Source organism: Paraburkholderia tropica (genome assembly GCF_914484835.1).
Taxonomy (GTDB): domain Bacteria; phylum Pseudomonadota; class Gammaproteobacteria; order Burkholderiales; family Burkholderiaceae; genus Paraburkholderia; species Paraburkholderia tropica_A.
Window position 1 is genome coordinate 56,098 of the sequence record NZ_CAJZAR010000041.1, and the last position, 55,124, is coordinate 111,221.

58 protein-coding genes and 1 tRNA gene (2 of these 59 only partly in view) are annotated in these 55,124 nt (G+C 65.6%); 27 read left to right on the forward strand and 32 right to left on the reverse strand.

All coding sequences use genetic code 11. From position 1 onward, the window contains the following. Positions 1-176, reverse strand: the 5' portion of a protein-coding gene (locus LDO54_RS11535) for a twin transmembrane helix small protein (RefSeq protein WP_028201826.1). The gene continues 34 nt to the left of window position 1, outside the view; 176 of the gene's 210 nt are visible here — the first part of the coding sequence; its start codon is at positions 174-176; the stop codon falls past the left edge of the window. 114 nt (positions 177-290) lie between these two features. Between LDO54_RS11535 and LDO54_RS11540 the strand changes: the two genes are divergently transcribed. The 6 genes from LDO54_RS11540 (at position 291) to LDO54_RS11565 (ending at position 5,563) form a co-directional block, all read left to right on the forward strand. Continuing rightward, positions 291-1,037, forward strand: coding sequence for an SURF1 family protein (locus tag LDO54_RS11540; RefSeq protein ID WP_224010318.1), 747 nt, complete (start codon positions 291-293; stop codon positions 1,035-1,037). Positions 1,038-1,145: 108 nt separating this feature from the next. Next, the gene (locus tag LDO54_RS11545) at positions 1,146-1,799 is read left to right on the forward strand and encodes an SCO family protein (RefSeq protein ID WP_224010321.1); all 654 of its coding nucleotides are present in this window, start codon (positions 1,146-1,148) and stop codon (positions 1,797-1,799) included. A gap of 40 nt (positions 1,800-1,839) precedes the next feature. Continuing rightward, entirely contained in the window at positions 1,840-2,949 is a 1,110-nt protein-coding gene (locus LDO54_RS11550; protein ID WP_224010323.1) for a COX15/CtaA family protein, read from the forward strand. 9 nt (positions 2,950-2,958) lie between these two features. Next, on the forward strand, positions 2,959-3,864 hold the full coding sequence (gene cyoE, locus LDO54_RS11555; RefSeq protein ID WP_224010325.1) for a heme o synthase: 906 nt from the start codon (positions 2,959-2,961) through the stop codon (positions 3,862-3,864). Between the two features lie 4 nt (positions 3,865-3,868). Next, positions 3,869-4,507, forward strand: a complete 639-nt coding sequence (locus tag LDO54_RS11560) for an SCO family protein (RefSeq protein WP_224010327.1) — start codon at positions 3,869-3,871, stop codon at positions 4,505-4,507. 243 nt (positions 4,508-4,750) lie between these two features. Beyond that, positions 4,751-5,563, forward strand: coding sequence for a MetQ/NlpA family ABC transporter substrate-binding protein (locus tag LDO54_RS11565; protein ID WP_224010329.1), 813 nt, complete (start codon positions 4,751-4,753; stop codon positions 5,561-5,563). 100 nt (positions 5,564-5,663) lie between these two features. On the opposite strand, the gene LDO54_RS11570 is transcribed toward LDO54_RS11565, so the two are convergent. Beyond that, entirely contained in the window at positions 5,664-5,999 is a 336-nt protein-coding gene (locus tag LDO54_RS11570; RefSeq protein ID WP_224010331.1) for a MarR family winged helix-turn-helix transcriptional regulator, read from the reverse strand. 511 nt (positions 6,000-6,510) lie between these two features. Here LDO54_RS11570 and LDO54_RS11575 point away from each other — a divergent pair. The 6 genes from LDO54_RS11575 to nagE all read left to right on the forward strand — a co-directional run bounded on the left by LDO54_RS11575 (position 6,511) and on the right by nagE (position 14,020). Further along, complete coding sequence (locus tag LDO54_RS11575; protein ID WP_224010334.1) at positions 6,511-7,245, forward strand: GntR family transcriptional regulator; 735 nt, start codon at positions 6,511-6,513, stop codon at positions 7,243-7,245. Continuing rightward, positions 7,242-7,388 (forward strand): hypothetical protein, encoded by a 147-nt coding sequence (locus LDO54_RS11580; RefSeq protein WP_224010336.1) that lies wholly within the window; start codon positions 7,242-7,244, stop codon positions 7,386-7,388. The genes LDO54_RS11575 and LDO54_RS11580 overlap by 4 nt, the downstream gene beginning before the upstream one ends. Beyond that, positions 7,382-8,485 (forward strand): N-acetylglucosamine-6-phosphate deacetylase, encoded by a 1,104-nt coding sequence (nagA, locus tag LDO54_RS11585; RefSeq protein ID WP_224010338.1) that lies wholly within the window; start codon positions 7,382-7,384, stop codon positions 8,483-8,485. Before LDO54_RS11580 ends, nagA begins: the two co-directional genes overlap by 7 nt. Beyond that, positions 8,478-9,485 (forward strand): SIS domain-containing protein, encoded by a 1,008-nt coding sequence (locus LDO54_RS11590; RefSeq protein ID WP_224010487.1) that lies wholly within the window; start codon positions 8,478-8,480, stop codon positions 9,483-9,485. The genes nagA and LDO54_RS11590 overlap by 8 nt, the downstream gene beginning before the upstream one ends. Before the next feature lie 12 nt (positions 9,486-9,497). Then, entirely contained in the window at positions 9,498-12,125 is a 2,628-nt protein-coding gene (ptsP, locus tag LDO54_RS11595; protein ID WP_224010340.1) for a phosphoenolpyruvate--protein phosphotransferase, read from the forward strand. A 146-nt stretch (positions 12,126-12,271) separates the two neighbouring features. Next, on the forward strand, positions 12,272-14,020 hold the full coding sequence (gene nagE, locus LDO54_RS11600; protein WP_224010341.1) for an N-acetylglucosamine-specific PTS transporter subunit IIBC: 1,749 nt from the start codon (positions 12,272-12,274) through the stop codon (positions 14,018-14,020). A 126-nt stretch (positions 14,021-14,146) separates the two neighbouring features. Here nagE and cydX read toward each other — a convergent pair whose 3' ends face one another. The 5 genes from cydX to rpoH form a co-directional block, all read right to left on the reverse strand. After that, on the reverse strand, positions 14,147-14,263 hold the full coding sequence (gene cydX / locus LDO54_RS11605; RefSeq protein WP_224010343.1) for a cytochrome bd-I oxidase subunit CydX: 117 nt from the start codon (positions 14,261-14,263) through the stop codon (positions 14,147-14,149). Positions 14,264-14,319: 56 nt separating this feature from the next. After that, positions 14,320-15,456 carry a cytochrome d ubiquinol oxidase subunit II gene (cydB, locus tag LDO54_RS11610; RefSeq protein WP_224010345.1) on the reverse strand — a complete coding sequence of 379 codons (1,137 nt, stop codon included), beginning with the start codon at positions 15,454-15,456 and terminating at the stop codon, positions 14,320-14,322. Between the two features lie 31 nt (positions 15,457-15,487). Next, a complete protein-coding gene (locus LDO54_RS11615) occupies positions 15,488-17,077 on the reverse strand; it encodes a cytochrome ubiquinol oxidase subunit I (protein WP_224010347.1) in 1,590 nt (529 codons plus the stop codon). After that, positions 17,067-17,336, reverse strand: a complete 270-nt coding sequence (gene cydP, locus LDO54_RS11620) for a cytochrome oxidase putative small subunit CydP (protein WP_224010349.1) — start codon at positions 17,334-17,336, stop codon at positions 17,067-17,069. Before cydP ends, LDO54_RS11615 begins: the two co-directional genes overlap by 11 nt. Positions 17,337-17,716: 380 nt before the next feature. Beyond that, positions 17,717-18,646, reverse strand: a complete 930-nt coding sequence (rpoH, locus tag LDO54_RS11625) for an RNA polymerase sigma factor RpoH (protein ID WP_405044981.1) — start codon at positions 18,644-18,646, stop codon at positions 17,717-17,719. Between the two features lie 656 nt (positions 18,647-19,302). Here rpoH and LDO54_RS11630 point away from each other — a divergent pair. Beyond that, complete coding sequence (locus LDO54_RS11630) at positions 19,303-19,686, forward strand: nuclear transport factor 2 family protein (protein WP_224010353.1); 384 nt, start codon at positions 19,303-19,305, stop codon at positions 19,684-19,686. A 161-nt stretch (positions 19,687-19,847) separates the two neighbouring features. Here the strand turns inward: LDO54_RS11630 and leuA are convergent, their stop codons facing one another. The 3 genes from leuA to ybiB form a co-directional block, all read right to left on the reverse strand. Beyond that, positions 19,848-21,494: a 2-isopropylmalate synthase gene (gene leuA, locus LDO54_RS11635; protein ID WP_224010355.1), complete on the reverse strand. Its 1,647-nt coding sequence runs from the start codon at positions 21,492-21,494 to the stop codon at positions 19,848-19,850. Then, positions 21,484-21,687 (reverse strand): hypothetical protein, encoded by a 204-nt coding sequence (locus tag LDO54_RS11640; RefSeq protein ID WP_224010357.1) that lies wholly within the window; start codon positions 21,685-21,687, stop codon positions 21,484-21,486. The genes leuA and LDO54_RS11640 overlap by 11 nt, the downstream gene beginning before the upstream one ends. A gap of 368 nt (positions 21,688-22,055) precedes the next feature. After that, complete coding sequence (ybiB, locus tag LDO54_RS11645) at positions 22,056-23,018, reverse strand: DNA-binding protein YbiB (RefSeq protein ID WP_224010359.1); 963 nt, start codon at positions 23,016-23,018, stop codon at positions 22,056-22,058. A 342-nt stretch (positions 23,019-23,360) separates the two neighbouring features. Between ybiB and LDO54_RS11650 the strand changes: the two genes are divergently transcribed. Together LDO54_RS11650 and maiA are read left to right on the forward strand one after the other, a co-directional pair. Then, positions 23,361-24,059, forward strand: a complete 699-nt coding sequence (locus LDO54_RS11650) for a fumarylacetoacetate hydrolase family protein (protein ID WP_224010360.1) — start codon at positions 23,361-23,363, stop codon at positions 24,057-24,059. Positions 24,060-24,153: 94 nt separating this feature from the next. Further along, positions 24,154-24,801: a maleylacetoacetate isomerase gene (gene maiA, locus LDO54_RS11655; protein WP_224010362.1), complete on the forward strand. Its 648-nt coding sequence runs from the start codon at positions 24,154-24,156 to the stop codon at positions 24,799-24,801. A 108-nt stretch (positions 24,802-24,909) separates the two neighbouring features. Here the strand turns inward: maiA and ftsY are convergent, their stop codons facing one another. After that, the gene (ftsY, locus tag LDO54_RS11660; RefSeq protein ID WP_224010364.1) at positions 24,910-26,079 is read right to left on the reverse strand and encodes a signal recognition particle-docking protein FtsY; all 1,170 of its coding nucleotides are present in this window, start codon (positions 26,077-26,079) and stop codon (positions 24,910-24,912) included. 296 nt (positions 26,080-26,375) lie between these two features. Between ftsY and rsmD the strand changes: the two genes are divergently transcribed. The 3 genes from rsmD (at position 26,376) to LDO54_RS11675 (ending at position 27,979) form a co-directional block, all read left to right on the forward strand. Further along, entirely contained in the window at positions 26,376-27,002 is a 627-nt protein-coding gene (rsmD, locus tag LDO54_RS11665; protein WP_224010366.1) for a 16S rRNA (guanine(966)-N(2))-methyltransferase RsmD, read from the forward strand. A gap of 141 nt (positions 27,003-27,143) precedes the next feature. Next, positions 27,144-27,647, forward strand: coding sequence for a pantetheine-phosphate adenylyltransferase (coaD, locus tag LDO54_RS11670; protein ID WP_205996218.1), 504 nt, complete (start codon positions 27,144-27,146; stop codon positions 27,645-27,647). Between the two features lie 74 nt (positions 27,648-27,721). Then, on the forward strand, positions 27,722-27,979 hold the full coding sequence (locus LDO54_RS11675; protein WP_224010368.1) for a YfhL family 4Fe-4S dicluster ferredoxin: 258 nt from the start codon (positions 27,722-27,724) through the stop codon (positions 27,977-27,979). A 76-nt stretch (positions 27,980-28,055) separates the two neighbouring features. Here LDO54_RS11675 and hisC read toward each other — a convergent pair whose 3' ends face one another. The 8 genes from hisC to LDO54_RS11715 form a co-directional block, all read right to left on the reverse strand. After that, positions 28,056-29,123, reverse strand: a complete 1,068-nt coding sequence (hisC, locus tag LDO54_RS11680; RefSeq protein ID WP_224010370.1) for a histidinol-phosphate transaminase — start codon at positions 29,121-29,123, stop codon at positions 28,056-28,058. Between the two features lie 96 nt (positions 29,124-29,219). After that, the gene (gene pth, locus LDO54_RS11685; RefSeq protein ID WP_224010372.1) at positions 29,220-29,822 is read right to left on the reverse strand and encodes an aminoacyl-tRNA hydrolase; all 603 of its coding nucleotides are present in this window, start codon (positions 29,820-29,822) and stop codon (positions 29,220-29,222) included. Between the two features lie 170 nt (positions 29,823-29,992). Beyond that, entirely contained in the window at positions 29,993-30,595 is a 603-nt protein-coding gene (locus LDO54_RS11690) for a 50S ribosomal protein L25/general stress protein Ctc (RefSeq protein WP_224010488.1), read from the reverse strand. 169 nt (positions 30,596-30,764) lie between these two features. Further along, positions 30,765-31,721 carry a ribose-phosphate pyrophosphokinase gene (locus tag LDO54_RS11695; protein WP_027815686.1) on the reverse strand — a complete coding sequence of 319 codons (957 nt, stop codon included), beginning with the start codon at positions 31,719-31,721 and terminating at the stop codon, positions 30,765-30,767. Positions 31,722-31,785: 64 nt separating this feature from the next. Beyond that, a tRNA-Gln gene (locus LDO54_RS11700) sits at positions 31,786-31,862 on the reverse strand. Between the two features lie 50 nt (positions 31,863-31,912). Next, positions 31,913-32,815: a 4-(cytidine 5'-diphospho)-2-C-methyl-D-erythritol kinase gene (gene ispE / locus LDO54_RS11705; RefSeq protein WP_224010374.1), complete on the reverse strand. Its 903-nt coding sequence runs from the start codon at positions 32,813-32,815 to the stop codon at positions 31,913-31,915. Positions 32,816-32,885: 70 nt separating this feature from the next. Further along, positions 32,886-33,539 (reverse strand): lipoprotein insertase outer membrane protein LolB, encoded by a 654-nt coding sequence (gene lolB / locus LDO54_RS11710; RefSeq protein WP_224010376.1) that lies wholly within the window; start codon positions 33,537-33,539, stop codon positions 32,886-32,888. Further along, a complete protein-coding gene (locus tag LDO54_RS11715; protein ID WP_224010378.1) occupies positions 33,539-35,398 on the reverse strand; it encodes a tetratricopeptide repeat protein in 1,860 nt (619 codons plus the stop codon). Before LDO54_RS11715 ends, lolB begins: the two co-directional genes overlap by 1 nt. Positions 35,399-35,562: 164 nt before the next feature. Between LDO54_RS11715 and mutM the strand changes: the two genes are divergently transcribed. Further along, on the forward strand, positions 35,563-36,393 hold the full coding sequence (gene mutM / locus LDO54_RS11720; protein WP_224010380.1) for a bifunctional DNA-formamidopyrimidine glycosylase/DNA-(apurinic or apyrimidinic site) lyase: 831 nt from the start codon (positions 35,563-35,565) through the stop codon (positions 36,391-36,393). Between the two features lie 14 nt (positions 36,394-36,407). Further along, complete coding sequence (gene mutY, locus LDO54_RS11725) at positions 36,408-37,541, forward strand: A/G-specific adenine glycosylase (RefSeq protein ID WP_224010382.1); 1,134 nt, start codon at positions 36,408-36,410, stop codon at positions 37,539-37,541. Positions 37,542-37,571: 30 nt separating this feature from the next. Here the strand turns inward: mutY and LDO54_RS11730 are convergent, their stop codons facing one another. From LDO54_RS11730 to kdsD, 11 genes are all read right to left on the reverse strand, one after another. Further along, on the reverse strand, positions 37,572-38,207 hold the full coding sequence (locus tag LDO54_RS11730; protein ID WP_224010384.1) for an LON peptidase substrate-binding domain-containing protein: 636 nt from the start codon (positions 38,205-38,207) through the stop codon (positions 37,572-37,574). Positions 38,208-38,247: 40 nt separating this feature from the next. Next, positions 38,248-39,141 carry an RNase adapter RapZ gene (gene rapZ, locus LDO54_RS11735; RefSeq protein ID WP_224010386.1) on the reverse strand — a complete coding sequence of 298 codons (894 nt, stop codon included), beginning with the start codon at positions 39,139-39,141 and terminating at the stop codon, positions 38,248-38,250. Positions 39,142-39,350: 209 nt separating this feature from the next. After that, a complete protein-coding gene (gene hprK / locus LDO54_RS11740) occupies positions 39,351-40,319 on the reverse strand; it encodes an HPr(Ser) kinase/phosphatase (protein ID WP_027795920.1) in 969 nt (322 codons plus the stop codon). A 151-nt stretch (positions 40,320-40,470) separates the two neighbouring features. Continuing rightward, positions 40,471-40,926: a PTS IIA-like nitrogen regulatory protein PtsN gene (gene ptsN / locus LDO54_RS11745; protein ID WP_027815677.1), complete on the reverse strand. Its 456-nt coding sequence runs from the start codon at positions 40,924-40,926 to the stop codon at positions 40,471-40,473. A 451-nt stretch (positions 40,927-41,377) separates the two neighbouring features. Continuing rightward, entirely contained in the window at positions 41,378-41,734 is a 357-nt protein-coding gene (gene hpf / locus LDO54_RS11750) for a ribosome hibernation-promoting factor, HPF/YfiA family (protein ID WP_065062206.1), read from the reverse strand. Positions 41,735-41,908: 174 nt separating this feature from the next. Continuing rightward, the gene (locus tag LDO54_RS11755; RefSeq protein WP_224010388.1) at positions 41,909-43,426 is read right to left on the reverse strand and encodes an RNA polymerase factor sigma-54; all 1,518 of its coding nucleotides are present in this window, start codon (positions 43,424-43,426) and stop codon (positions 41,909-41,911) included. 391 nt (positions 43,427-43,817) lie between these two features. Then, the gene (gene lptB, locus LDO54_RS11760) at positions 43,818-44,585 is read right to left on the reverse strand and encodes an LPS export ABC transporter ATP-binding protein (RefSeq protein WP_224010490.1); all 768 of its coding nucleotides are present in this window, start codon (positions 44,583-44,585) and stop codon (positions 43,818-43,820) included. Positions 44,586-44,608: 23 nt separating this feature from the next. Next, positions 44,609-45,301 (reverse strand): lipopolysaccharide transport periplasmic protein LptA, encoded by a 693-nt coding sequence (gene lptA, locus LDO54_RS11765; protein WP_224010390.1) that lies wholly within the window; start codon positions 45,299-45,301, stop codon positions 44,609-44,611. A 31-nt stretch (positions 45,302-45,332) separates the two neighbouring features. Continuing rightward, positions 45,333-45,932 carry an LPS export ABC transporter periplasmic protein LptC gene (gene lptC, locus LDO54_RS11770; protein ID WP_224010392.1) on the reverse strand — a complete coding sequence of 200 codons (600 nt, stop codon included), beginning with the start codon at positions 45,930-45,932 and terminating at the stop codon, positions 45,333-45,335. Next, on the reverse strand, positions 45,929-46,501 hold the full coding sequence (locus tag LDO54_RS11775; protein ID WP_224010393.1) for a KdsC family phosphatase: 573 nt from the start codon (positions 46,499-46,501) through the stop codon (positions 45,929-45,931). Before LDO54_RS11775 ends, lptC begins: the two co-directional genes overlap by 4 nt. Further along, positions 46,501-47,487 carry an arabinose 5-phosphate isomerase KdsD gene (kdsD, locus tag LDO54_RS11780; RefSeq protein ID WP_224010394.1) on the reverse strand — a complete coding sequence of 329 codons (987 nt, stop codon included), beginning with the start codon at positions 47,485-47,487 and terminating at the stop codon, positions 46,501-46,503. The genes LDO54_RS11775 and kdsD overlap by 1 nt, the downstream gene beginning before the upstream one ends. A gap of 233 nt (positions 47,488-47,720) precedes the next feature. On the opposite strand from kdsD, the gene LDO54_RS11785 reads away from it, so the two are divergent. The 7 genes from LDO54_RS11785 (at position 47,721) to LDO54_RS11815 (ending at position 53,880) form a co-directional block, all read left to right on the forward strand. Then, on the forward strand, positions 47,721-49,736 hold the full coding sequence (locus tag LDO54_RS11785) for a monovalent cation:proton antiporter family protein (RefSeq protein WP_224010395.1): 2,016 nt from the start codon (positions 47,721-47,723) through the stop codon (positions 49,734-49,736). Positions 49,737-49,958: 222 nt separating this feature from the next. After that, entirely contained in the window at positions 49,959-50,531 is a 573-nt protein-coding gene (locus LDO54_RS11790) for an adenine phosphoribosyltransferase (protein ID WP_224010396.1), read from the forward strand. Positions 50,532-50,585: 54 nt separating this feature from the next. After that, positions 50,586-51,200, forward strand: coding sequence for a LysE family translocator (locus LDO54_RS11795; protein WP_224010397.1), 615 nt, complete (start codon positions 50,586-50,588; stop codon positions 51,198-51,200). 58 nt (positions 51,201-51,258) lie between these two features. Next, the gene (locus LDO54_RS11800) at positions 51,259-52,119 is read left to right on the forward strand and encodes an NUDIX hydrolase (RefSeq protein ID WP_224010399.1); all 861 of its coding nucleotides are present in this window, start codon (positions 51,259-51,261) and stop codon (positions 52,117-52,119) included. Between the two features lie 69 nt (positions 52,120-52,188). Then, positions 52,189-53,058: a formyltetrahydrofolate deformylase gene (gene purU / locus LDO54_RS11805; protein WP_224010492.1), complete on the forward strand. Its 870-nt coding sequence runs from the start codon at positions 52,189-52,191 to the stop codon at positions 53,056-53,058. Between the two features lie 196 nt (positions 53,059-53,254). Further along, positions 53,255-53,488, forward strand: a complete 234-nt coding sequence (locus LDO54_RS11810) for a type II toxin-antitoxin system Phd/YefM family antitoxin (RefSeq protein WP_224010401.1) — start codon at positions 53,255-53,257, stop codon at positions 53,486-53,488. Next, on the forward strand, positions 53,485-53,880 hold the full coding sequence (locus tag LDO54_RS11815) for a type II toxin-antitoxin system VapC family toxin (RefSeq protein WP_224010403.1): 396 nt from the start codon (positions 53,485-53,487) through the stop codon (positions 53,878-53,880). Before LDO54_RS11810 ends, LDO54_RS11815 begins: the two co-directional genes overlap by 4 nt. 24 nt (positions 53,881-53,904) lie before the next feature. Here the strand turns inward: LDO54_RS11815 and LDO54_RS11820 are convergent, their stop codons facing one another. Both LDO54_RS11820 and uvrA read right to left on the reverse strand, forming a co-directional pair. Then, the gene (locus LDO54_RS11820; RefSeq protein WP_224010404.1) at positions 53,905-55,014 is read right to left on the reverse strand and encodes an AI-2E family transporter; all 1,110 of its coding nucleotides are present in this window, start codon (positions 55,012-55,014) and stop codon (positions 53,905-53,907) included. A gap of 107 nt (positions 55,015-55,121) precedes the next feature. After that, on the reverse strand, positions 55,122-55,124 hold the final stretch of the coding sequence (gene uvrA / locus LDO54_RS11825; protein ID WP_224010406.1) for an excinuclease ABC subunit UvrA. The gene runs 2,898 nt beyond the window's last position; the window shows 3 of its 2,901 coding nt (coding positions 2,899-2,901); the start codon falls outside the window, past its right edge — the gene reads right to left on this strand; its stop codon occupies positions 55,122-55,124.

Below are 55,124 nucleotides of genomic sequence, written 5' to 3' on the forward strand. Positions count from 1 at the left end.
CAGCCCATCCAGTGTGCGAAGAGGATGAAGAGAAACAGCGAGATCGAGAGGCCGACGCGGGTGGCGAGCGACCAGACCATGCGCTTGGTGCGGCCCCGGTCGTGCATCATGAAGTAGAGCGCCGAGATCATGCTGGCGATGATCAGCGCGAACGCAACAGGGACCAGGATGTGCATGAAGTTCACGGAAGTTGGCATGACTGAGAACGCCCGTCTCATTATGGCACCGCGTATTGCCGGGTGGGGTTCGATCGCGGCGATCACCGGTATTTCACGCATCGGACGTGCCCGATGAAAATCCGCTTCGTGCCCGCGCTGCTCATCCTGATCGTGATGGCCGTGACGATCCGGCTCGGCTTCTGGCAGCGCGACCGTGCGCATCAGAAGGAGGCGCTCCAGGCGCAGATCACGCAATACGAAAACGCGAGCCCGCAAACCGTGGGCGCGGCGCCGCTCGCGCTCAAGGACGTCCAGTTTCACCGGATGCGCGCGACCGGCACGTTTTTGCCCGAGCGCGTGGTGTATCTCGACAATCGTCCCTATAACGACCAGCCAGGCTTTTACGTCGTGATGCCGCTTAAACTCGAAGGCGGCGGCGTGGTGCTCGTGAATCGCGGCTGGCTGCCGCGCAGCATCGAGAACCGCGAGACGATCGCGCCCTATGACACGCCCGCGGGCACGGTCACGGTGGAAGGCATCGCGCGCGCGGACGCCTCGCGCGCGTACGAACTGGGTGCCGGCGGCTCTGCAGCGCATCAGAAGATACGGCAGAATCTCGGCGTCGCTTCCTACGCGGCGGAAACCGGATTGCCGCTGCAACCCTTCGTGATCCAGCAGACCGCCTTCGTGCCGCCCCTCAAGGACGGCCTCGTGCGCGACTGGCCGGCGCCCGCCACCGACGTCGAACGCAACTACGGTTACATGCTCCAGTGGTGGGGCATGGCGGCCGCGGCGCTCGGATTCGGGCTGTACGCGGCGCGCCGGGCTGCGACAAAAGAGCGCACGCAAGGCCCGATGCAGAGCACGAAGGACGCCTGAGCATCCCGGGCGCGACCGCATCGCGCCCCGTGAAGCCGGTCTTGGGAAAGCGCGCTGCCGCACGTCAGCGCAGGACAAACTGGAAGCGACAACAACGAGGTTCAAGCCGTGTCGACGCACACACCCGATACATCGCAGCTCGCGCGCCAAGGCGCGCGCGGCGGCAACGCTCAGCAGAAAGGTTCGTGGCAACGCGGACGCTGGATGCTGCTGTTCATCGCGCTCATCTGCGGCGCGCCCATCGCCATTTCGTATTTCACGTACTACGTGATCAAGCCGAAGGGCGGCAGCACGAGCTACGGCACGCTGATCGAACCGCAGCGCACGATTCCGTCCGCGCTGATGGTGACTGGCGACGACGGCCGCGAAGTGCCGCTCGCCTCGCTGCGCGGCCGCTGGCTGATGCTCACGGTGGACGGCGGCGCGTGTAACGACGCCTGCGCGCAGAAGCTCTATTTCATGCGCCAGGTGCGCGCGACCCAGGGCGCGGAGCGCGAGCGCATCGTCACGGTGTTTCTGCGCACCGACGACGCGAACGTGCCCGACAAGGTCAAGCAGGCCTACGCGGATACGCGCATGGTGCGCGCCGATCCGGTCGCGGTGGCCGCGTGGCTGCCCGCCACCGACACCACGAAGGACACCGACCACATCTATCTGATCGATCCGAACGGCAATCTGATGATGCGATTCCCGGCCCAGCCGGATCCGTCAAAGATCAAACAAGACGTCACTAAGCTCCTCAAGTGGTCCCGCATCGGTTAAGGTGCGCAGCGCGAGTCTGACAGAGAAGAGTAAGAGAAAGATGTTTATCCTGGAGCTGGGCCTGATCGGCCTGTGCATCGCGTTGCTGCCGCTCTCGTGGGTCTGGGTGAAGGCCGACGACAACAAGTTTCGCAAGCTCGTGTGGCTCACGACGTTCATGACGCTCGACCTCGTCATGTTCGGCGGTTTCACGCGCCTCACCGATTCGGGCCTCGGCTGCCCCGACTGGCCCGGCTGCTACGGCACCTCGTCGCCGTTCATCGCGCACGCGCAGATCGCGGCGGCGCATCTGGCGATGCCCACCGGTCCCGTCAGCATGTCGAAGGCGTGGATCGAGATGATTCACCGTTACTTCGCGATGGCGATCGGCGTGCTGATCATCGCGCAGACGGCGATCGCCTGGCGCGCGCGCATCAAGCGCATGCCGCTGCATGTCTCGCCGTGGTGGCCCACGGCGCTGCTCGGGCTGATCGTCGTGCAGGGCGTGTTCGGCGCCTGGACCGTGACGATGAAGCTGCAGCCGATCATCGTCACCACGCATTTGATGCTGGGCCTCACGCTGCTCGGCGCGCTCGCGTGGCTCGCCGCACGCATGACGCCGCTGCCCGCTTACGAGCCCGATGCCGCGCGCTGGCGCGCCGCCGCGCTGATCGGCCTCGCGCTGCTGATCGCGCAGATCGCGCTGGGCGGCTGGGTCAGCACGAACTACGCGGTGCTCGCCTGCACCGACTTCCCGACCTGCAACGGCGCGTGGATTCCGCCGATGGATTTCCATCACGGCTTCCACCTCTGGCGCGCGCTCGGCATGGACGGCAACGGCGACGTCATCACCCAGGACGCGCTGGTGGCGATCCACTGGACGCATCGCACGTTCGCGTTCGTGGTGATCGCGTATCTGGTAGGGTTCGCCTTGAAAATGCGGCGCTATGCCTCGTTGCGCCGCCCCGCTAACTGGGTTCTGATCGTGGTCGCGATCCAGTTTCTGACAGGACTTTCTAACATCGTCCTGCAATGGCCTCTGCCTGTCGCGGTGGCCCACAACGGTGGCGCGGCGATCCTGCTGCTTTTGCTCGTCGTGCTAAACTTTCGAATTGCTTGTAGCCGCCCCGGCCGCGCCGTTCTCCTTGCGCGCGACACCGCTGCGGTGTGATCCCGCCCTATGGAAAGTACAACCCTCCCCCAGTCGCCCGGCAGCCGCGTATCGCAGTATCTCGCCCTCACCAAGCCGCGCGTGACCCAATTGGCCGTGTTCTGCGCGGTCATCGGCATGTTCCTCGCTGTGCCGGGCATGGTGCCCTGGAAGCAGTTGATCGGCGGTACCGTCGGCATCTGGCTGACGGCCGGCGCAGCCTTCGCGATTAACTGTCTCGTCGAACAAAAAGTGGACGCGCGCATGCGCCGCACGTCGTGGCGTCCGTCGGCGCGCGGCGAGATCACGAGCCGCCAGATCCTGCTGTTCTCGGCCGTGATCGGCGGCTTGGGCATGTGGGTGCTCTACACCTTCACGAATCCGCTCACGATGTGGCTGACGGTCGCGACCTTCATCGGTTACGCGATCATCTACACGCTGCTGCTCAAGCCGGCCACGCCGCAGAACATCGTGATCGGCGGCGCCTCGGGCGCCATGCCGCCCGCGCTGGGCTGGGCGGCGGTCACCGGCCACGTGCCCGGCGACGCCTGGATTCTCGTGCTGATCATCTTCGTCTGGACGCCGCCGCACTTCTGGGCGCTCGCGCTGTATCGCCGCAAGGACTACGAGAACGCCGGCCTGCCGATGCTGCCGAACACGCACGGCGAGAAGTACACGCGCCTGCACATCCTGCTGTACTCGGTGATCCTGTTCGCGGTCACGTTGATGCCCTATATCTCGGGCATGAGCGGCCTGCTGTATCTGGTGTCGGGCGTGCTGCTCGGCGCGATCTTCCTGGCCTACGCCTGGCGCATCTATGTCGAGTACTCGGACGACCTCGCGCGCGCGATGTTCCGTTACTCGATCATCTATCTCTCGCTGCTGTTCGTCGCGCTGCTCGTCGATCATTACGTGCACGCACTCATCGGGGCGTAACGCGATGGTTCGCACTTCGCTTGCGCGCCTCGCGCGCGCCACGGTCGTCGCGTTCGCGGCGACCGCTCTCGTGGGCGGCACGCTCGCGCTCGAAGGATGCGGCCAGCAGCCGCCATCGTTCTCGAATCTCGACATCACGGGCAACACGCAGTTCGGCAAGGACTTCTCGCTGCCCGATTCGCACGGCAAGACGCGCACGCTCGCCGACTTCAAGGGCAAGGCGGTCGTGCTGTTCTTCGGCTACACGCATTGCCCGGACGTCTGCCCGACCACGATGGCCGAGCTGTCGCAGGCGCTCCAGCAACTGGGGCCCGACGCCGCGAAGCGCGTGCAGGTGATTTTCGTGAGCGTCGATCCGCAACGCGACACGCCCGAGATCCTGAGCCAGTACGTCACCGCCTTCGATCCGACCTTCATTGCGCTGCGCCCGGCCAACGACGAGCAGCTCAAGCAGATCACGAAGGACTTCCGCGTCTACTACGCGAAGGTGCCGGGCACCTCGCCCGACAACTACACGATGGACCACACGGCGGCGAGCTATGTGTTCGACACCACGGGCAAGCTGCGCCTCTTCGCGCGCGACGGCCAGGGCGTCACGCCGTGGCTCCACGACCTGAAGATCCTGCTCGATATCAATAGCTGAGCACGTCTTTGCCGATGCCGGACACGGCGCGCGGTTGCACCGACTGGCGCCACCGGCATACCCGTATGCGATTTCTTTATTTCGCGGGGCGGCCATCATATGGGATCATTTATGACTGCGCGGACGCGCGGCGCATGACGCCGCCGCGATCGGCGCCGTGACAGCCGCGACCACGCGGCGAGACACGCGATAAATCACGCGTCACATACGCACCAAGTACGGAACAAGCGGGAATCACTCTCCATGCAGCGCAGAAATCTGATTAAAGCTCTCCTCGCCGGCCTCGCCGCCACCACGCTCGCAGCCAGCTTCGGCGCACACGCAGACGACCAGGTCATCAAGGTCGGCACCGTGTCGGGTCCGGACGCGCAAGTCTGGGCCGTGGTCCAGAAGGTCGCGAAGCGCGAAGGCCTGAACGTCAAGGTCATCGAGTTCAACGACTACGTGCAGCCGAACGCGGCGCTTGATTCGGGCGACCTCGACGCCAACAGCTTCCAGACCGGCCCGTACCTCGACAGCCAGATCAAGCAGCGCGGCTACAAGCTCGTGAACGCCGGCCTGACGTACATCTCGCCGATCGGCGTGTACTCGAAGAAGCTGAAGTCGCTGAACGACCTGCCGCAAGGCGCGAAGGTCGCCGTGCCGAACGATCCGTCGAACGAAAACCGCGCGCTGCTCCTGCTGCAAAGCAAGGGCCTGATCAAGCTGCGCGCCGGCGCGGGCGTGAACGGCAATAACGCCACGCCGCTCGACGTCGCGTCGAACCCGAAGAAGGTGAAGCTCGTCGAACTCGACGCCGCGCAACTGCCGCGCGCGCTCGGCGACGTCGACGCCGCCGTGATCAACACGAACTACGCGCTCGCCGCCGGCCTCCAGCCGACCAAGGACGCGATCGCGATCGAAGACATCCACAGCCCGTACGCCAACCTGATCGCCGTGCGCGCGCAGGACAAGGACAAGCCGTGGGTGAAGAAGCTGGTCGCCGCTTACCAGTCGGAAGACGTGCGCCAGTTCATCAAGAACGAATTCAAGGGCTCGATGGTCCCGTCGTTCTAAGCTTCACTGCCGCAAACGAAAAAGCCGCTTCGAAAGAAGCGGCTTTTTTTATTTGGCGCGGCGCAAGCGTCGCCAGCGGGCCCGAAGGCCAACTCAATCGCTAGCTCAGTAACTGCTGCACCACCCGCATCGCGTCGACGAGCCGCGCCTGCTCGTCCGTGGTGAGCCTGGCCAGCACGCTCTCGATATTGCCGACGGCCGCCGCCGCGAGCGCGGCATAGGCCGCCTGGCCAGCGTGGGTCAGACGCAGCAGCGTCTGACGCGCGTCGGCTTTCGAGGGCTCGCGCGCGAGCAGGTCGCGCTGCTCGAATCCCGTCAGGATGCGGCTCAGATAGCCGGAATCGAGCGTGAGATTGCGCGCGAGCGCGGCAGCGGTGTCGGCACCGCCGCTCGCCAGTTCGCGCAGGATGCGCATTTCGGTCAGGGAGTAGGGCATGGGCGGCAGGCCGCCGACGTGTCTGCCCAGGAACTTTCTGTAGAAGCGATTGAACTGCAGGACGGCTTCTGCATGCCGTCTCGTGTCGGAATCGTTTGACAACCTTCTTACCCCGTCGTCATTCGTTGATATTGGTCAGATGCCACTATATGGGATGTCGACGCCAGGCGATATTGTTCTTTCTCCGCGCGTGGGGATATTGGTCCTACTGCGGTATCACGGTGGTGTGCTCAGAAACGTCAATTTCCGGCGTTGTGGTCCTGTGCCTGGAGCCCGAAAGTGGGCTCTCCAGGGAAAATACCGAGGCCGTTTATACCCCGCTCCGAGCCTTATGTGTTCGTGTAAATCATTGATTCTGCATGATATTTTTCTGGATGTGGAAAGAGCGTCGCACGCGTTGACTGGTATTATTGTGGTTATATAATGGGCTCGCTTTCGAACCGGACCGCCGAGCACCGATGCCGAGCCGTCCGGGCGCCCCCACGATTTATCCCCCGCTGGCCGGAGTTCCATGGAAACCCGTTGGTCTGCCCTGATGCCCGATGCGCGCAACGTCACGCCGCTCTATCTGCAGCTGGCGCGCAACCTTGCCACGGCGATTCACTGCGGCGTGTGGTCGGCCGGCGAGGCGCTGCCTTCGGAACGCACGCTGTCGGATGCCATCGGCGTGTCGCGCATCACCGCGCGCAAGGCGATCGAGCTGCTCGTCGAGCAGGGTCTGATCCGGCGCGCGCGCGGCGCGGGCAGCTTCATCACGCCGCGCGTCGAGGACCCGCTCTCGCGCCTCACCGGCTTCACGAAAAAAATGGAGCAGCGCGGTTTCACCGCCGATTCGGTCTGGCTCGAACGCGAAGTGCGCCCGGCGCGGCGCGAGGAAATCGTCCAGCTCGGCCTGTCGCCGGGCGCGTCGGTTACAAGTCTGCGGCGGCTGCGCCGCGCGGACGGGACCGTGATGGCCGTCGAGCATTCCGCGCTGCCCGTGTCGATCGTGCCGAATCCGGCGCTGATCGACGGCTCGCTGTACGCGTATCTGGAGTCGCGCGGCGAGCCGGTCGTGCGCGCGCTGCAGCACTTTCGCGCCGTGAACGCGACCGGCGAGATCGCCGCGCTGATGGGCGTGGAACCGCGCGCGGCGCTGCTCGTGATCACGCGGGTGGGCTTTTCGCCCGACCAGCGCGCGATCGAACTGACGGATACCTACTGCCGCGACGGCTACTACGACTTCGTCGCGGAGCTTCGGCAATGAAGAACGTGATGAAGAAAAACGCACTCGGACGCAAAGTCGGACGGAACGCACAGCCGCGTCAGGACTCTCTCATGGACATCGACGTAACGACTTATCGCGCGCCGGCCAACGCCGCGCGCACCATCGGAAAAATCTCATGCTGAGCGGAAATATTCTCACCCCCGAGGGCTGGATCAACGGCACGCTGTCGTTCGAGAACGGCCGTATCACGTCGATCCAGGGCGAGGCCGCCGATCCGTCGAAGAACGACGCGCCGTACATCATTCCGGGCTTCATCGACCTGCACGTGCACGGCGGCGGCGGCGCCGACGTGATGGAAGCCGGCGACGCCATCGAAACCATCGCGCGCACTCACGCGCGTTTCGGCACCACGAGCCTGCTCGCCACCACCATGACCGCGCCGCGCGACGAACTGATGAGCGTGGTCGCGGGTCTCGGCGACGTCGCGCGCCAGCGCACGCCGGGCGCGGCCCGCGTGCTGGGCGTGCACCTCGAAGGGCCGTACATCAACCCCGGCAAGCTCGGCGCGCAGCCCGACGCGGCGGTCTCGGCCGTGCTCGACGAAGTGCTCAAGTACCTCGCCATCGCGCCGATCCGCGTGGTGACCGTTGCGCCCGAAATCGCGGGTCATATCGAGATCATCGGCGAGATGGCGGCGCGCGGCGTGCGCGTGCAGCTCGGCCATTCGCTCGCCACTTACGACGACGCCGTGGCCGCGCTCAAGCACGGCGCCTGCGGCTTCACGCACCTGTTCAACGCGATGTCGCCGCTGCACCACCGCAATCCGGGTCTGGTCGGCGCGGCGCTCGCACACGCGGAATACGCGGAGATCATTCCCGACCTGCTGCACGTGCATCCGGGTGCGATCCGCGCGGCGCTGCGCGCGATTCCGCGCCTTTATGTGGTGACCGACAGCACGTCGGCCACCGGCATGCCCGACGGCGAATACCGCCTCGGCAGCCAGCACGTGACGAAGTGCCTCGGCGGCGTGCGCCTCGCCGATGGCACGCTCGCGGGCAGCACGCTCACCATGGACCAGGCCCTGCGCAATCTCGTGTCGCTCGGCCTGCCGATCGCGGACGTATCCGCGCGCCTGTCGCGCTACGCGGCCGACTACCTCGGCATCGAAGACCGTGGCCGCCTCGTGCGCGGCGCATGGGCCGATGTCAACGTGTTCGACCGCGATCTGGCGCTTACCGCGACCTATGTCGAAGGAGAATCGATTGTCGAATATGCTTAAAGAAGCGCTGGCCTCGGCCGGCGTCGTCGCCGCGCAGCTCGCGGACACCTCGCGCGTCGAGGCGCTCGCGGGCGTGCTGCAAGCCGAGCCGCGCCAGGTCGCGCTGACGGTCGCGCGCGGCAGTTCGGACCACGCGGCGAGCTATTTCGCCGCGCTGACCATGAGCCGCCTCGGCGTGCCGGTCGCCTCGATTCCCATGTCGATCGCGACGCTCCAGCAGGCGCCTTTACGTGTGCGGGGCCAGTTCGGCCTTGCTTTCTCCCAATCAGGCAGGAGTCCTGATCTCGTCGCCACCATGCGCGTGCTGCGCGAAGCGGGCGCGCTGACGGCGTCGATGGTCAACGTCGCCGGTTCGCCGCTCGCCGAAGCCGCGGGCAACGAACTGCCGCTGCTCGCCGGTCCCGAGCTGAGCGTCGCGGCCACCAAGAGCTATATCGCGATGCTCGCGATGTCGGCGCAACTCGTGGCCTTCTGGCAGCGCGACGCGGCCTTCCTCGACGCGGTGCGCGCGTTGCCCGAGGCGCTCGAACGCGCGGGCACGCTCGACTGGTCGTCGGCCGTCGAAGAATTGCGCGACGTCAAGCAGATGCTCGTGATCGGGCGGGGTCCGGGTCTCGCGATCGCGCAGGAAGCCGCGCTCAAGCTCAAGGAAACGTCGAGCATCCAGGCCGAGGCGTTTTCGAGCGCCGAAGTGCGTCATGGCCCGATGGAGCTGATCGACCGCGACTATCCGCTGCTTGTGTTCGCGCCGCGCGGACCGGAACAGGCCGGTCTCGTCGAGTTCGCGCGCGACATGCAAAAGCGCGGCGCGCGCGTGCTGCTCGCCGCACCCGCCGACGTGCCGGAAGCCACGTTGCCGCTCGTCACGGCCGCCGATGCGTCGCTCGATCCGATCGCCGCGATCCTGTCGTTCTACGTGATGGCGGCGGGTCTTGCCGCCGCGCGCGGACGCAATCCCGACGAGCCGCGCTTCCTGAACAAAGTCACCGAAACCCACTAGATTGGAAAGCTGATGGAACGCATCCAGGAGTCCCGCCTGATGAACCCGGAACATTCCGCCGTGCGCGTCGAACTGGTCGCGCCGCTCACCGGGCCGGTCGTGCCGCTCGCGTCGGTGCCCGATCCGGTGTTTTCGGAAGGCCTGTTCGGCGACGGTATCGGCGTCGATCCGCTGGTCGGCCGCCTTGTCGCGCCCTGCGACGGCACGATCATGCACCTCGCGCGCACCGGCCACGCCGTCACGCTGCAAAGCGCCGAAGGCGCGCAGATTCTCGTGCACATCGGCATCGACACGGTCGAATTGAATGGCAAGGGCTTCACGCCCAAGGTCGAGCAGGGCGCGCAGGTGCGCCGTGGCGATCTGCTGATCGAGTTCGATCTCGATGTCGTGGCGTGTCGTGCGCCTAGCCTCGTTTCGGTGATCGCGGTCGCGAACTCCGATGCGTTCGAAGTCGTGGAGCGCGCGGGCGCGGGCCACGTGCGGGCGGGCGAGACGCCGCTGCTCGTGCTGCGCGCGCGCGACGGCGCGGCGGTCGAGGCCAGCGTCACCAACGTCGTGATGGACGAAGTGCGCCGCAACGTGACGCTCGCCCACGCGGGCGGGCTGCATGCGCGGCCCGCGGCGCGGGCGCGCGAAGCGGTGCGCGGCCTGGAGGCGCGCGTCGAGGTGCGGTTCGGCGAGCGCAAGGCGGCCATCGAAAGCGTGGTCGGTCTGCTCGCGCTGGGCGCGGGCGAGGGCGCGACCATCGAACTCGTCGGCATGGGCCGCGACGCGCAGAAGGCCGTCGACGCCGTGGCCGGTGAATTGCTGCGCGAAGCGCCGGGCGAAGTCTCCGAAACGCCCGCGCGTGCGCTTTCGCCTGCGCCGGTTGCGGTGAGCGCCGCGCTTGCCGCTGGTAGCGCGCAATCCACGCAAGCCGCGCCGAATACGCTCACGGGCGTGTGCGCCGCGCCGGGCGTGGCGGTCGGCAAGCTGGTCCGCTGGGACGACGCCGACCTCACGCCGCCTGAACTCGCGAGCGGCTCGTCGGCGTCGGAAAGCCGTCTGCTCGACAAGGCCGTCGCGGCCATCGACGCCGAACTCGAAGCGTCGGTGCGCACGGCCTCGCAGCGCGGCGCGATCGGCGAAGCGGGCATCTTCCAGATGCATCGCGTGCTGCTCGAAGATCCCACGCTGATCGACGCCGCGCGCGATCTCATCAGCCTCGGCAAGAGCGCGGGCTTCGCGTGGCGCGAGGCGATCCGCGCGCAGATCGCCGTGCTCGGCAAGGTCGACGATCCGCTGCTCGCGGAACGCGCCGCCGATCTGCGCGACCTCGAAAAGCGCGTGCTGCGCTCGCTCGCTTATACGAGCGGCGCGGCGGGCGCGAACGGCGCAGCGCAGCGCGAATTGCCCGATGAAGCCGTGCTCGCCGCCGATGAATTCACGCCGTCCGATCTCGCCACGCTCGACCGCACGCGCGTGACGGCGCTCGTGATGGCGCGTGGCGGCGCGACCTCGCACGCGGCGATCATCGCGCGTCAGGCCGGCATTCCGGCGCTGGTCGCGCTCGGCGACGCGCTGCATCAGATCGAGGAAGGCGCGCAGGTGATCGTGGACGCGAGCGCGGGCCGCTTCGCCTTCGCGCCCAGCGCCGCCGACATCGAACGCGCGCGCACCGAGAAGCAGCGCCTCGCGGGCGTGCGCGAAGCGAACCGCCGCACCTCGCACGAAGCCGCCGCCACGCGCGACGGCCACGCGGTGGAAGTGGCGGCCAACATCGCGACGCTCGACGACGCGCGCACGGCCGTCGACAACGGCGCCGACGCCGTGGGCCTGCTGCGCACCGAACTCATGTTCATCCATCGTCAGGCGGCGCCGACGATCGAGGAGCATCGCCAGAGCTATCAAGCCATCGCGGAAGCGCTCGCGGGCCGCACGGCGATCATCCGCACGCTCGATGTGGGCGCCGACAAGGAAGTCGATTATCTGACGCTGCCGCCCGAGCCGAATCCGGCGCTGGGTCTGCGCGGCATCCGCCTCGCGCAGGTGCGCCCCGATCTGCTCGACGACCAGTTGCGCGGCCTCGTGGCCGTGAAGCCCGAAGGCGCGCTGCGCATCCTGCTGCCGATGGTCACCGACGTGGGCGAACTCGTGCGCCTGCGCGAACGCATCGACGCCTTCGCGCGCGAAGCGGGCCGCAGCGCGCGCGTGGAAGTGGGCGTGATGATCGAGGTGCCGTCGGCGGCGCTGCTGGCCGACCAGCTTGCACGTCACGCCGATTTCCTCTCGATCGGCACCAACGACCTCACGCAGTACACGCTCGCGATGGACCGCTGCCAGCCCGATCTCGCCGCGCAAGCCGACGGCCTGCATCCGGCCGTGCTGCGCCTCGTCGCGATCGCGGTGGAAGGTGCGCGCAAGCATGGCAAGTGGGTGGGCGTGTGCGGCGCGCTGGCGGGTGATCCGCTCGCGGTGCCGCTGCTCGTCGGTCTCGGCGTGACGGAATTGTCGGTCGATCCGGTCTCCGTGCCGTCGATCAAGGCGCGCGTGCGCAAGCTCGATTACGCGCTCTGCCGCGACCGCGCGCAGGACGTGCTGATGCTCGAATCGGCGCAGGACGTGCGCGCCGCGAGCCGCGCGAACTGGCCGCTCGACTGAGCGTCGCGTCGCCCGCAGTCACACCGTTAAATCATCAGGTTTCCAAACTAACCACACCCCGGCGCGCGCAGCGATCGCGCGCCGGCTTTTCTCACCCAATACGTCTCGCCGCAAGACTTCAAGAGACAGGGACTGGAGGCAGTTCGATGGATGGCAATCCGTTTCTCAAGATCCAGAGCCTCGGCCGCGCGCTGATGCTCCCGATCGCAGTGCTGCCCGTGGCGGGCATTCTGCTGCGCTTCGGCCAGAGCGACATGCTCAATATCAAGATCATCGCCGACGCGGGCGGCGCGATCTTCGACAATCTGCCGCTGCTGTTCGCGATCGGCATCGCGGTCGGCTTCGCGAAGGACAACAACGGCGTGGCGGCGCTCGCGGGCGCGCTCGGCTATCTGGTCGAGACCGCCGTGATGAAGGACATCAACGACAAGCTCAACATGGGCGTGCTGTCGGGCGTGGTGGCCGGTGTCGTCGCGGGCATGCTGTACAACCGCTTCAAGGACATCAAGCTGCCCGAGTTCCTCGCGTTCTTCGGCGGCAAGCGCTTCGTGCCGATCATCACCGGGCTCGTCTGTCTCGTGCTCGGGCTGATCTTCGGCTATGCGTGGGGACCGGTGCAGAGCGTGATCGACACGGCGGGCCACTGGCTCACCACGGCGGGCGCGATCGGCACCTTCGTGTACGGTCTGCTCAACCGGCTGCTGCTGGTCACGGGGCTGCACCACATCCTCAACTCGCTCGTGTGGTTCGTGTTCGGCACCTTCACGCCGGCGGGCGGCGCGCCGGTCACGGGCGACCTGCACCGCTTCTTCGCGGGCGACCCCACGGCGGGCGGCTTCATGGCCGGCTTCTTCCCGGTGATGATGTTCGGTCTGCCGGCCGCGTGTCTCGCCATGCTGCACGAAGCGCCGAAGGAAAAGCGCGCGATGGTCGGGGGCCTGCTGCTCTCGATGGCGCTCACGTCGTTCCTCACGGGCGTGACGGAGCCGATCGAGTTCACCTTCATGTTCCTCGCGCCGGTGCTCTACGCGATCCACGCGGTGCTCACGGGCCTGTCGCTGGCGATCTGCTCGCTGCTGGGCATCAAGCTCGGCTTCACGTTCTCGGCGGGCGCGATCGACTACGTGCTGAACTACGGCCTCTCGACGCACGGCTGGGAAGCGATTCCGCTTGGCGCGGCGTATGCCGTCGTGTATTACGTGCTGTTCCGCTTCTTCATCCGCCGCTTCAATCTGCCGACGCCGGGCCGCGAAGCCTCGGCGGGCGACACGGAAATCGCCGCGTCGATGTCGGGCGTGGCGGTGCCGGGCGCGGCCTCGGCCTCGCGTGCGGCGCGCTATATCGATGCGCTCGGCGGCGCGGCCAACCTCAAGGTGGTCGATGCGTGCACGACGCGTCTGCGTCTGAACGTGGCCGATCCGGCACGCGTTTCGGAACCCGCGCTCAAGGCGATCGGCGCGCGCGGCGTGCTCAAGCGCGGCGGTGAAAGCGTGCAGGTCATCATCGGGCCGGAAGCGGACATCATCGCCGATGAGATTCGTGGTGAGATTGCGCGCGGCGGCGCTTCTGTCAATGTGGCTCAAGTGGCGAACACCGCGCCGGTCGCTCCGGCCGTTGCGCAGACCGCGCAGGCTGCGACGGCCGCGCACGAAGCCGGACCGCTCGATCCGAACCCGTCGCGCTGGCTCAGCGTGCTCGGCGGCGCGGCGAACATCGTCTCGCTCGATGCGGTCGCGGCCACGCGTCTGCGCGTGATCGTGCGCGATCCGGCGGCGGTCGACCGCACGAAGCTCGACGCGCTCGACGTGGCGTGGGTGTCGGCGGATACGCTGCACATCGTGGTCGGCGACGCCGCGCCGCGCTACGCGCGCGAACTGGCGTTGCAGCCGGCTTGAGCGTGCGCGTGAGGCCGATGAAGCGCTGATCCGCAAGATCACGCGCTGTCGGCCGAAATCATCGGCCCAATAAAAAACCGGCAGGTTGCCAGCCTGCCGGTTTTTTTCATGGCGCGGCGCGATGCGTTAGCGCGCGTTGTCGCCGGAAATCTCCATCTTGCGATGCTCGTCGAGCCACATCACGTTGATGATGCCGAAGGCGAGCGCCACGCCGATGCCCAGAATCCAGGTGAAGTACCACATGATGTCCACTCCTGCGTGTGTTGCGTATGGTGCGCGTGTTGCGTACGGTGCGGTGATCAGTACATCGTGTTGCGCTTGTCCTCGAGCGCGTCCACGGTCACCTTACCGCGCATGATGCGGTACGCCCAGGTGGTGTACGCGAGCACGATCGGCAGAAAGATGATGACGGCCACGAGCATGATCTCAAGCGTCATCTTGCTGGAGGTGGCGTCCCAGACCGTGAGGCTCGAACGCGGATCGAGCGACGACGGCATGATGAACGGAAACATCGAGAAGCCCGCCGTCAGGATCACGCCGATGATCAAGAGCGAGGTGCCGATAAACGCCGTCTTCTCCAGCCGCGATCCGGCCAGCGCGAATGCGATCACGCCGCCCAGAATGCCGACGATCGGCGCGGCCGCCATCCACGGATACGTGATGTAGTTCGCGATCCACAGGCCCGCGCCCGGCTCCACGCTCTTGAGCAGCGGGTTGGCGACGGCGTCGTAGGGCGCGGCATCGGTGATCGCATAGCCGCCGATCAGCGTCGCCACCAGCGCGCCCGCCACCACGAACAGCACGACCGCGAGCCCGGCCATCAGGCGCAGCGCTTTCGACGCGCGCTGGGCCACCACGCCGTCGCTTTTCATCTTCACGAACGCGGCGCCGTGCGCGCTGAGCATGGTCAGGCTCACGAGCCCGCAGATCAGCGCGAACGGATTGAGCAGCGCCCAGAAGCTGCCGTAGTAGGTCACGCGCAGATCGGTGTCGTACTGGAACGGCACGCCTTGCAGCAGGTTGCCGAACGCCACGCCGAACACCAGCGCGGGCACGAAGCCGCCGATAAAGAGCGCCCAGTCCCACGCGTTGCGCCACTTCGGGTTGTCGCGCTTGCCGCGATAGTCGAAGCCCACGGGCCGGAAAAACAGCGCGAACAGCACGAGCAGCATCGCGAAGTAGAAGCCCGAGAACGACGCCGCGTAGACGAGCGGCCAGGCGGCGAACATCGCGCCGCCCGCGGTGATGAGCCAGACCTGATTGCCTTCCCACGTCGCGCCGACCGTGTTGATGACGATGCGGCGTTCGGCGTCGGTCTTGCCGATGAAGGGCAGCAGGACGGCTGCGCCCATGTCGAATCCGTCGGTGAGCGAGAAGCCGATCAGCAGCACGCCGATCAGCACCCACCAGATTACTTTGAGGGTTGCGTAGTCCATGGTGTGTGTCCTGATGGGGTTCGGGGAGCCGTCACGCGACGCGGTTGCCGTTCGTCACGGCCGCCGCGCCTTGCTCGTGGAAGTAACGTCCGGTTTGCAGCGAGGACGGCCCGAGGCGCGCGTACTTGAACATCAGCGTGATCTCGATGATGAACAGCGCCGTGTAGAACACCACGAAGCCCGCGAGGCTCAGCCACACGTCGCCGGGCGCGAGGCTCGACGCGGAGAGGTGCGTCGGCAGCACTTCGGCGATGGTCCACGGCTGGCGGCCGACTTCGGCGACGATCCAGCCGAATTCGGCGGCGAGCCACGGCAGCGGAATCGCCCAGACGGCCCAGCGCAGGAACCAGCGGCGGTTGTCCTTGAGCAGCGAGCGCTGCGCGCAGAACCAGAACGCCAGCACGAAGGTCGCGAGGAACAGCATGCCGAGCCCGACCATCACGCGGAACGACCAGAACACCGGCGCGACGGGAGGAATCGAATGCTTCGCGGCGGCCTTGATCTCGGCGGGCGTGGCATCGACGACATTGGGCGCGAACTGCTTCACGAGCAGGCCGTAGCCGAGGTCGGCCTTGTGCGCTTCGAACACGTCGCGCGTGGCGTTATCGGCATTGCCCTGCTTGAGTTTTTGCAGCGCGGCATAGGCGAGCATGCCGTTCTGGATGCGCACTTCGGCGCGGCCCATCAGATCCTTCAGGCCGATCACGGGCTCGTCGATCGAGCGCGTGGCGATGATGCCCATCAGGTACGGAATCTGGATCGCGTAATCGGTGCGCTCCTCCTTCTGGTTAGGAATGCCGAAGAGGGTGAACGGCGCGGGCGCCGGCGCGGTGTCCCATTCGGCTTCGATGGCCGCGAGCTTCACCTGCTGGACTTCGCCGGTGCGGTAGCCCGACTCGTCGCCGAGCACGATCACGCAGAGCGTGGAGGCGAGGCCGAAACCGGCGGCGATCGCGAACGAGCGCAGTGCGAAATCCACGTCGCGGCGGCGCAGCAGATACCACGACGAAATGCCGAGCACGAACATCGACGCCGTCACATAACCGGCCGATACGGTGTGCACGAACTTCACCTGCGCGACCGGATTGAAGATCACCTGGAACAGGCTCGACAGCTCCATGCGCATGGTTTCGTAGTTGAATTCGGCGCCGACGGGATTCTGCATCCAGCCGTTGGCGACCAGAATCCATAGCGCCGACAGATTCGAACCGAGCGCGACGAAGAAGGTGGTGAGCAGGTGGCCGCCCTTCGACATGCGGTTCCAGCCGAAGAAGAACAGGCCGACGAAGGTGGATTCGAGGAAGAAGGCCGCGAGCCCTTCGACGGCGAGCGGTACGCCGAAGATGTCGCCGACGTAGTGCGAGTAGTACGACCAGTTGGTGCCGAACTGGAATTCCATCGTGAGGCCGGTGGTGACGCCCATCACGAAGTTGATCGCGAACAGCTTGCCCCAGAACTGCGTCATGTCCTTGTAGATGGGCTTGCCGGTCATCACGTAGACCGACTCCATGATGACGAGCAGCCACGAGAGCCCGAGCGTGAGCGGCACGAACAGAAAGTGATAGAGCGCGGTGACCGCGAACTGGAGGCGCGAGAGATCGACGGTTTCGCTAATGGGCATGGTGCTCCCCTTGTTGAGGGTTCGTCCCGGCCGGCGCCGGCACGGAGAGAATGGCCTGGGCAACTTCGGCTGGCGGCATGTTCATGTTTTCGGCCTGCGGATGACTGAAGAAGGCGTACTTCAGCGCCATCAGCAGCACGAGCTTGAAGGCGAGAACGAGAACGATGTCGCGCGCGAAGGTCGGGCCGCGCGCCCACTGGAGGATGCGTGTGCGCAGGAGGGGGCGTGTGCGGGCAGCGTGGCCGGATGTCGAGATCATGACGATGACTGTTGCCCCTAAAACTTGTTCTCTGGCCAGGCCGTGCCGCCGCCCGGATTGGTGTACGTGTTGTGTACAAGGATTCTAGGAGTGGTGTCATCAGGACACCGTGACAAGAAGCCGCGAGCGCCTGCCTCACCGATCAGTAATGCGATCCGTTTTGCTAGAAATCAATTTTTTGGGGTCGCATTCTGATGTTTGCAACCATGTATCAGATTAGGACTGCATGGCATGCGAAAGCATCTTACGAAGGAACGCTGAGGGGCGGCGTGAACGTGTACTTATTTCTGTCGCCGGAAAAGAAAAAGCCCCGTTCCTTTCGGAGCGGGGCTGTCGGCGTCACGCCCGCGAGGCGGGCGGCGCTTGGCAAGGTTGGCGCGTTAGGCGTAGGCGGCCAGTGCCGTGCGCATCTTCTTCATTGCGCTTGCCTCGATCTGGCGGATACGCTCGGCCGAGACGCCGAATTCGTCGGCCAGTTCGTGCAGCGTCGAACCGCCCGAACCGTCGTCGGCGACATTCAGCCAGCGCGCCTCGATGATGCGGCGGCTGCGCGGGTCGAGCGCTTCCAGCGCGCTGGCGATGCCGTCCGACTGCAGACGGTCGCGGTCGCGCGCGGCCATCACGGCGGTCGGCTCGCTATGCGAGTCGGCGAGCCAGGCGATCGGCGCGAACGATTCCTCGCCGTCGTCGGTCTGGCTTTCCAGCGCGATGTCGGCACCCGACAAACGCGTTTCCATCTCCACGACTTCCTCGCGCTTCACATTCAGTTCCTGCGCCAGGCCGTCGATTTCCTCCGGCGTGAACGACTGCAGGCCCTGCTTGTGGCTGCGCAGGTTGAAGAACAGCTTGCGCTGCGCCTTGGTGGTGGCGACCTTCACCATGCGCCAGTTGCGCAGGATGTATTCGTGGATTTCGGCCTTGATCCAGTGCATGGCGTACGACACGAGACGTACGTTTTGCTCGGGGTCAAAGCGCTTCACGGCCTTCATCAGACCGATGTTGCCTTCCTGGATCAGGTCGGCATGCGGCAGACCATAGCCGAGGTAATTACGGGCGATGGAGACCACGAGGCGCAGGTGCGACAGCACCATGCGGCGCGCGGACTCCAGATTGTTTTGCTCGCGAAATTCAGTCGCGAATTGGCGCTCCTCTTGCGGCGTCAACATCGGGACCCGGTTCACGGCCTGGATGTAGGCGTCGATGTTGCCCAGTTGGCCGGGCAGCAGGGAAGCGTTCGCGAGCGCCAGGGCACCTGAACCCGCGGCCTTGGCCGGCTTGGTGTTCAGCGTACCCGAAAGGGTCATTGCCATTGCGTTGCTCACGTAGCGAACTCCTCAGGAATCTTGCAAAAGTCAGACTGCGACTCCACGTTGGATGTTAGCACTCTGAATCAGCGAGTGCTAATACTTGGAGTCGGTAGGGGCTTCATGGTTCCGTGTTCTCTATTGAAATAGTTGTTTCGATAGATTTCGACAAAAAGCCGGGAGGCAGACAGGACGGGCTTTCCAGCCCGATGCGGCTTGCGCACACCCGCAAACCGAAGGAAAACTCTAGAACGATGGCGCCGCGCGCAGCGGTCGCGGCAAGGAAATAGGGACTGGATAAGCGCTGACAGGACTGGAAAACCGGGTCTCGCAGGGACAGCGCCGCGCTGGCGGTCGCGCCCGAATTCTGCTCACGGAACACATCTAATAGACATCAGAATACGCCGAAAGTGCTGCGATGCGACATCGCGGCGCAGGACTCGCCGTGCTTGAGCGTGCGGCGCGTCACATAACTGTGCGTGCAGACGTCAGGCGGGATCGCGTAGCGCGAACGGCCTTTCTGACAGCCATATCGGGGCGATCCTTTTGATCGCAAGTATCCATGCGCCCAAACCTGGTATAAATTTCAGCGAAATGCATGCGTACATCTTCTGTGCGAACCGGCGCGAGCGGCGCGGGGTCGTGCGCAAGGGGCTCGGGCAATGGTGGCAAAAGTAATCGAAGCGATTCGCGGACTGGAGCGCGAGCGGTTTCGCGCGATGGTGGATGGCGACGGCACGTCGCTGGATCAACTGCTGTCCGAGAACGTCTTCTTCGTTCACACGAACGGCAAACGCGAGACCAAGCAGCAGTTCATCGACGCGATCACGGCGGGGCGCCGGCGCTACCGTCAGATCGAGATCCAGTCGCAGGACGTGCTGCCCGTGGGCAACGAGACCTGCGTGGTGTCGGGGCGCGTGCTGATCGAGATGGAAGCGAACAACGGCGCGCTGTTGTTTCCGATTGCCTACACGGCGATCCAGACGCAGGAGGATGGCCACTGGCGTCTGCTCGCGTGGCAGGCGACGCGTTGCGCGATCGAGTGAGATCCGGTAAGTCCACTCGCCGATCCGCCGTCTAGGGCGTTTCGGGCGCACGCCAGCGGCCCGTTTTGCCGCCGGCGCTCAACGGCGCCGCCTCCAGGTTTGCTGCTTTTTGCTGCTAACTTTCCAACTTTTGATCGCTTCTTGTCGCGTTCGTGGCGCGATCAGGCCGCTACGAGTTCGTCGACGGTCTGCCATGCCGCGCGGTTGATCGCGCTGATCACGGCCGCGGTCACGGCCTGGGCCGCGTCGCCGGCCACGCCGACGCCGTGGCGCAAGGGTTGACCGCCCACACGGGCGCCGACGAACACCGCCGTTTCGCCTTGCGCGGTGCGCGCGGTTTCAAACGACGTGATCTCCACGCTTTCATCGGCAACTTCGGCGAACGCTGCCGCGACAGCTTGCGCATGGGCTTCGTCGATCTGTGCCGACGCGGCAATCGCCACGTCGCGGCCTTCGAAGCGCGCGCGGCCCGCGCCGGCCTGCGTCGCCGGACCCGTCGTCTCGAAGTACTCGCGTGCGAACAACGAGCAGATGGCTTCGCCGGTCATTTCCGCACCCGATGCGTCCGTGACCTGCTGCACGGCGTGGCTGAATTCGATCTGCACGCGGCGCGGCGGCGTGAAGCCCATGCCGCGTTCGAGCAGATACGTCGCGCCGCCCTTGCCCGACTGGCTGTTCACGCGGATCACCGCGTCGTAGCTGCGGCCGAGATCGGCGGGATCGATCGGCAAATAGGGCACTTCCCAGATGGCGTCGGGCTGCTGCTGCGCGAAGCCCTTGCGGATCGCGTCCTGATGCGAGCCCGAGAACGCGGTGAACACGAGGTCGCCCGCGTACGGATGGCGCGGATGCACGGGCAACTGGTTGCAGCGCTCGACCACGCGGCGCACGGCGTCGATGTCCGAGAAGTCGAGGCCCGGATCGATGCCCTGGGTGTAGAGATTCATCGCGAGCGTGACGAGATCGACGTTGCCGGTGCGTTCGCCGTTGCCGAAGAGACAGCCTTCGACGCGGTCGGCGCCGGCGAGCACGGCCATTTCGGCGGCGGCGACGGCGGTGCCGCGATCGTTATGCGGGTGCACCGAGAGCACGATGCTGTCGCGATACGCGAGGTTGCGGTCCATCCACTCGATCTGGTCGGCGTAGACGTTGGGCATCGCGGCTTCGACGGTCGCCGGGAGATTCACGATCATCTTGTGATCGCGCGTCGGGCGCCACGTCTGCGCGACCGCGTCGCACACTTCGCGGGCGAACGTGAGCTCGGCCATGCTGAAGGTTTCCGGCGAGTACTGGTAGGTCCAGTGCGTCTGCGGGTGGGCGTCGGCGTGCTCGCGGATCATGCGCGTGCCGTTCACTGCGAGCGCCTTCACTTCTTCCTTCGACTGGCCGAACACGATCTTGCGGAAAGACGGGCAGATCGCGTTGTAAAGATGCACGATCGCGCGCGATGCGCCTTCGAGCGCCTCGAACGTGCGGGCGATCAGGTCTTCACGCGACTGCACGAGCACTTCGATCGTCACGTCGTCGGGAATGCGTTTTTCGTCGATGAGCTTGCGCACGAAATCGAAGTCGGTCTGCGAAGCGGACGGAAAGCCGACTTCGATTTCCTTGAAACCGATCTGCACGAGCATCTCGAAGAATTCGGTCTTCTGCTCGATGCTCATCGGCTCGATGAGCGACTGGTTGCCGTCGCGCAGGTCGGTGCTCATCCAGATCGGCGCGCGTTCGATCGTGCGCGTCGGCCACTTGCGGCCGTTCAAACGGATGGCGGGGAAAGGGCGGTATTTTTCGGCGGGATTACGCAACATGATGGGCCTCGTTCTTCATGGTGTCGTATGCGATGGCGGTCGGCAGCGGGCGGCTGGCGGGCTGGCGACGAGGCACGATGCGAGAGACTTCCGGCATCCGGGCGGCAACCGCGGACGCAAAGAAGACGGCCACACTGACGGCGGTAACCGGCGCGGCGAAAGCGAACGTGAACGATGCCCATGCAACGTGCATTTTGACCTCGCGACTCGTCCCGTCGGTAGACGGACGAATGCAGACGACAAGTTGTAGAGATACTGCGAGTTTGGGGGTACTGCGAGAACTGCTGGGAGGACTGCCGACCGGCTCTGGGGAGCGGTCGCGCAGCGCTACGCCTGGCTTACGCTAGACGTAGCGATAGGGCCGCTAGGCGGCCGAGGGTAATTCGGAGGGAGTTCGGGTAGGAACGCATTCGTCCAATTTAAGTCAGGACGAATGCGCCTGTCAACAGGGAATGTGCAGATGCGGCGAGAAAAGTTGCGCGAAGATGCGCGACGAAGCGCTCAGATGGCGATGCGCGGATCGTCGGGAACGCCCGCGCCGCCGCGCTTCGGCGGCATTTTTCAACGCTTTGCGATGCGCTTGATCGTCTCCACCTGGCGTGCGATGGCGTCGGGCACCGGCGCGTCGCCGCGCAGCACGTCGGCGATCCACGCGGCGGTCGTCGGCGCGTCGCGGCCTTCGGGCAGATCCACTTCCGGCGCATCCGGCGACGAGCGTTCGGGCTCGATCAGCGTTTCGCAGAGGCCGTCGTGCAGCCAGTCCACTTGCACCTGGCGGCGCGTGTCGGCGACTGCTTCGCCTTCGGTGCCGCGCGCGAGCAGCGCACCGCCCACGGCCGCTTCGGGATGCGCGGCGAACAGCGCGCTCAGGCTCTCGCGATACGGCGGGTGCGTGTAGTTCACGAGCCGCAAGCCTGGTTGCGCGAACGGCTGCAGCAGCTTGACGAGCGTGTGCGTGGAGTTGCGCACGCCCATGCGACGACGCAGCGAGAGCAGTCGGGCGAGTTGTGGCGCAAGCGTTTCGATCGACGCGAATGCGACACGTTTGTCGGCGAGTTGCGCCTCGATGTCGGCGTGATCGCGTGCGTTGGGCAGATTCAGCGCGGCGAAGATTTCGGCGCTGGTGACACGGCCCGGATCGGTCTGGACGCCGTGCACGAGCACCGGCACGCCGTCGCGCGCGAGCAGCAGCGCGAGCAGCGGCACGAGATTCGGCTGTTTGCGCGCGCCGTTGTAGCTCGGAATCGAGACCGCGCGGTAGTCGCCCGCGGGCACGGCGATGGGCGCGAACGACGCGTGCGCGGCCGAGAGCATCGCGGCCAGTTCGTCGGCCGTTTCGCCCTTGAGACGGTAGGCGAGCAACACCGCGCCGAGTTCGAGTTCGGGCACGCGGCCGTCGAGCATCGCGGCGTAGAGCGCGTGCGTGTCTTCGGACGATAGCGAGCGTGCGCCGTGCGGCCCGCGGCCGATCTCCTTGATGAAGCGGGCGCAGGAAAAGGTCTCGGTGGAATCGGGGGCGTTCATGGGGCGTGCTGTCGAGAGTGCCGATGTCGCGCCGCGCGGCGTGGGCTGCGCGTGCCGTTCGGCTGATGTCGTCGGGGATGAAGGAAGTATCGCACGAGCCGGGCGGCGTGGTCCGACGCCGCCCGGCATGAAAGGGCCGCAGCCGTTCGGTCGGCGGCCGGGCCGCAAGCATCGAAAGCTTCGAAACGCCCTGAAATATCGCTGCGAACACGCGCCGTAGCGGCTGGCCGCGTCGCGCGCCGCAGCGCGTTACACTCGCGTTTTACGCAGGCGAGGCGCGAGCGGATCGCGGTGTCGCGCGGCGTTGAACGACCATCACGAAGAACGAAGACGGAGAAACAGATGAGTTACGTATTTGAACCGGCGCCGCAAGCCTATGTGCCGGTCGCGGGCAGCAGCGCGCATTTCCCGGTGCGCCGCATCTACTGCGTGGGCCGCAACTACGAAGCGCACGCGCGCGAGATGGGCCACGATCCGAACCGCGAACCGCCGTTCTTCTTCGCGAAGCCCGCCGATGCCGTCCTCTTCGTGCCGCCCGGCGCGGCCGCCGATTTCCCGTATCCGGCCCAGTCGAACAACGTTCACTTCGAGATGGAACTCGTGGCGGCCATCGGCAAGGCGGGCAAGAACATTCCTGTGGAAAGCGCGCTCGACCACGTCTATGGCTACGCGCTCGGTCTCGACATGACGCGCCGCGATCTGCAAGCCGAAGCGAAGAAGCTCGGTCGTCCGTGGGACACGGCCAAGGGCTTCGACCACTCGGCGCCGATCGGCCCGATTCATCCGGTGGCGCAGGTCGGCCAGCTGGGCAAGGGCGCGATCTGGCTGTCGGTGAACGGCGAGGAAAAACAGCGCTCGGATATTTCGCAGATGATCTGGCCGATTGCCGATACGATCGCGTATCTTTCGACGCTGTTCGAACTCAAAGCGGGCGACCTGATCTTCACGGGCACGCCGGAAGGCGTCGGCGCGGTGGTGAAGGGCGATCTGATGAAGGGCGGTGTGGACGGCCTCGGCGAGATCGCCGTGCGCGTGGTCTGATCGATCCGCCAGGTTTGACGCAGCGCTCCGGGCACCCGGCGCGCTGCGGCGGCTCGACACCGCGCGACCACAACAAGGAGCATGAGAGGAGAGCATGAAGCTTTACAGCTATTTCCGCAGTTCGGCGTCGTATCGCGTGCGTATTGCGCTGAATCTCAAGAATCTGTCGTATGAGTACGTGCCGGTGCATCTGGTGCGCGACGGCGGCGAGCAGTTGAAGCCCGAGTACCGCAAGGTGAATCCGGACGCCATCGTGCCGACCTTCGTCGACGACGAGCAGCACGCGATCCAGCAATCGCTCGCGATCATCGAGTATCTCGAAGAGACGCATCCCGAGCCGCCGCTGCTGCCGCAGTCGCCCGCTGACCGCGCGCACGTGCGTTCGCTCGCGCTGCAGATCGCCTGCGAGATCCATCCGCTGAACAACCTGCGCGTGCTCAAGTACCTCAAGCACACGCTGGGCGTGGACGACGCGGCGAAAGACGCGTGGTATCGCCACTGGGTCGAAGCGGGTTTCGAGACGCTCGAAGCGCGGCTGGCGGCCGATCCGCGCACGGGCAAGCTCTGTTTTGGCGATACGCCGACCTTCGCCGACCTGTTCCTCGTGCCGCAGATCTACAACGCGCATCGCTTCAAGGTCGACACGACGCGTTATCCGACCATCCAGCGCATTCATGACTACGCCGTGCAACTCGACGCGTTCGCGCGCGCGGCGCCGGGCGCGCAGCCCGATTCGGAGTGAGATCGCGGCAAATGGCGCGGAGTTGAGCGCAACATGACGTGAAAAAGGGCATCGCTCGCGAGAGTGATGCCCTTTTCTTTTGCGCGATGTCGAAGCGCGCCGCGCGGATCAGTTGCCCAGCAGCGCGTCCGCGAATTCCTCGGCCACGAACGGCTGAAGATCCTCGACCTTTTCGCCCACGCCGATGAAGTACACCGGAATCGGACGCTGACGCGCGATCGCGGCGAGAATGCCGCCCTTCGCGGTGCCGTCGAGCTTGGTGACAATCAGGCCGGTCAGGCCGAGCGCGTCGTCGAAGGCCTTCACCTGCGTGAGCGCGTTCTGGCCCGTGTTCGCGTCGATCACGAGCAGCACTTCGTGCGGCGCGCCGTCGAAAGCCTTGCCGATCACGCGCTTGACCTTCTTCAACTCGTCCATCAGGTGCAGCTGCGTGGGCAGGCGGCCGGCCGTATCGGCCATCACCACGTTGATGCCACGCGCGCGTGCCGCGTTCACGGCGTCGAAAATCACCGCGGCCGGGTCGCCGCTTTCCTGCTGCACGACCGTCACGTTGTTGCGCTCGCCCCAGATCGTCAGCTGCTCGCGCGCGGCGGCGCGGAACGTGTCGCCGGCGGCCAGCAGCACGCTCTGGTCGAAGCTCTGCAGATGCTTGGCGAGCTTGCCGATGCTCGTCGTCTTGCCCGCGCCGTTCACGCCCGCGATCATCATGACGAGCGGCTGCGCGCGGCCCAGCATCAGCGACTGTTCGAGCGGCTTGAGCAGGTCGATCAGCAACTGGCGCAGCGCGGTCTTCACCTGTTGCGCCTCGGTCAGACGCTCGGCGCGCACCTTCTGGCGCAGCGTTTCGAGCAGATATTCGGTGGCGTCGACGCCCGCGTCCGACATCAGGAGCGCGGTTTCGAGTTCCTCGTAGAGATCGTCGTCGATCTTCGCGTTGACGAAGATGCTCTGGATGTTCGAACCCGTTTTCGAGAGCCCCGACTTCAGGCGCGTCAGCCACGACTTCTTCGCGATGGCGTCGGGCGCGGGCGGCGGGACGATTTCGACGGCTTCGTAGGTGTCGGCGGCCGGTTCGGCCGCGACGGGCGTGACAGGCTTGACGGGAGCAGGCGCGGGCGTGACAGGCGCAGGCGCGGCGGGCGTGTTCTCCCGCCCGGCGTTTTGCACGGCGTCCTGCGCATCGTCGTGCGCGGCATCGGCTTCGGGAGCCGGCGCGGCTTCGGCCTGCTCGTTCTCCGCGTTCTTGTCGCCGCGGAGTCGTTTGAAGAAACTGAACATGATCTGTGGCGTGGTGGGATCGCGCTGCCGGTCTGACCGAGGGACGGTCATCGACGTCGTTTCAGCATGCAACGCGTGGAAAACACGACATTTTATCAGGCGGCCTGGTGCGCGTCCTTGCGGCAGCCGTCCGGCGCGCGCGCAGCGCTGTGGTAACGTTCGCGGATTGGCCGGACAGGCATCGCGCCGCGCGCTTTGGCCCGGCCCGCATGCCCAACGCCGCTTCGCTTCGCGCCCGATTGCGCATCGGCGATCCGGCTGCGACGATTCAACACCGATTCACTCAGCACACACGCATGGCCCGTTCATCCTCTCCGCGCCCACAAGGCGCACGTTCCGCGCCGCCCGCGCGCGGCGGCACGCACACGATCCGCATCATCGGCGGCGACTGGAAGCGCACGCCGCTGCCCGTGCTCGATCTCGACGGCCTGCGCCCCACGCCCGACCGCGTGCGCGAAACGCTGTTCAACTGGCTCGGCCAGCGTCTGGACGGCCAGCGCTGCCTCGACCTGTTCGCGGGCAGTGGCGCGCTCGGCTTCGAAGCCGCGTCGCGCGGCGCGGCGCGCGTCGTGATGGTGGAGCGCAGCGCGCGCGCCGCCGCGCAGCTGCGTGCGAACCAGGCGCGCCTCGGCGCCCGCATGATCGAAATCGCCGAAGCCGACGCGCTGCGCCTCGCCGCGAATCTGCCGCCGGGCTCGTTCGACGTGGTGTTCCTCGATCCGCCGTTCGGCGACGCCGCGCTGCTCGCGCGCTCGCTCGAACTCGCCGCGCCGCTCGTCGCGCCCGACGGCTGGCTCTACGTCGAGTCGGGCGAGGCCGTCGATCCGGCCGCGCAGCCCGCGCTGGCGGGCTGGAGCGTCGCACGCGAGGGCAAGGCGGGCGCGGTCCGCTATCATTTGCTGCAACGCGAAAATGAGGAATAATGCGCGTTCGATAAGATTCGATAAAAAACGGGCGGGCGGCTGTTGCGCCGCGCAAGCCCGCGCGCACGCTGTTCAGGCCGTAGTTGTGACCGCATTGTTAACGACAGTTTGCGCCCCATTTCTGTTGAGAGGAGAAGCCTCATGGTAGTCGCCGTGTACCCCGGTACGTTCGATCCGCTGACGCGTGGTCACGAAGATCTCGTGCGTCGCGCGTCGAGCATTTTCGACACGCTGGTGGTCGGTGTTGCCGACAGCCGCAACAAGAAGCCGTTCTTCACGCTCGACGAGCGGCTCGAGATTGCGCACGAGGTGCTCGGCCACTATCCCAACGTCCAGGTCATGAGCTTCAAGGGGCTGCTCAAGGATTTCGTGCGCAGCAACAACGCGCGCGTGATCGTGCGCGGCCTGCGCGCGGTCTCCGACTTCGAGTACGAGTTTCAGATGGCGGGCATGAACCGCTACCTGCTGCCCGACGTCGAGACGATGTTCATGACGCCCTCGGATCAGTACCAGTTCATTTCGGGCACGATCGTGCGCGAAATCGCCCAGTTGGGCGGCGATGTCAGCAAGTTCGTGTTCCCGTCGGTGGAAAAACGCCTGCAGGACAAGGTGGCGTCGCTGGGCGGCGCACCCGCGAAGGCCTGAGGCTCGCGAGGGTCGGCAGGCGCGGGGCCGCGGCGCTATAATGTCTTGTTTTTGAAGGGAAACGCGAGAGAAGTATGGCCCTGATGATTACCGACGAGTGCATCAATTGCGACGTCTGCGAGCCCGAGTGCCCGAACGACGCCATTTCGATGGGCCCGGAAATCTACGTGATCGACCCGAACAAGTGCACGGAGTGCGTCGGCCATTTCGACGAGCCGCAGTGCATCCAGGTGTGTCCGGTGGAGTGCATCCCGAAGAATCCCGAGCACCTCGAAACGCAGGATCAATTGATGCAGAAGTACGAGACGCTGACGGCGGCGAAGAACGCCTGAAGTTCGCCTGCGATATCCACGCTGCAAATGAAAAACGCGCCCGAGGGCGCGTTTTTTTATGCTCGGGCGACGGGCATCAGGCCACGATCGCCTTCAGCGCCTCGATGAGCGTGTCGCATTCGGCGTCGGTGCCGACCGAGATGCGCAGATGCTGGTCGATGCGCGGCAGCTTGAAATGGCGCACGAAGATCTCTTTTTCGCGCAGTTTGGCCGCAATACCGGCCGCGTCGTGCGCCGGATGCTTCGCGAACACGAAGTTCGCCGCCGACGGCACCACCTCGAAGCCCAACGACTCAAGCGCCGCGCTCAGGCGCGTGCGGCTCGCGATCACGCGCTCGCAGGTCGAGCGGAAGTACGCGACATCGTCATAAGCGGCCGTCGCCGCGGCCTGCGCCAGACGGTCGAGCGGATACGAATTGAAGCTGTCCTTCACGCGGTTGAGCGCGTCGATCAGATCGGCGTGCCCGAACGCGAAGCCCACGCGCATGCCCGCGAGCGAACGCGACTTCGAGGTCGTATGCACGACGAGCAGATTCGGATAGCGGTCGATCAGCGCGATCGCCGACTCCGCACCGAAATCCACATAGGCTTCGTCGACGATCACGACCGTCTCCGGGTTGCCTGCGACCAGACGCTCGATTTCGGCGAGCGGCAGGGCGTGGCCGGTCGGCGCATTCGGATTCGGGAAGATCACGCCGCCGTTCGGCTGCAGATAGTCGTCGACGCGAATCTGGAATTGCTCGTCGAGCGGCACCGTGCGGGTTTCGATCTCGTAGAGCCGCGCGTAGGTCGGATAAAAGCTGTAGCTGATATCGGGAAAGAGAATCGGCTTGTCGTGCTTGAGCAGCGCGAGGAACGCGTGTGCGAGCACTTCGTCGGAGCCGTTGCCCACGAACACCTGATCGGCGCGCAGGCCGTGATGCGCTGCCACGGTGGCGCGCAGACCCTTGGCGACCGGATCGGGATAGCGGCGCAGCGACTCGGCGTGCTCGCCCAGTTCGGCGCGGATCGCCTCCTGCACGCGCGGCGAGGGCGGGTAGGGGTTCTCGTTGGTGTTGAGCTTCACCGGATGCGCGAGCGCCGGCTGCTCGCCGGGCACGTAGGGCACGAGACGGTGGACGATGTCACTCCAGAAACGACTCAAGACGCTCTCCTTCACTCATTCGATATGACCTGTGCATGACCTGCGCGGCCGTGCATGACACGCAGCGCGCACAGCGATGCACTCAGCGATGCAAATTCAGCCGTTGCGATGCAGCAGCATGACGGCGCGCTCGGTTTCGCCCTTCACGAAGGTGGGCATGATCGCGAGCGAGCGCTCGATCGACGCGTCGATCACGTCCTGCTCCTCGCGGCGCGGCGGCTTGAGCACGAAGTTCGCCACGTCGGGCTTGGCGCCCGCGCGCGCGCCTTCGGGAATCAGGTCGCGCGGATGGCCGATGCCGATGCGCAGACGCCAGTACTGCTGCGTCGACAGATGCGCGGAAATGTCCTTCAGGCCGTTGTGGCCGCCGCTGCCGCCGCCGAGCTTGAGCTTGACGGTGCCGGGCGACAGATCGAGTTCGTCGTGCGCAACGAGGATCTCGTCGGGCAGGATCTTGAAGAAGTTCGCGACCGCGACGACCGACTGGCCCGAACGGTTCATATAGGTCTGCGGTTCGAGCAGATGCACTTCCTCGCCGTAGAGGCGCGCCTTCGCGTAGTGGCCGTGGAAGCGGCGCTCGTCGCGCAGCGTCGCGCCGGCTTCGCGCGCGAGCTGGTCCACGAGCCAGAAGCCCGCGTTGTGGCGCGTCGCCGTGTATTCGGCGCCCGGATTGCCGAGCCCGACGATCAACCTGATCATGTTGGTATTTCCGCCTGCAAGATCGCTGAATGCTCGACGGCCTGGCGGCCGGAGCGTGATCCGCAAGTGTACGAAAAAGTACGAAAAAAAACCCGCCGGGGCGAACCGCGGCGGGTCACGTCGACCGTCTCTATTGAGACGGCTCGAGAGGATCGGCTTGTTGCTGCAGCTTACTCAGCTGCTGCTTCGCCTTCAGCAGCGGCTTGTGCGCCAGCCGGCACCGGTGCCGACGCGACGACCGGGTTTTCCGCTTCAACGTGCGGAACCAGCGTCACGCCTGCGGGCAGCGTGATGTCCTTGGCGTGCAGCGATTGACCGGCTTCGATCTTCGCCAGGTCGACTTCGAGGAATTCCGGCAGTTGGCCCGGCAGGCAAACCACTTCGACTTCAGCCAGAACGTGCGAGATGATCGCGCCACCCAGCTTGACGGCCGGGTTCGTTTCCTGGTTCATGAAGTGCAGGGGCACCTTCGTGTGGATCTTCTTGTTCGGGTCCACGCGCTGGAAGTCCACGTGCAGCACGAGCTGACGGAACGGGTGGTATTGCACGTCGCGCAGCAGGACTTGCTGCGACTTGCCTGCCACTTCGAGCTCGAGGATCGACGAGTGGAAGGATTCCTTCTTCAGGGCGTGCCACAGCGCGTTGTGATCGACTTCGATCAGCTGGGGTTCCGAACCGACACCATAAACGATGCCCGGGGTCTTGCCAGCAATGCGCAGGCGGCGGCTCGCACCCGTACCTTGCAGGTTACGCTCGAAAGCGATGACTTTCATATGATTCTCCAATGCACTGCCCGCGACCAGGCAGTAAAACGGGGCCTTGTCGACAGCACGGCTGTCTTTTGGCCCCCAGCGATGCAGCACGAACCTTCGTCCGTTCGCGCCGATTACGTGCAAAAGCGCGGCATTCTTGCGAACACCGCGCTTTGCGCGTCAATTCTTTTTAGCTTTCTGCGAACAGCGACATCACCGAGTCGCCGCGGCGGATACGCGAGAACGTCTCCGCGAGCAGGCCGGCGCTGGTGAGCGCGCGGATCTTCGAGCACGCGCGGGCTTCTGCGCCCAGCGGAATCGTGTCGGTGACGACCAGTTCGTCCAGAGCCGAAGCGGCGATGCGCTCGCCCGCGCCACCCGACAGAACCGGGTGCGTGGCGTAAGCGAAGACCTGCTTCGCGCCGCGTTCCTTCAGCACTTGCGCTGCCTTGCAGAGCGTGCCGGCGGTGTCGACCATATCGTCCATGATCACGCAGGTGCGGCCTTCGACTTCACCGATGATGTTCATCACTTCGGCGACGTTCGCCTTCGGACGACGCTTGTCGATGATCGCGAGATCGCAGCCGAGTTGCTTGGCGAGCGCACGGGCGCGCACCACGCCGCCGACGTCCGGCGAAACGACCAGCAGGTTCTCGTAGTTCTGCTTGCGCAGATCGCCGAGCAGCACGGGCGTAGCGTAGATGTTGTCGACGGGAATATCGAAAAAGCCCTGAATCTGGTCAGCGTGCAGATCCATCGTGATGATCCGCTCGACGCCCGCGATTTCCAGCATGTTCGCCACGACCTTCGCCGAGATGGCGACGCGCGCCGAACGGGGGCGGCGGTCTTGACGGGCATAACCGAAGTAGGGGATGGCTGCGGTGATCCGGCCTGCGGATGCGCGCTTGAGCGCATCGACCATGATCATCAGTTCCATCAGGTTGTCGTTGGTCGGCGCGCAGGTCGATTGAAGGACGAAGACGTCCTTGCCACGCACGTTTTCCTGGATTTCGACCTGGATTTCGCCGTCGGAGAAGCGGCTAACCATAGCCTTACCGAGGGGAATACCGAGGATCTTGACGACTTCCTGTGCAAGCGCGGGATTTGCGTTGCCAGTAAAAACCATCAGGCCGTCATGGCTGCTCATCATGCACCTGCTGCGGACTTTGGGGGGCGAGAGGAACTACTTGGGCGAACTGCTTTAGAATTTTTGGCAGGGGAGGAAGGACTCGAACCCTCGCATGCCGGAATCAAAATCCGGTGCCTTGACCAACTTGGCGACTCCCCTACACTCAACTTCAAGCCTGACTGACCGGTAGAGCGATCAGCCACGCAAAACTATGACGCGAAAGCGAAGAGTGGATGCGTGTCCAGACTCGAGGCTACCGCGCTTCTCCAGGCCGGTTGTTCCGATTGCAGTTTGGCTTGCGCCGCTTCTGCTTCGGACCGACTGGCGAATGCTGCGAAAACGCTTGCACCCGATCCGGTCATCCGCGCTGGTGTAGTGCTATTCGAGATGCTCTCAAACCACTTCAAAACCTGCGCTACTTCCGCGTATTTTCCTGCGACAACTGCTTGCATATCGTTCCGGCCGAAACTGTCTGGCCATCCGTTCTGCGTTGCTTGCTGTGCAAGAAAGACTGCTATTGTGCAGGTCTCTGTGTCCCTTGTCAACGACTTTTCTGAAAAAATTTCAGCGGTAGGAACATGAACCTGCGGCGTCACGACCAAAAAATGACGCGGGGGCAATTGTACACATTCCAGCGCCTCTCCAACACCCTCCGCAAACGCATTTTTGCCGAACACAAAGAAGGGCACGTCGGCGCCCAGTTTCAGCGCGAGTTCCTGCAATTCGAGGCGCGGCAGATTGAGTTTCCAGAGACGGTTCAGCGCGAGCAGCGTGGTGGCCGCGTCGGAGCTGCCACCGCCGAGGCCGGCGCCCATCGGCAGACGCTTTTCGATATCGATCTCGACGCCTTCCTGCGTACCGGTATGTTCCTTGAGCAGCTTCGCCGCGCGCACGGTCAGATCGGTGTCGGCGGGCACGCCCGCGACTTCGACGGTGCGCGTGATGCGGCCGTCCTGGCGGCGCGTGAAATGCAGCGTGTCGCCCCAGTCGAGCAACTGGAACACGGTCTGCAGATCGTGATAGCCATTCGGGCGGCGGCCCGTGATGTGCAGGAAGAGATTGAGTTTCGCGGGCGCGAGGCAGTCGCGCAGCGAGTCTTGAGTTTCGGTCATGGTGCGTTGAGGCTTGCCTGGACCGGCGGGCGGCGAGGGCCGCGCGCCGGTTCCGTCGTGCTGAAAGCGCTTACTGGTCGAGCACGAGCTTGATCTGGAGCGGCGGATCTTCGCGCGTGAGATTCACGCGCTTGACGCCGGTTGCGGGTGCATCCGCGTAAGCGAGATAGTCGATGGTCCAGCCGTCCTGCTCGATCTGCGAAAGACGTTGCGGGTTCTGCGGGTCGGCGGTCGTACGCGCGCGCGAGCTCGGCGCGACCGACGGCTGCAGCCAGTAGCGCAGCCCTTCGACCGGCAGCGCGAAGCCGAGCGCCTGCTGCATCAGCGTGCTGACGTTGTCGGCGGTGAGCGGCGGCTTGTTCGGCAGTTCGAGCGTGGCCTGCGACGGCGACGACGTGACGATCGCGAGCGTCGATCCGAGCGGATTGAGCAGCTGCAAGGTCACGGTGGTGTCGGTCTGACGCCAGTCGAAATTGCCGTATGCGTTGCGTTGCTGGCCGTTCTGGTCGTTGTACTGCACGGCGAAGCGGCCATGCCAGGCGCGGCTCGCCTGCGTGGAGAGCGACGTCGTGGCGCGCGCCGTGGACGGCTCGTGCGGCGCTTGCGTCGCGCAGCCCGCGAGGGCGAGCAGCGCGGCAAGCGCCGCGCCCGGTGCAAGACGCAAAGCCGGACGCAGGGTTGCTTGCACCACGCGCGAACGGAGCGTGAGTCGGGAATCGGCCATCAGAGATCGTTGACCTGGAGGCGCTGGAGCGTCTTCAGGAGCGTGTCGTTGTCGGGTTCGAGCTTGCGGGCTTCACGCCAGGCCTCGCGCGCGCCGTCCTGGTCGCCGTTCTTCCACAGCACTTCGCCCAGATGCGCGCCGATTTCGGCGTTCGGCTGCATGCTGTAAGCCTTGCGCAGCAGCTTGATGGCGTCGGCGTTGTCGCCCATGCGGAATTTCACCCAGCCCACGCTGTCCATGATGAACGCGTCGTCCGGGGCGAGCGCCGAAGCCTTCTCGACCAGCCGGTCGGCTTCCTGCAGGCGCTGGTTGCGGTCGGCGAGCGAATAGCCGAGCGCGTTGTAGGCCTGCGGATTGTCGGGCTGCGTCTTGATCAGCTTGCGCAGTTGCGCTTCCATGACTTCGTAGTGGCCGTTCTTTTCGGCGGCCATGGCGTAGTCGTAGGTGAGATCGGGATCTTCCGGGAAGTCGGCGGTGGCCTTTGCGAGGCGCGCTTCGGCTTCCGGATAGCGCTTCGCGTCGAACAGGATCGAGGCGTCGGTGCGCGCGATCAGCGCCTGGTCGCGCGGATCGTCGCTCTGGATGGCCGCGAGCTGGCGGCGCGCGTCGTCGACCTTGCCCTGCTTGTCGAGCAGTTGCGCGCGCATGATCTGCGCCGGCACGTACTGCTGGCTGCTCTGGCTGATCTTGTTCAGCCAGGCGTCGGCGCCCGCGTCGTCCTTCTGCTCGACCGACAGCTGCGCGAGATAGATGTAGGCCTGACCCGGATCGGCGCCCGGCGTCTTGTCGGCCACCTGCGCGTACTGGATCAGATACTTCTTCGCTTCGTCGAACTTTTTCTGCTGAACGTTGATGAGCGCGAGCGCCATCAGCGGCATCAGGTCGTTCGCGTTGCTCTTGTGCAGGATTTCAAACTGCTTCTGCGCGTCGTCGAGGCGATTGGCGGCGAGGTAGGTCTGCGCGAGCGCCAGATGGCCTTCGCGCGCCTTCGGATTCTGCTTGACGTACTGCTCGATGGCCGCGATGCCTTCGTTGCGCTCCTCCGGGCCCATTTGGGCGAGCATCAGCGCGGCGGGCAGGTAGTCGCCCTTTTTCGCGAGTGCCTGCTCGAACGACTTGCGCGCGCCCGGCACGTCGTCGGCGAGCAGTTGCTGACGGCCGATGGCGAGCAGCGCCTCGGGGCGGTCCATGTCGTTGACGAGCAGCGCCTTGAGCACGTCGAGGCCGCCCGAGCGGTTCGGGCCGCGCGAGAGCAGCAGTTGCAGCGAAAGAATGGCCGGGCCGCGGCTCTCGGCCGGCACGCGGGCGAGTTCGCGCGCGAGCAGCGGCTGCGCGTCGGCGGGCTTGCCGGCGAGCACGAGCAGCGAGGCGTCGAGCTGCGCGGCGCGCTCCGAGTCGGGCGCGTATTGCTGCCAGAGCTGCACGGCGGTGAGCGCGTCGGTCGGGCTTTGCGCGGCGAGCGCGATTTCGGTCGCGCGCTGCGCCATGCGCGGATCGTGCGTATCGCGCGCGAGCGCAAGATACGTCTGATACGCGGGCGCGGGCTGGTCGCGCTGGAGCGCGATTTCAGCGGCGAGCACCTGGAAGGTGATCTGGCTCGTGAGCGGAATCGCGGGCAGATCCTTCTTTTCGTCGGCCGTCGCAGGGCCGAACGCGTCCGGCATGGTGACGGACGTGTCGTCCGTGTCGGGGGACGGATCCTGCGCGTACGCACTCGACGTGCTCAGCGCCCAGGCGGCGAGCACGGCTGCGCCGAGCAGTTTCCGGGGGCCGAACGCGCGGAGTTCGAACGTTTTGCGCAGACGCGGCGCCGCGTGGGGCAGGCGCTTCGCAAACAGCTTTACGAAAGACAGTTCCATGGAATTCCGTCGAATGTTTCGGTCGATTGTAACGCGCTGGCTACAATACGCGCACGACGATGACGCAAGTTGCAGACCAGCCCCGCGCGGTCGCCGTGCCTTCCCCGGGTCTTCCGTCGCGCTGTCCGATATTGTGTCAGTACAACCTCACAAACTGATTAAACATGCCTGAGCTGCCAGAAGTCGAAGTGACCCGCCGGGGCATCGAGCCGTGGGTTGCGGGCCGCCGCGTGGAGCGCGTCGACGTGCGCAACGGCTCGCTGCGCTGGCCCGTGCCGGCCTCGCTCGCGCGTACGCTGCGCGGGCGCACGATCCGCTCGGTGGGGCGGCGCGGCAAATATCTGCTGTTCGAGGTCGATGAAGGCTGGTTCATCGTGCATCTTGGCATGACCGGCACCTTGCGCGTGTTACGTAATCTTCCGAAGCCGCCGGCCGCCGAGAAGCACGATCACGTCGACTGGCTGTTCGACGACTTCACGCTGCGCTTTCGCGATCCGCGCCGCTTCGGCGCCGTGCTCTGGCATCCGCGCGAGGACGGCGACGTGCTCGGCCATCCGCTGCTCGCGGGCCTCGGCATCGAGCCGTTCACGCCCGCCTTCGACGGCGCATTGCTGTTTCGCGAGACGCGCGGGCGCAAGGTGTCGGTGAAGCAGGCGCTGCTCGCGGGCGACATCGTCGTGGGCGTGGGCAATATCTACGCGTCGGAAAGTCTCTTTCGCGCGGGTATCCGTCCGACCACGGCCGCGGGGCGCGTTTCGCTCGCGCGCTACGAACTGCTCGCCGACGCCGTGCGCGCCGTGCTCGCGTCGGCCATCGAGAAAGGCGGCAGCACCTTGCGCGATTTCGTCGGCAGCAATGGCGAGAGCGGCTATTTCCAGCTCGAATACTTCGTTTACGACCGCGCGGGCCAGCCCTGCCGCGTGTGCGGCACGCCGATCAAGCAGATCGTGCAAGGCCAGCGGTCGACCTATTTCTGTCCGCGCTGTCAGCGCTGATCCGTTTTCCGTTCATGTATCTCAAGACCTCCGCAAAGCCCGCGCCCGGCGCGCTGCAAGCCGCTTATCCCGCCGAACTGCTCGCGAGCTTCGCGCCGCGCCTGATCGCGTGGCAGCGCGAACACGGCCGCCACGACCTGCCGTGGCAGAACACGCGCGATCCGTACCGCATCTGGCTCTCGGAAATCATGCTGCAGCAGACGCAGGTTTCCACCGTGATTCCGTATTACGCGCGCTTTCTCGATCGTTTTCCGACGGTCGAGGCGCTCGCCGCCGCGCCCTCCGACGACGTGATGGCGCTGTGGGCCGGGCTCGGCTACTACACGCGTGCGCGCAATCTGCATCGCTGCGCGCAGGTGGTCGCCGAAACGCATGGCGGAAAATTTCCGTCGACGGTCGAAGGGCTCGCGGAACTGCCCGGCATCGGCCGCTCGACGGCAGCGGCGATCGCCTCGTTCGCGTTCGGCGCGCGCGCGACGATCCTCGACGGCAACGTGAAGCGCGTGCTCGCGCGCGTGTTCGGCGTGGAAGGCTTTCCGGGCGAGAAGCGCGTGGAAAACGCGATGTGGACGCTCGCCGAATCGCTCGTGCCGGGCGCCGACGCCACCGACGCCGATGTGAGCGCCTACACGCAAGGACTGATGGATCTGGGCGCGACGCTCTGCACGCGCGGCAAGCCCGACTGCGAGCGCTGCCCGTTCGCGGCCGACTGCGTGGCGAAGACGACGAACCGGCAGCGTCAGTTGCCTGCTTCGCGGCCGAAGAAGGCGGTGCCCACGCGTCAGACGTGGATGCTGATCCTGCTCGACGGCGACGCGGTGATGCTCGAAAAGCGTCCGCCCTCGGGCATCTGGGGCGGGCTGTGGAGCCTGCCCGAAGCGGCCGACGAAACCGCGCTGGCCGCGCGCGCCGAGGGTTATGGCGCGAATGGCGCGAAGGCGTCGGCGCTCGCGTCGCTCCAGCACACGTTCACGCATTTCAAGCTAGACATCGAGCCGCGCGTGGTCGAACTCGATGCACGCAAGGGCGGTGCGCTCGTCGCGCAGGACGGGGAAACCGCGTGGGTCGCGCTGCGCGAGATCGACGCCTACGGCGTGCCCGCGCCGGTGCGCAAACTGCTCGACGGGCTGCGCGGTTCGCTGATCTGAGGCTTTACAGGCAGCGTTAACGCAGCCGCATCAAAGCAACTGATGCTGCTGCATGTAGTGATGCACGACGTCGATGCGCGCGCTGGCGTCGTTCAGTTCCATGAGCTTCTGACGCGCGCGTAACGCGATCGGCAGCACTTCGGCGAGACGGTTGGACACCCAGGATGGATCGTCGAAACGGAACGGCTCGGCGAACGGCACGCTCGACGGATCGCGTTCGCGGATCGTCGCGATGATGCGTTCGAGCACCTCCGCGCACGCGCCGAAACGCGCGAGATGATCGGAGCCTTCGAGCGGAATGTCTTCGGGTAGCAACTCGGCCATGCCCACGAGCAGGCCGTCGTGCTGCGCGCGATGCGACAGCAGGCGAAAGCGCTGCGTGCCGTGCGCGCGGATCAGCAGCATGCCGAAGGTTTCCACGTCGCATTGCTCGATGCGGGCGAGACAGCCCACGGCTTCGGGTACGGCGGTTTCGTCGGGTTGCGCGACCTCGCCGCCGCTTTTCAGCAGGCACACGCCGAACGGCGTTTCTTCGCGCAGACATTCGCGCGCCATGTCCAGATAACGCGCTTCGAAGATCTTCAGCGGCAGCAGGCCGCCGGGGAACAGCACCGTATGCAGCGGAAAGAGCGGCAAATCGGCGAGCACGGCAGGAGTGGAGGGCATGGCGCAACGCTTTCGGTAAAAGGCCGCGCGATGCGGCCGGTTAGGCGATCAGACGGGACGATTCTCCGACGTCGAGAGGCGCATCGCGATGACGCACGATCACGTTCGACTCGCCCGCGAAGCGCGTGGCGAGCGTCTGGGCAATGAAGACCGAACGATGCTGGCCGCCCGTGCAGCCGATTGCGACGGTCAGATAACTGCGGTTGTCGTTACGGAAATGCGGCAGCCATTTTTCGACGAACGCGCCGATGTCGGCGATCATTTCGTGGACGGCCGGTTGCGCCTTCAGAAAGTCGATCACAGGCTGGTCGAGCCCGGTGAGCGGCCGCAGGCGCGCGTCGTAATGCGGGTTCGGCAGCGTGCGCACGTCGAACACGAAGTCCGCGTCGAGCGGCACGCCGCGCTTGAAACCGAACGATTCGAAGGTGAGCATCAGCGAGCCGCGCTCGCCCTCGACGAACACCTTCACCCACTGGCGCAGCGAATTCGCGCTGAGATTGCTGGTGTCGACCTGATGGCCGAATTCCGCGAGATTCGCGACGAGTTCGCGCTCGTGCTCGATGGCCTCTTCGAGCGACTTGAGCATGCCGACGTTGGCGTCGTGCGCGACCGAACCCGACAGCGGATGGCGGCGGCGCGTCTCGGAAAAGCGCTGGATGAGCGACTGCGTGCTGGCGTTGAGAAACAGCACGCGCACGTCATGGCGGCGCGCGAGGTCGCGGATCATCTCCGGCATGTCGTCGAACGATGAACTCGAGCGCGCGTCGATCGCCACCGCGAGACGCTCGTAGCCGTCTTCGGAAAGATATTGCGCGAGTTGCGGCAGAAAGCGTGGAGGCAGATTGTCCACGCAGAAGTAACCGACGTCTTCGAGCGCATTGAGCGCCACCGACTTGCCGGAACCCGAGATGCCGGTGATCAGGATGATACGCATGGGAATGGAGATGGACCCGATTGGGTCATCATAGCATTCGATCCGCGCGGCCGTTGTGACGCTTCGGGCCGCGCGCGGCCTTGCTGGTGGCGCGTGACAGGCGTTTTAGCGGGGTTTTGCCGCGATATCGCACCGCGTTGCGGCAGCGTGCCGCGCAGCGCTTCGGTGCGGCGCCGCGTGGTGGCGGCGCCGGCGTGGCTTGGTGCGGTTTAGATCAGCTTGCCGGGAAACTGGCTGTCCGGGTCCTGCATGGCGAGGCGCTGGCGGTCCATGAAGTCGCGCAGCGTGTCGATGCCGCGCAGTTGCAGGATCGTGTTGCGCACGGCGGCTTCCACCAGCACGGCGAGGTTGCGGCCGGCGGCCACCTGAATCGTGACCTTGCTGATCGGCAGGCCGAGCACGTCGACGGTCTGGCTTTCCAGCGGCAGGCGCTGGAATTCGCCGTCGGGGCGGCGCACGAGCTGGACGATGAGCTTGAGCTTCATCTTCCGGCGCACGGCCGTTTCACCGAAGATCGTCTTGATGTCGAGCAGGCCGAGGCCGCGCACTTCGAGCAGATTTTGCAGCAGCGGCGGGCAGCGGCCTTCGACGAAATCGGGGCCGAGGCGCACGAAGTCGACGGCGTCGTCGGCGACGAGGCCATGGCCGCGGCTGATCAGTTCCAGACCGAGTTCGCTCTTGCCGAGACCCGAGTCGCCGGTGAGCAGCACGCCCATGCCGAGAATGTCGAGAAACACGCCATGCAGCGTCGCGCGCGGCGCGAGGATGCGCGACATGTAGAGGCGCAGGCTGTCGATGACGGTGGCCGCCGACATCGGCGTGGTGAACAGCGGCGTGGAGGAGCGCGTGCAGCGCAGCACCAGTTCGGGCGGCGCGGTCATGCCGTCGGCGACCACGAGGAACGGCGGTTCGAGTGCGATCAGCTCGGCCATGTGGCGCGAGCGGTCTTCGTCGGTTTGGCGCTGGTAATAGTGGATTTCGGCGTCGCCGAGCACCTGGATGCGGTTCGGGTGGATCAGGTTCAGGTGGCCGACGAGGTCGGCGCTCGCCGTGGCCGTGGCCACCGTCTCGGCCGAAAAGCCGCGTTCCCAGCCTTCGTGCCCCGTCAGCCAGCTGAGTTTCAGCGTGGTGGCGTTATCGTCGAAGATGCTTTGGGCGTTGATGCTGGAAGTGTCCATGAGTCGCTGACTCCGCGATGACTCGCTTAACTGGTCGCTCTAACCGCGCGCTCTAAACTGTTCGCTCGCTGCCTGCACGAGATTCGCGCCGTGGCGCCCGCCGCCGCCCGCACAGGCGGCGCGCGACGCGCCATGCCGCATCAGGTTTGCTTCAAGGTTGCCACTGGGTGAGCAGGCGATGCAACGTCTCGCGATCTTCTTCCGTGTGCAACCGCTCGCGCGTTTCGCGATCCGACAACAGTTGGGCGATCTCGGAGAGGATTTCAAGGTGCTGCTGCGTGGCCTGTTCGGGCACGAGCAGGAAGATGAGGAGCGAAACGGGCTGGCCGTCGGGCGCTTCGAACGCGATGGGCTCGGCCAGACGCACGAACGCGGCGAGCGGCTGCTTCAGGCCCTTGATGCGGCCGTGCGGAATGGCCACGCCCTCACCGAGACCGGTGGAGCCGAGGCGTTCGCGCGCGAACAGGTTGTCGGTAACCGTGCTGCGGGCGATGCCGTTCTGGTTTTCGAAAATCAGTCCAGCTTGTTCGAAGACGCGTTTCTTGCTGGTAACGGACAGGCCGACGACGACGTTCTCGATGGGAAGAATTTTGGCTAAACGATTCATGTTGGCAGGCGAAAACGTGGCCTGAATACTCCTCACCCCGGCAGTCTGCGCGGTGTTCTCGCGCGGCTGTATCGGTAAAAACAGCCTGATGCCGGGACCGTGGGACGTGTTACCCCGAAAGTGACTGGATCATTATAGAGCAAGCATAGTGGCCGATGGTGCGATGCACCGGGCATGATCGCAACCATTGTTGCATGGTTGCGCCCGGGAACACCGTTCGGTGCCGGATGTGCCTGGCACTGCGCTCATCTACCGCTCACGCGATGGTCACGCATCGCTCACCGTCGCTCGCGCATGGCTGATCGAGTCTCCATGAAAAAAGCCGCCCGGATGGGGCGGCCTGGTTCGTGTGCAGCAGTGGTTTCCGGCGCACTGGCCTCGAAGGCTCAGGAAGACGAATCAGTGTCGAATCAACGTCGCGGATTCAAAACTTCCTCGCGCGCCGGGCGCATTACTGCGGAGGAATCTCGATGGGCGCCGCGGGCTGATGCTTGAGCGCCTCGTGAGCATGGCCTTGCACGCGATCCTTGTGTCGCACGACCTGGCGATCGAGCTTGTCGACCACGAGATCGATGGCGGCATACATGTCGCCATTGCAGCTCTCAACGAAGATGTCCTTGCCTTTCAGATGAAGGTTCACTTCAACCTTCTGTCTCTTGTCTTTTTCCTTGTGGTTGTCGACCGAGAGGACCACATTGCCATCGATGACCTGATCGAAATGTCTTAGCACCCTGTCCAGTTTGGTGATCACATATTCTCGCAACGCTGGCGTTACTTCGAGATGGTGTCCACTGATCTTCAGATTCATAGTGCTTCTCCAGGCTGATGGCCGCGTGACGCGTGAAGCGCGGCTGTGCCGGTCGACAGACTGCCTGCGTGCGGCTCCCCGAAAGGCCTGCTACGACGGGCTAGCTCGGCCGGCCCTGTCCGCCAACTGGCGTTGCGGCCGGAAAACGCCCACTCCGTAAAAGCCGGAATGAGCCTAAAGAGACTTGCGCAGATTGACCGCCGGAATCTTCAGTGCCTCGCGATATTTCGCGACGGTGCGTCGCGCGACGACGAAGCCCTGTTCCGCCAGCAGTTCGGCTATGCGGCTGTCCGAAAGAGGGGATTTGGTGTTCTCGGCTCCTATGAGTTGCTTGATGAGCGCGCGGATAGCGGTGGACGATGCAGCGCCCCCCGTGTCCGTCGATACATGCGATCCGAAGAAGTACTTAAATTCAAGTGTCCCGAACGGAGTCAGCATGTATTTACCGGTTGTCACACGCGAGACAGTTGATTCGTGTAGGCCCAGCGTATCAGCAATCTCCCTCAAAACCAAGGGGCGCATGGCGATTTCGCCGTGCACGAAAAAGTTCTTCTGGCGCTCGACGATCGCCTGCGCCACGCGCAGGATGGTCTCGAAGCGCTGCTGGATATTCTTGATGAGCCAGCGTGCTTCCTGGAGCTGCTGACGCAGCGAGCCGCTGCCCGGATCGCCGCGGTTATTGCGCAGAATATTCGCGTACAGATGGTTGATGCGCAGCTTTGGCACCACGTCCGGGTTCAGTTCGGCGTGCCAGTTCTGGCCCGTCTTCTTCACGATGATGTCCGGCACCACGTAGTCGGCTTCGGCCTTGCCGTATGCCGCGCCCGGGAACGGTTCGAGCGAGCGGATCAGCGCATGCGCGTCGCGCAGTTCGTCGTCGCCGGTCTTCAGTTGCTTGCGCAAGCGCGTGAAGTCGCGCGCGGCCAGCAGTTCCAGATGATTCGACACGATCTCGAGCGCGAGCGTGCGCACCGGCGACGATGTGACGCGCAGCAATTGCAGCTTCAGGCACTCGGAAGCCGAGCGCGCGCCCACGCCGGCGGGGTCGAAGCTGTGCAGCAACGCGAGCGCCGCGTTGAGTTCGTCGCCGTCGACGTCGAGTTCCTCGGGGATATCGGCAAGAATTTCCTCGCACGTGGCGGAGAGATAGCCGTCCTCGTCGAGCGATTCGATCAGGAACGTGATGAGCGCGCGGTCGCGCGGGCTCGCATTCGTTTCGCGCAGCTGCGCCATCAGATGGTCGCGCAGCGTGGTGGTCGATTCGTGGATTTGCAGCGGCGGCAGGTCGTCGTCGTCGGAGGCGCTGCCCGAGCGGCCGTAGTCGTCGAGATTCCATTGGCTCGAATCGCCGCTGGCGTCGCCGCCGAGGCCTTCGTATTCGTCGACGCCGCGCGGTTCGCCATCGCCGCTATCGCTGTCGCTCGACGAAGAGGACGAGCCGTTGCTCGCGCCCTGCATCGGTTCCGAGTTGGAGGAGGCCGGCGGCTGCGCGATCAGCGAGCCGTCGGCGGCCACGCGCAACGGGCTCGCGATCCAGTCGTCGTCGTTCTCGAGCAGCGGATTCTGCGAGATCGCGGTGGCGACTTCCTGTTGCAGTTCGAGCGTCGACAGCTGCAGCAGCCGGATGGACTGTTGCAGTTGCGGAGTGAGCGCAAGATGCTGCGAGAGGCGGAGTTGGAGGCTGGCTTTCATGGCGGTGTGCGATTCATTGTAAAGAGTTTGCCACGCTCGCGATACCACACGACATCCGCGAAAACGCGCGTGCCCAGCGCTGGTGCAGCGGTATCTCGCGGACGGAATTTGGTGCGCAAACAGACGCTCGCGCACGCGTGCGGCGTACGTCGCGCAGGCCGCCTCGGGGCGCGCGACGCTCGCGGTTCCGCGGGCAAGCACAACGGAACATCACGGAAGGGCTGGACGGCAAGTCCAGCAGACACTCGGGAAAACTCGGGAAAAACTCAGGGGAAAGCCGGGAGCCCGCGCGGCGTTTGCCCGCAGCGGCGTGCGGGCGTTCCGGCAGGCGCGCCGCGCGAACGAGGCGCGGCGGCGAGGCGTCTGCGCGCGAGGCGCGCGGACGCGGAGATTACATGCGGAAGTGTTCGCCGAGGTAGACGCGGCGCACGCTTTCGTTTTCGATGATTTCACCGGGCGCGCCGGAGGCCAGCACGGTGCCGTCGCTGATGATGTACGCGTGGTCGCAGATGCCGAGCGTCTCGCGCACGTTGTGGTCCGTGATCAGCACGCCGATGTTGCGCTGCTTCAGGAACTTCACGATCTTCTGGATTTCGAGCACGGCGATCGGGTCGACGCCCGCGAACGGTTCGTCGAGCAGGATGAAGCTCGGATCGGTCGCGAGTGCGCGCGCGATTTCCACGCGGCGGCGCTCGCCGCCCGACAGCGACAGCGCCGGGTTCTCGCGCAGGTGCGCGATCTGGAGCTCGTCGAGCAGCGCTTCGGCTCGCTGCGTGATCACGTCCTTGGTCAGGCGCTTGCCGTTCTCGTCGTGTTGCAGTTCCAGCACCGCGCGGATGTTTTCCTCGACGGTGAGCTTGCGGAACACCGAGGCTTCCTGCGGCAGATACGAGAGGCCCAGCGCCGCGCGCTTGTGGATCGGCAGCAGGCTGATGGACTGGCCGTCGAGGTCGATCTCGCCCGCGTCGAGCGGCACGAGGCCGACGATCATGTAGAACGACGTGGTCTTGCCCGCGCCGTTCGGACCGAGCAGCCCGACCACTTCGCCGCTCTTGACGTCGAGCGACACGTCTTTCACGACCGTGCGCGAGCCGTAGCGCTTCTTGAGGTTGCGCACGACGAGCGAGCTCGTCTTGCCCGCGGACGGACGCTGATGGATGGGGGAAGCGGTGGTGGCGGCGTTCACTGTTGCGGCGCTCCCTGAAGCTTCGTGGACGGCGCGAGCGTGGCCGAGGCGCCGGTGAGCGGCTGCGCGCCGCCGTTGCGCGGCGACAGCATCGCGCGCACGCGGCCCTTCGGATTGCCCGGGCCTGCGACGTCGGAACCCGACTTGGCCGTGTAGAAGTCGTTCTGGCCGTCGTACGTGATGACGCTGCCGTGGACCTGATCCATCACCGTGGAGAGACCCTGCAGGCGGCGTACCGTCGAACGCGTCGTGAGCGTGGTCAGGTCCTGCTTGCCGTCGTAGTCGATGCGCTCCGCCGTGCCTTCGACGTATTCGTCGATGCCTTCGCGCTTCTGGCGGAAGTAGGCGAGGTTGGCGTCGGGCGTGCCCGGCGCGACCGTGCCGGTGGCGTACTGATAGCCCTGCGGATCCTGGGTGACGACGAGCTTGTCCGCCTTGATGATGATCGTGCCCTTGGTGGCGACCACATGACCCGTGAAGATGGTCTGCTGCTTGAGGTCGTCATAGGTCATGTTGTCCGCTTCGATGTTGAGCGGCTTGTCCTTGTCGGCGCGCTCGGCATGGGCGGCGGGGGCGAAACCCGCGAGCGGCAGCGCCGCGGCCAGCGCGGTCAACGCCGCGAGCGCGGCACGGCGCCAGCGCGCGCTGCGCAGGCTGCCGGACAAGGGGTGAGGAAGCGAATCGTTCATGCAATCGTGCCTTGCGTGGACGGCCCGGGGATCAGGACGAGCCGCCGGAGTCAGCCGGGGCGATCGCGCCGCGGACGTTGCCGTAGAGCTGGATGACCCGGGAGACATTGTTGTAGTTCATGCCGTTGGTGGCCGTCATGACCGACAGGCCGCGACGAAGTTTAACCGGCTTTTCGGTCAGGATCACATCGTCGTTCACGAGCACGCGGAAATGTTCGGAATCCGCCTGCATCTCGGGATCGCCGACACCGGCCGCGCGCAGAATGCGCGCATTGTCGTACAGGTCGACGATCGAGGCGTCGGCGTTGACCGTGCCGCGCAGGCCCGTGGCCGTGACGACCGGCTTGCCGGGCTGGAACGCGCGCACGGCCGGATTCGTGAGGTCGCTGTAGGCGTTGTCCTCGTAGTGAACCATGTGCGTGGCCGTGAGGCGATACTGCGTCGCGCCCGACTGGTCGAGCTCGGACACCGAGAGCTGGTCGGCGAAGTAGTCCGGCGTGTGCGTGAGCGGACGCGGCGCGGCCTCGTTCTCGTGCGGCTTGACTGCCTGGAACAGCCACCAGGTGAAGCCGGCCAGGAAGGCCACGCAGAGGAGCGGGATCAGCGACGTGAGCCGGAACTTCTGGTTCATCGCGGCTCCGCGCCCGGTTCCGATTCCGGTTCAACCGCGCAGGCGGCCGCGAGCAGGGCGTCGTAACGGCCTTGCGCGCGCAGGATCAGGTCGGTGACTTCGCGCACGGCGCCGTGGCCGCCGGTCTTGTCGGTGACCCAGTGCGCGCGCGCGAGCACGTCGGTGTGCGCGTTGGCGGGCGCGGCGCTGAAGCCGGCCTGCAGCATGACCGCGAGGTCGGGCCAGTCGTCGCCCATGTAGCCGCACTGCTCGGCCGTGAGGCCGGTTTCGGCGAGCAGCTGCTTGAACGCGACGCGCTTGTCTTCCACGCCCTGATACAGATGCGTGATGCGCAGTTCCTTGGCGCGCACGGCGACGATCTCGGACTTGCGCCCGGTGATGATGGCCGTGTCGATGCCCGCTTCGCGCAGCAGCTTGGCGCCGTGGCCGTCGAGCGAGTTGAAGCCCTTCATGGTGTCGCCCGCGCCGGTAAAGAGCAGGCCGCCGTCGGTGAGCACACCGTCGACGTCGAAAATCATCAGACGCACGCGCGCGGCGCGCGCATTGGCATCGAGTTCGGGAACCGCCATCAGATCACCTTCTTGGAGAAGAGGTCGTGCATGTTGAGTGCGCCGATGAGCTCGCCTTCGGCGCCGACCACCAGCATCTGATTGATGCGGTGGCGCTCCATCAGTTCCACGGCTTCGACGGCCAGCTGGTCGGGACCGATGGTGCGCGGGCCTTTCGTCATGACCTGCGCGATCGGCAGATCGCGGAAGTCGCCGACGCGTTCGAGCACGCGGCGCAGGTCGCCGTCGGTGAAGATGCCGCTTACGTGGTTGTTCGAATCGACGATCGCCGTCATGCCCATGCGCTTGGCGGTGAGCTGGAACAGCGCTTCGCGCACCGTGGCCGTGTCGGGCACCTTCGGCACTTCGTCGCCGGTGCGCATCACGTCGCGCACGTAGGTGAGCAGGCGTCGGCCGAGCGCGCCGCCCGGGTGCGAGCGCGCGAAGTCGTCGGCGCCGAAGCCGCGTGCGTCGAGCACCGCGACCGCGAGCGCGTCGGACAGCGCGAGCGCCGCCGTGGTGCTGGCGGTGGGCGCGAGGTTCAGCGGACAGGCTTCCTTCTCGACGCCGGCGTCCAGATGGACGTCCGAAAGCTGGCCGAGCGTGGACTTCGGACGATTGCCGGTCATGCCGATCAGCTTCGCGCCGATGCGTTTCACGAGCGGCAGGATCGCCACGAGTTCTTCGGATTCGCCGGAATTCGACAGACCGATGAAGACGTCGTCGGCGGTGACCATGCCGAGGTCGCCATGGCTCGCTTCGGCGGGATGCACGAAGAAGGCCGGCGTGCCCGTGGAGGCCAGCGTGGCCGCGAGCTTGCGCGCAATATGGCCCGATTTGCCGATGCCGGAAACGACCACGCGGCCGCGGCAGGAGAGGATGAGATCGACCGCGCCGACGAAGTTGTCGTCGAGCCGGTCGCGAAGCCCGCGCACGGCGTCAGCTTCGATGTCGAGCACGTCGCGAGCGAGCTTCAGCGCCCGGTCGCCATTGATTTTCGCTATCATCCGGGGAGTATAGCAAAGGCGTATGCGCGCCGCGCCTGCACCCCAGCGCGCGACGGCCCGCGCGCCGGGCGCGCCCAGACCACGCGCCTGCCGCCACGGCCTCTCGCGGCCGTCCCTCGCAGCACTTCCCAATCCGCATCGTTTGCGCCGATCATGGACCCGACCGGCGCGGGCGAAAATTTGCATCGCCGGCCACGCCCGAGAATGACTTCAGAACGAGGACGCTTCGCACGATGATTTCACCGCTGGAAATGACGTTGTTCCTGTTGCTCGCCTCGGTGGTCGGCGTCGTGCTGTTCCGTTACCTGAATCTGCCGCCGATGCTCGGCTACCTCACGGTCGGCATTCTGGTCGGCCCGCGCGCGTTCGGCATCGTGCCGAACACGGAGGGCGCGCAGAATCTGGCGGAATTCGGCGTCGTGTTCCTGATGTTCTCGATCGGGCTGGAGTTTTCGCTCACCAAGCTGCGGGCGATGCGGCGCGCGGTGTTCGGGCTCGGGCTATCGCAGGTGGTCGGCACGATCCTCGTCGCGCTGCTGGTCGGGCTCGCGCTCGACCCGTGGGTGCATATCACGTGGCAGGCTTGCGTGGCGCTGGGCGGCGCGCTCGCCATGTCGTCGACGGCGATCGTCAGCAAGATGCTGGCGGAGCGGCTCGAGATCGAGTCGGAGCATGGCCGCAACATTCTCGGCGTGCTGCTGTTCCAGGATCTGGCCGTGGTGCCGCTGCTGATCGTGATCGCGGCGTTCGGCGGCTCGTCGAAGTCGCTGATCGAATCGCTCGGCATGGCGGCGGTCAAGATCGTGCTCGCGCTCGGCATTCTGCTGTTCGTCGGGCAGAAGTTCATGACGCGTTGGTTCAACGTCGTCGCGCGGCGGCGCTCGCAGGAGTTGTTCGTGCTCAACGTGCTGCTCGTCACGCTGGGCGCGGCGTTCGTCACCGATAAATTCGGCCTGTCGCTTGCGCTCGGCGCGTTTATCGCGGGCATGCTGATCGCCGAAACGCCGTACCGGCATCAGGTGGAAGAGGACATCAAGCCGTTTCGCGACGTGCTGCTCGGCCTCTTCTTCATCACCACGGGCATGCTGCTCAACCCGCACGTGATCATCCAGCATCCGTTCATGGTCGGCGTGTTCCTGCTCACGCCGGTCGTGCTCAAGGCGGTGCTGATCACGGCGCTCACGCGGCTGTTCGGCGCCTCGCCGGGCGTGGCGATGCGCACGGGCCTCGGGCTCGCGCAGGCCGGCGAATTCGGCTTCGTGCTGCTCAACCTCATTCTGGACAAGCATCTCGTCGATCCCACGCTGCTCCAGGCGATTCTCGCGGCAATGCTGCTCTCGATGCTCGCCGCGCCGTTCCTGATCCAGAACGCCGATCGCATCGTGCTGCGCCTGTCGTCGACGGAATGGATGCAGCAGTCGCTGATGATGACGCGCATCGCCACGCAAAGCCTCAAGCAGAGCGGGCACGTGATCATTTGCGGCTATGGCCGCGCCGGGCAGAATCTGGCGCGCATGCTGGAAAACGAAGGCCTCTCGTATGTCGCGCTCGACCTGGACCCGGACCGCGTGGCGGCTGCTGCGGCGGCGGGCGAGTCGGTGGTGTTCGGCGACGCGGCGCGGCGCGAGTCGCTGGTCGCGGCGGGCATCCATCGTGCGGCGGCCGTGGCCATCACCTACGCGAACACGCAGTCGGCGTTTCGCGTGCTGCATCACATCCACGAACTGGAGCCCACGCTGCCCACGATCGTGCGCACGGTCGACGACGCCGATCTCGAACGCCTGCTCGCGGCGGGCGCGACCGAGGTGATCCCGGAGATCGTCGAAGGCAGTCTGATGCTGGCCTCGCACATGCTGGTGCTGATGGGCGTGCCGATGCGCCGCGTCGTGCGCCGCGTGGAAGAACTGCGCGACGAGCGCTACAGCCTGCTGCGCGGCTACTTCCACGGCACCGACGATGTGGGCGAGGACGGTCACGAGCAGGTGCGGCTACAATCCGTACCGGTCGACGCGCGCGCCGACGCCGTGGGCCGCACGCTCGCCGATCTGGGCCTGTTCGACCTCGGCGTGGAGGTGACCGCGATCCGCCGTCACGGCATTCGCGGCGTGGAGCCCGATCCCTCGACGAAGCTGCGCGAAGCCGACATTGTCGTGCTGCGCGGCCTGCCCGAGCAACTCGCCCAGGCCGAGGAACGGCTGTCGCGGCATCGCAAGCCGGGCGCCGCCGGCGCGGGCGCGGCGGCGGCCTGAGCCGCGCGCGAGGTCACGCGCCTCGCGCCCGGAATTGCGTCCGAAATCGCGCCCGGAATCGCGCGGCCGCGTGACACGAAAATCCGCGAAACTTCGCTGCCAGCCGGCGAGTCACACCGCGCGGCCCGGCCGGACGGCGGTGAGGTCGCACGGGGTCGCGCCCCGTTTTAATCGCGTGTCTGTATTACCTGTTCTTTATTCTTGCTACTGCCCGGAGAAATCATGTCCAACGCACCTGCGAACTCGAACGCGAGCACTGAAGCCGCGCAGTTCGTCAACAGTCTGATCCGCACGGTGCCCGACTGGCCTCAGCCGGGAGTGCAATTCCGCGATATCACGCCGCTGATTGGCCATCCGAAGGGCCTGCGCGTGCTGATCGATCTGTTCGTGGAGCGTTACGTGGACGCGAAGCTCGACTACGTGGCGGGCCTCGACGCGCGCGGCTTCATCATCGGCCCGATCGTCGCGTACGAACTGAACGTGGGCTTCATTCCGGTGCGCAAGATCGGCAAGCTGCCGTACAAGACCGTGTCGGAGACCTACAAGCTCGAATATGGCGAGTCGACCGTCGAGGTGCACGAGGACGCCTGCAAGCCGGGCGACCGCGTGGTGATCGTCGACGACCTGATCGCCACGGGCGGCACCATGCTCGCGGGCAAGCTGCTGCTGGAGCGTCTCGGTGCGAAGGTGGTGGAGGGCGCGGCGATCATCGATCTGCCCGATCTCGGCGGCTCGAAGCTGCTGACCGAATCCGGCCTGCCGTTGTTCACCGTGACGTCATTCGGCGGCCATTGAGCGCGCAAGCGCGCCCGGCCTCGCACAAGCCCCCTTAAACCGCCCGACACGCCCATGCCCAACTTCGCGCTGTTTCTCGCGACCTCGATCGCGATCACCTTCGCGCCCGGTCCCGACAACCTGCAAGTGCTCGCGCGCGGCATCTCGCAGGGCCGCATGGCGGGCTTCGTGTCCGCGCTCGGCTTCGCGGCGGGCGTGACGTTCCACACGACGCTCGCCGCGCTCGGCATCGCCGCGCTGCTGCGTTCGTCGCCGCTCGCGTTCCATATCCTCAAGCTCGCGGGCGCCGCGTACCTGATCTGGATCGGCGTGAAGGCGCTGCGCAGCCAGGGACTCGCGGCGGCGGGCGAGCGTCCGCGCCAGCCGCTCGCGACGATCTTCCGCCAGAGCGTGCTCGGCAACATCATGAACCCGAAGGTCACGCTGTTCTTCGTGGTGTTCCTGCCGCAGTTCGTCGACGTGCACGGCGCGCAGAGCGTGACGTTGCAGATGCTCGAACTCGGCCTGCTGTTCATGGCGCAGACCGTGGTCGTGTTCTCGGTGTTCGGCGTGTGCGCGGGCGCGCTCGGCAGCTGGCTCAAGCGCCGTCCGCGCGCGGGCGTGTGGCTCGACCGCCTGGCCGGCCTGACCTTCATCGCGATCGGCATGCGCATCGCGCTGCGCGATTGATGTATCGCTTGATGCCTCGCTCGATGCCTCGCTTCACTGACGCCCGGAGCCTCCCGACATGACCCTGCCCTGCATCACCGACGCGCGCCGCTTCGACGTGAACGCGCATCTGCCGTTTCATTTCGGCGACGAACGCGTGGGCTGGATCCGCGCGGCCGATGTCGCGCTGCTCGCGCGCTGGCCCGACGTCTTCGAGATCGACGGCGACGCCGACACCGCGCGCGTGACGCTCGCCGCCGAATTCGACAGCGTGACGGCGCGCAGCGCGGCGCTCGGCGCGGTGATCGGCGCGCTGGCCGCCGAGGGCCGCATTCCGGGCTGGCGCGACGAAACCTACGCGGTCCGCAACGCCTTCGACGCGCCGCCGCTCGCCTATATCGAGCGCGCGGCCTCGCGCTTCTTCGGCACCATGACCTACGCGGTGCATTTGAACGGCGTCGTAGAATATGCGGGTTCCGCGGCGCCGCAGCTCTGGATCGCGCGCCGCAGCGACACCAAGGCGACCGATCCGGGCATGCTCGACAACGTGGTCGCGGGCGGTATCGGCTGGGGTCTCGGCGTCGAGGCCACGCTCGTGAAGGAGTGCTGGGAAGAGGCGGGCATCGCCGCCGAACTGGCCGCGCGCGCCACGCCGGGCCGCACCGTGCACGTGCTGCAGTCGCTGCCCGAAGGCACCCAGGCCGAGCAGATCTTCGTCTACGATCTGGCGCTGCCCGAGGATTTCGTGCCGCACAATCAGGACGGCGAAGTCGGCGAGCATCGTCTCGCGCGCATCGACGAAACCGCGCGCTGGATCGAGGAAGGCAAGATGACGGTGGACGCGAGTCTCGCGACGCTCGATCTGCTGCTGCGCCGCCAATGGATAGACGAGGACGCGTGCGAGGGCATGGCCGCGATCTTCGAGCCACCGACGCTGTGAAAGGGCGTGGGTTTTTGAGTAACTGAAGCCCTTTTGAAATACCAGGAATCGATGGGAGTCACCAAGGTCATGTCGACCGATCACAGCTTTATTCTCAAACTGTCCTGCGCCGACCGTCCGGGCATCGTGCATGCCGTGTCGGGTTTTCTGTTCGAGCGCGGCAGCAACATTCTCGACTCGGCCCAGTTCGGCGACAGCCACACGGGCGAGTTCTTCATGCGCGTGCATTTCCAGCAGGTGGGCGGCGACCCGGGCCTCGACGGCCTGCGCGACGCGTTCGCGCCGCTGGCGGACGAGTTCGGCATGCGCTGGGAGCTGCATGACGCGAACGTGAAGCCGCGCGTGGTGCTGATGGTGTCGAAGATCGGCCACTGCCTGAACGACCTGCTGTTCCGCTATCGCACCGGTCAGTTGCCCATCGAGATTCCCGCGATCATCTCGAACCACAAGGACTTCTACCAGCTGGCGGCGAGCTACAACATTCCGTTCCATCACTTCCCGCTGCTCGGCGGCACGGCTGAGGACAAGGCCGCGCAGGAAGCGCGCGTGCTCGAAGTGGTGAACCGCGAAGGCGCGGATCTGGTGGTGCTCGCGCGCTACATGCAGATTCTTTCGCCGGAGCTGTGCACGGCGCTCAAGGGCCGCGCGATCAACATCCACCATTCGTTCCTGCCGAGCTTCAAGGGCGCGAAGCCGTACTACCAGGCGTTCGACCGCGGCGTGAAGCTGATCGGCGCGACGGCGCACTATGTGACGTCCGACCTCGACGAAGGCCCGATCATCGAGCAGGAAGTCGAGCGCGTGGACCACAACATGACGCCGGACCAGCTCACGGCGATCGGCCGCGACGTGGAGTGCGTGACGCTCGCGCGCGCGGTGAAGTGGCACGTCGAGCATCGCATTCTGCTGAACGGGCACAAGACGGTGGTGTTCCGTTAAGCGCGTGTTCAGTGCGTGATCAGTACGCAATCGCTGCGGCGATGAGGTGAAAAATGGCCCCGGAAGGGGCCATTGTCTTTTGTCAGGTCATCGCCTAATAATGACTTGTTGCTCTAGTCATCACGGACATAGCATGACGGATCCCGACAAGCGCGCACGCGGTGCGAAGAGCGCAGAGCGTGCAAAGAGGCGGCTCATGGAATCTCAGCAGGTGTCCAAAACCGAGTTCAAGGCGAAAGCGCTCGAATTTTTCCGCCAGGTCGAAGCGTCCGGCGAAAGCGTCGTGGTGACCGATCACGGCCGTCCGACGCTGGAATTGCGGCCGTATCGCAGCCTGGAGCGCGATCCGCTCGACATGTTGCGCGGCTCGGTCGTGCGTTACGACGGACCGACCGATCCCCTCGAAGTCGACTGGGACGCCGCGCAGTGATCGTGCTCGACACGCATGCGCTCGTCTGGTGGGCCAGCGCGGACAAGGCACTGAGCCGCAAGGCCCACACCGCGATTCAACGCGAGTTGAACGGCGGGCAGATCGTGATTTCGGCCATCTCCGCCTGGGAGATCGCCATGCTGGTGCAGCGCGAGAAACTCGTGCTGACCATGGATGTGGACACGTGGCTCGCGACCGTGTCGCAAATCGAAGCGGTGCGCTTCCTGGCCATCGACGTGGAGATCGGCCTGAAATCGGTCGATTTACCGGGCGATTTCCACAAGGATCCGGCCGATCGCATGATCGTCGCCACGGCGCGCAGGCTGGCCGCGCCGCTCGTCACGCGCGACGAGAAGATCCGCGCCTATCCGCACGTCAAGACGATCTGGTAAGCGCGCGAGCCCCAAACCCGCCGCTCAAACCAGCCGCAGATAAATCAGCTCGCGCTTGATATACGCGTAAAAAATCGGCGCCGCGATCACGCCCTGGATGCCGAACGCGGCTTCCATCACGAGCATCGCCACGAGCAGTTCCCACGTGCGCGCCTCGATCTGGCCGCCCACGATGCGCGCGTTCAGGAAGTATTCGAGCTTGTGGATCACGATCAGGAACACAAGCGCCGTGACCGCCGCGGGCAGGCTCACGGTGAGCGCGATGGCGACGATCAGCGTGTTCGAGATCAGGTTGCCGATCACCGGCAGCAGGCCCACCACGAACGTCACCACGACGAGCATCTTGGCGAGCGGCAGCGGCGCGTGGAAAACCGGCAGCACGAGCAGCAGGAACAGGCCCGTGAACACCGTGTTGATCGCCGAGATCTTCACCTGCGCGAACACGATGCGGCGGAACGCGTCGGCGAAACGCGAGACGCGCGCGACGAACGCCGTCGAAAGCGGCAGCCGCGTGGCGTTCTTCTGCGCGCCGATCGCGATGATCGCGCCGATGATCATGCCGATCACGATATGCCCGAAGATGCGCGCCGCGTTCTTGCCGCCCTGGCCGAGCTGCGTGGCGTGCTCGTGCATCAGCGCGAGCGCCTTGAGCTTCATCTGGGCGACGTCCACGGGCAGATAGGCCGCGATGGATTCGGGGATGCGGCTGCGCGCCTGGTCGACGAAAGTCATCATCTGCGCCATGACTTTCTGGACGCTCGGCACATCGTTTTCGAACTGCTCGATCACGCCCACCGTGAGGCCGGTGAGCACGCCCACGATCACGATGGAGACCAGCACCACCGAGAGCCAGCGCGCGCGGCTGCTCGACATGCGCCGCTCGATGAGCGGCGAAATCGTATGGACGAGCTGATACACGAGCATGCCGGCGAGCAGCGCCCCGAGCAGGTTCAGGTGCAGCACCGCGAACATGCCGAGGAGCGCGGCCAGATAGCTGCCGATCTCCACGGCCGAGAGTTTCGGCAGGCTCATGTCGCTCGTGAGCCTGACCGGCCGCGGCCGCAGATCGCGCACCTGCTGCTGCTTCTCGCCGGACGAGCCGGTCGCGTCGGTCGCTTCGTTGCGCTTGGCCATATTGTTTCTTTTCCGTCTCCAGACCTCGGGAGCGCACGCGCTCCCAACCCGTTGTTACCGCAGCTATCGTGAGCGCCTGTTCTGGCGCTGCCTTTTTTATCGACCGCTCA

Bases quoted from the DNA above. Each gene is read 5' to 3' on its own strand.
- lolB (WP_224010376.1), bottom strand. From the start codon at position 33,539: ATGGCCGATTCCCGACTCACGCTCCGTTCGCGCGTGGTGCAAGCAACC.
- LDO54_RS11590 (WP_224010487.1), top strand. From the start codon at position 8,478: ATGCTTAAAGAAGCGCTGGCCTCGGCCGGCGTCGTCGCCGCGCAGCTC.
- LDO54_RS11615 (WP_224010347.1), bottom strand. From the start codon at position 17,077: ATGCCCATTAGCGAAACCGTCGATCTCTCGCGCCTCCAGTTCGCGGTC.
- pth (WP_224010372.1), bottom strand. From the start codon at position 29,822: ATGATCAGGTTGATCGTCGGGCTCGGCAATCCGGGCGCCGAATACACG.
- LDO54_RS11820 (WP_224010404.1), bottom strand. From the start codon at position 55,014: ATGGCCAAGCGCAACGAAGCGACCGACGCGACCGGCTCGTCCGGCGAG.
- LDO54_RS11630 (WP_224010353.1), top strand. From the start codon at position 19,303: ATGGTGGCAAAAGTAATCGAAGCGATTCGCGGACTGGAGCGCGAGCGG.
- mutM (WP_224010380.1), top strand. From the start codon at position 35,563: ATGCCTGAGCTGCCAGAAGTCGAAGTGACCCGCCGGGGCATCGAGCCG.
- maiA (WP_224010362.1), top strand. From the start codon at position 24,154: ATGAAGCTTTACAGCTATTTCCGCAGTTCGGCGTCGTATCGCGTGCGT.
- LDO54_RS11695 (WP_027815686.1), bottom strand. From the start codon at position 31,721: ATGAGCAGCCATGACGGCCTGATGGTTTTTACTGGCAACGCAAATCCC.
- cydB (WP_224010345.1), bottom strand. From the start codon at position 15,456: ATGGACTACGCAACCCTCAAAGTAATCTGGTGGGTGCTGATCGGCGTG.
- LDO54_RS11785 (WP_224010395.1), top strand. From the start codon at position 47,721: ATGATTTCACCGCTGGAAATGACGTTGTTCCTGTTGCTCGCCTCGGTG.
- lptC (WP_224010392.1), bottom strand. From the start codon at position 45,932: ATGAACCAGAAGTTCCGGCTCACGTCGCTGATCCCGCTCCTCTGCGTG.
- hprK (WP_027795920.1), bottom strand. From the start codon at position 40,319: ATGGACACTTCCAGCATCAACGCCCAAAGCATCTTCGACGATAACGCC.
- ptsP (WP_224010340.1), top strand. From the start codon at position 9,498: ATGGAACGCATCCAGGAGTCCCGCCTGATGAACCCGGAACATTCCGCC.
- LDO54_RS11565 (WP_224010329.1), top strand. From the start codon at position 4,751: ATGCAGCGCAGAAATCTGATTAAAGCTCTCCTCGCCGGCCTCGCCGCC.
- LDO54_RS11715 (WP_224010378.1), bottom strand. From the start codon at position 35,398: ATGGAACTGTCTTTCGTAAAGCTGTTTGCGAAGCGCCTGCCCCACGCG.
- LDO54_RS11570 (WP_224010331.1), bottom strand. From the start codon at position 5,999: ATGCCCTACTCCCTGACCGAAATGCGCATCCTGCGCGAACTGGCGAGC.
- leuA (WP_224010355.1), bottom strand. From the start codon at position 21,494: ATGTTGCGTAATCCCGCCGAAAAATACCGCCCTTTCCCCGCCATCCGT.
- kdsD (WP_224010394.1), bottom strand. From the start codon at position 47,487: ATGATAGCGAAAATCAATGGCGACCGGGCGCTGAAGCTCGCTCGCGAC.
- LDO54_RS11580 (WP_224010336.1), top strand. From the start codon at position 7,242: ATGAAGAACGTGATGAAGAAAAACGCACTCGGACGCAAAGTCGGACGG.
- LDO54_RS11810 (WP_224010401.1), top strand. From the start codon at position 53,255: ATGGAATCTCAGCAGGTGTCCAAAACCGAGTTCAAGGCGAAAGCGCTC.
- cydP (WP_224010349.1), bottom strand. From the start codon at position 17,336: ATGATCTCGACATCCGGCCACGCTGCCCGCACACGCCCCCTCCTGCGC.
- LDO54_RS11540 (WP_224010318.1), top strand. From the start codon at position 291: ATGAAAATCCGCTTCGTGCCCGCGCTGCTCATCCTGATCGTGATGGCC.
- LDO54_RS11575 (WP_224010334.1), top strand. From the start codon at position 6,511: ATGGAAACCCGTTGGTCTGCCCTGATGCCCGATGCGCGCAACGTCACG.
- hpf (WP_065062206.1), bottom strand. From the start codon at position 41,734: ATGAATCTGAAGATCAGTGGACACCATCTCGAAGTAACGCCAGCGTTG.
- LDO54_RS11640 (WP_224010357.1), bottom strand. From the start codon at position 21,687: ATGCACGTTGCATGGGCATCGTTCACGTTCGCTTTCGCCGCGCCGGTT.
- LDO54_RS11690 (WP_224010488.1), bottom strand. From the start codon at position 30,595: ATGAAAGTCATCGCTTTCGAGCGTAACCTGCAAGGTACGGGTGCGAGC.
- LDO54_RS11775 (WP_224010393.1), bottom strand. From the start codon at position 46,501: ATGGCGGTTCCCGAACTCGATGCCAATGCGCGCGCCGCGCGCGTGCGT.
- coaD (WP_205996218.1), top strand. From the start codon at position 27,144: ATGGTAGTCGCCGTGTACCCCGGTACGTTCGATCCGCTGACGCGTGGT.
- ispE (WP_224010374.1), bottom strand. From the start codon at position 32,815: ATGACCGAAACTCAAGACTCGCTGCGCGACTGCCTCGCGCCCGCGAAA.
- ftsY (WP_224010364.1), bottom strand. From the start codon at position 26,079: ATGTTCAGTTTCTTCAAACGACTCCGCGGCGACAAGAACGCGGAGAAC.
- LDO54_RS11550 (WP_224010323.1), top strand. From the start codon at position 1,840: ATGTTTATCCTGGAGCTGGGCCTGATCGGCCTGTGCATCGCGTTGCTG.
- LDO54_RS11790 (WP_224010396.1), top strand. From the start codon at position 49,959: ATGTCCAACGCACCTGCGAACTCGAACGCGAGCACTGAAGCCGCGCAG.
- cyoE (WP_224010325.1), top strand. From the start codon at position 2,959: ATGGAAAGTACAACCCTCCCCCAGTCGCCCGGCAGCCGCGTATCGCAG.
- LDO54_RS11795 (WP_224010397.1), top strand. From the start codon at position 50,586: ATGCCCAACTTCGCGCTGTTTCTCGCGACCTCGATCGCGATCACCTTC.
- purU (WP_224010492.1), top strand. From the start codon at position 52,189: ATGTCGACCGATCACAGCTTTATTCTCAAACTGTCCTGCGCCGACCGT.
- LDO54_RS11650 (WP_224010360.1), top strand. From the start codon at position 23,361: ATGAGTTACGTATTTGAACCGGCGCCGCAAGCCTATGTGCCGGTCGCG.
- LDO54_RS11560 (WP_224010327.1), top strand. From the start codon at position 3,869: ATGGTTCGCACTTCGCTTGCGCGCCTCGCGCGCGCCACGGTCGTCGCG.
- nagE (WP_224010341.1), top strand. From the start codon at position 12,272: ATGGATGGCAATCCGTTTCTCAAGATCCAGAGCCTCGGCCGCGCGCTG.
- LDO54_RS11800 (WP_224010399.1), top strand. From the start codon at position 51,259: ATGACCCTGCCCTGCATCACCGACGCGCGCCGCTTCGACGTGAACGCG.
- ybiB (WP_224010359.1), bottom strand. From the start codon at position 23,018: ATGAACGCCCCCGATTCCACCGAGACCTTTTCCTGCGCCCGCTTCATC.
- LDO54_RS11675 (WP_224010368.1), top strand. From the start codon at position 27,722: ATGGCCCTGATGATTACCGACGAGTGCATCAATTGCGACGTCTGCGAG.
- rpoH (WP_405044981.1), bottom strand. From the start codon at position 18,646: ATGGCAATGACCCTTTCGGGTACGCTGAACACCAAGCCGGCCAAGGCC.
- rsmD (WP_224010366.1), top strand. From the start codon at position 26,376: ATGGCCCGTTCATCCTCTCCGCGCCCACAAGGCGCACGTTCCGCGCCG.
- lptA (WP_224010390.1), bottom strand. From the start codon at position 45,301: ATGAACGATTCGCTTCCTCACCCCTTGTCCGGCAGCCTGCGCAGCGCG.
- mutY (WP_224010382.1), top strand. From the start codon at position 36,408: ATGTATCTCAAGACCTCCGCAAAGCCCGCGCCCGGCGCGCTGCAAGCC.
- ptsN (WP_027815677.1), bottom strand. From the start codon at position 40,926: ATGAATCGTTTAGCCAAAATTCTTCCCATCGAGAACGTCGTCGTCGGC.
- cydX (WP_224010343.1), bottom strand. From the start codon at position 14,263: ATGTGGTACTTCACCTGGATTCTGGGCATCGGCGTGGCGCTCGCCTTC.
- LDO54_RS11755 (WP_224010388.1), bottom strand. From the start codon at position 43,426: ATGAAAGCCAGCCTCCAACTCCGCCTCTCGCAGCATCTTGCGCTCACT.
- LDO54_RS11730 (WP_224010384.1), bottom strand. From the start codon at position 38,207: ATGCCCTCCACTCCTGCCGTGCTCGCCGATTTGCCGCTCTTTCCGCTG.
- rapZ (WP_224010386.1), bottom strand. From the start codon at position 39,141: ATGCGTATCATCCTGATCACCGGCATCTCGGGTTCCGGCAAGTCGGTG.
- nagA (WP_224010338.1), top strand. From the start codon at position 7,382: ATGCTGAGCGGAAATATTCTCACCCCCGAGGGCTGGATCAACGGCACG.